At 57.5% G+C, this 56,586-nt stretch carries 54 protein-coding genes and 4 tRNA genes (2 of these 58 running past the window's edge); 40 read left to right on the top strand and 18 right to left on the bottom strand.

The genetic code is table 11. The features are described 5' to 3' along the window. The 12 genes from ASD54_RS11300 to ASD54_RS11245 form a co-directional block, all read left to right on the top strand. Positions 1-2,461, top strand: partial view of an SPOR domain-containing protein gene (locus ASD54_RS11300; protein WP_062554646.1) — the 3' portion only. The gene continues 440 nt to the left of window position 1, outside the view; 2,461 of the gene's 2,901 nt are visible here — the last part of the coding sequence; its start codon lies off the left edge, out of view; it ends in the stop codon at positions 2,459-2,461. A 106-nt stretch (positions 2,462-2,567) separates the two neighbouring features. Continuing rightward, positions 2,568-3,584, top strand: coding sequence for a beta-N-acetylhexosaminidase (gene nagZ, locus ASD54_RS11295; protein ID WP_062554645.1), 1,017 nt, complete (start codon positions 2,568-2,570; stop codon positions 3,582-3,584). 69 nt (positions 3,585-3,653) lie between these two features. Next, positions 3,654-4,499: a ScpA family protein gene (locus tag ASD54_RS11290; RefSeq protein ID WP_200958463.1), complete on the top strand. Its 846-nt coding sequence runs from the start codon at positions 3,654-3,656 to the stop codon at positions 4,497-4,499. Positions 4,500-4,506: 7 nt separating this feature from the next. Then, positions 4,507-5,199 (top strand): SMC-Scp complex subunit ScpB, encoded by a 693-nt coding sequence (gene scpB / locus ASD54_RS11285; RefSeq protein ID WP_244484740.1) that lies wholly within the window; start codon positions 4,507-4,509, stop codon positions 5,197-5,199. A 29-nt stretch (positions 5,200-5,228) separates the two neighbouring features. Further along, complete coding sequence (locus tag ASD54_RS11280; RefSeq protein ID WP_062554643.1) at positions 5,229-6,341, top strand: ABC transporter ATP-binding protein; 1,113 nt, start codon at positions 5,229-5,231, stop codon at positions 6,339-6,341. A 41-nt stretch (positions 6,342-6,382) separates the two neighbouring features. After that, entirely contained in the window at positions 6,383-6,592 is a 210-nt protein-coding gene (locus ASD54_RS11275; RefSeq protein WP_062554642.1) for a twin-arginine translocase TatA/TatE family subunit, read from the top strand. A gap of 42 nt (positions 6,593-6,634) precedes the next feature. Beyond that, complete coding sequence (gene tatB, locus ASD54_RS11270) at positions 6,635-7,540, top strand: Sec-independent protein translocase protein TatB (RefSeq protein ID WP_082547171.1); 906 nt, start codon at positions 6,635-6,637, stop codon at positions 7,538-7,540. Beyond that, the gene (tatC, locus tag ASD54_RS11265; protein WP_062554641.1) at positions 7,537-8,367 is read left to right on the top strand and encodes a twin-arginine translocase subunit TatC; all 831 of its coding nucleotides are present in this window, start codon (positions 7,537-7,539) and stop codon (positions 8,365-8,367) included. The genes tatB and tatC overlap by 4 nt, the downstream gene beginning before the upstream one ends. Positions 8,368-8,464: 97 nt before the next feature. After that, positions 8,465-9,748 (top strand): serine--tRNA ligase, encoded by a 1,284-nt coding sequence (gene serS / locus ASD54_RS11260; RefSeq protein ID WP_062554640.1) that lies wholly within the window; start codon positions 8,465-8,467, stop codon positions 9,746-9,748. Positions 9,749-9,751: 3 nt separating this feature from the next. Continuing rightward, positions 9,752-10,519, top strand: a complete 768-nt coding sequence (gene surE / locus ASD54_RS11255; protein WP_062554639.1) for a 5'/3'-nucleotidase SurE — start codon at positions 9,752-9,754, stop codon at positions 10,517-10,519. Beyond that, a complete protein-coding gene (locus ASD54_RS11250) occupies positions 10,516-11,169 on the top strand; it encodes a protein-L-isoaspartate(D-aspartate) O-methyltransferase (protein ID WP_156379165.1) in 654 nt (217 codons plus the stop codon). Before surE ends, ASD54_RS11250 begins: the two co-directional genes overlap by 4 nt. A gap of 194 nt (positions 11,170-11,363) precedes the next feature. Beyond that, positions 11,364-12,929, top strand: coding sequence for a peptidoglycan DD-metalloendopeptidase family protein (locus ASD54_RS11245; protein ID WP_244484725.1), 1,566 nt, complete (start codon positions 11,364-11,366; stop codon positions 12,927-12,929). Positions 12,930-12,992: 63 nt separating this feature from the next. On the opposite strand, the gene ASD54_RS11240 is transcribed toward ASD54_RS11245, so the two are convergent. Then, positions 12,993-13,865 carry an ATP-binding protein gene (locus ASD54_RS11240; protein ID WP_062554636.1) on the bottom strand — a complete coding sequence of 291 codons (873 nt, stop codon included), beginning with the start codon at positions 13,863-13,865 and terminating at the stop codon, positions 12,993-12,995. 198 nt (positions 13,866-14,063) lie between these two features. Here ASD54_RS11240 and yajC point away from each other — a divergent pair, with 198 nt between their 5' ends. From yajC to ASD54_RS26115, 5 genes are all read left to right on the top strand, one after another. Beyond that, the gene (gene yajC, locus ASD54_RS11235) at positions 14,064-14,414 is read left to right on the top strand and encodes a preprotein translocase subunit YajC (protein ID WP_062554635.1); all 351 of its coding nucleotides are present in this window, start codon (positions 14,064-14,066) and stop codon (positions 14,412-14,414) included. Positions 14,415-14,486: 72 nt separating this feature from the next. Further along, complete coding sequence (gene secDF / locus ASD54_RS11230; protein ID WP_062554634.1) at positions 14,487-17,054, top strand: protein translocase subunit SecDF; 2,568 nt, start codon at positions 14,487-14,489, stop codon at positions 17,052-17,054. 2 nt (positions 17,055-17,056) lie between these two features. After that, positions 17,057-17,443, top strand: a complete 387-nt coding sequence (locus ASD54_RS11225; protein ID WP_062554633.1) for an Mth938-like domain-containing protein — start codon at positions 17,057-17,059, stop codon at positions 17,441-17,443. A 31-nt stretch (positions 17,444-17,474) separates the two neighbouring features. Next, on the top strand, positions 17,475-18,317 hold the full coding sequence (locus ASD54_RS11220) for a phytoene/squalene synthase family protein (RefSeq protein ID WP_062554632.1): 843 nt from the start codon (positions 17,475-17,477) through the stop codon (positions 18,315-18,317). A 117-nt stretch (positions 18,318-18,434) separates the two neighbouring features. Then, positions 18,435-18,899: a hypothetical protein gene (locus ASD54_RS26115; protein WP_082547184.1), complete on the top strand. Its 465-nt coding sequence runs from the start codon at positions 18,435-18,437 to the stop codon at positions 18,897-18,899. On the opposite strand, the gene trmFO is transcribed toward ASD54_RS26115, so the two are convergent. From trmFO to ASD54_RS11200, 3 genes are all read right to left on the bottom strand, one after another. Next, positions 18,861-20,315 (bottom strand): methylenetetrahydrofolate--tRNA-(uracil(54)-C(5))-methyltransferase (FADH(2)-oxidizing) TrmFO, encoded by a 1,455-nt coding sequence (trmFO, locus tag ASD54_RS11210; RefSeq protein WP_062554630.1) that lies wholly within the window; start codon positions 20,313-20,315, stop codon positions 18,861-18,863. The two genes, ASD54_RS26115 and trmFO, sit on opposite strands and share 39 nt — an antisense overlap. 88 nt (positions 20,316-20,403) lie before the next feature. Then, complete coding sequence (locus ASD54_RS11205) at positions 20,404-21,015, bottom strand: glutathione S-transferase family protein (RefSeq protein WP_082547170.1); 612 nt, start codon at positions 21,013-21,015, stop codon at positions 20,404-20,406. Positions 21,016-21,139: 124 nt separating this feature from the next. Beyond that, a complete protein-coding gene (locus ASD54_RS11200) occupies positions 21,140-22,354 on the bottom strand; it encodes an NADP-dependent isocitrate dehydrogenase (protein ID WP_062554629.1) in 1,215 nt (404 codons plus the stop codon). A 172-nt stretch (positions 22,355-22,526) separates the two neighbouring features. Here ASD54_RS11200 and ASD54_RS11195 point away from each other — a divergent pair, with 172 nt between their 5' ends. The 5 genes from ASD54_RS11195 (at position 22,527) to ASD54_RS11175 (ending at position 25,982) form a co-directional block, all read left to right on the top strand. Next, positions 22,527-23,057 carry a hypothetical protein gene (locus tag ASD54_RS11195; protein ID WP_062554628.1) on the top strand — a complete coding sequence of 177 codons (531 nt, stop codon included), beginning with the start codon at positions 22,527-22,529 and terminating at the stop codon, positions 23,055-23,057. Between the two features lie 101 nt (positions 23,058-23,158). Then, positions 23,159-23,671, top strand: a complete 513-nt coding sequence (locus tag ASD54_RS11190; RefSeq protein ID WP_062554627.1) for a hypothetical protein — start codon at positions 23,159-23,161, stop codon at positions 23,669-23,671. A gap of 88 nt (positions 23,672-23,759) precedes the next feature. Further along, a complete protein-coding gene (locus ASD54_RS11185) occupies positions 23,760-24,587 on the top strand; it encodes an RNA methyltransferase (protein WP_062554626.1) in 828 nt (275 codons plus the stop codon). Next, positions 24,568-25,371: a glutamate racemase gene (gene murI / locus ASD54_RS11180; RefSeq protein WP_062554625.1), complete on the top strand. Its 804-nt coding sequence runs from the start codon at positions 24,568-24,570 to the stop codon at positions 25,369-25,371. Before ASD54_RS11185 ends, murI begins: the two co-directional genes overlap by 20 nt. A gap of 374 nt (positions 25,372-25,745) precedes the next feature. Continuing rightward, positions 25,746-25,982: a DUF1127 domain-containing protein gene (locus ASD54_RS11175; protein WP_062554624.1), complete on the top strand. Its 237-nt coding sequence runs from the start codon at positions 25,746-25,748 to the stop codon at positions 25,980-25,982. A gap of 51 nt (positions 25,983-26,033) precedes the next feature. Here the strand turns inward: ASD54_RS11175 and ASD54_RS11170 are convergent, their stop codons facing one another. Together ASD54_RS11170 and ASD54_RS11165 are read right to left on the bottom strand one after the other, a co-directional pair. Beyond that, positions 26,034-26,411 carry a VOC family protein gene (locus ASD54_RS11170; protein ID WP_062554623.1) on the bottom strand — a complete coding sequence of 126 codons (378 nt, stop codon included), beginning with the start codon at positions 26,409-26,411 and terminating at the stop codon, positions 26,034-26,036. Positions 26,412-26,477: 66 nt separating this feature from the next. Next, on the bottom strand, positions 26,478-27,170 hold the full coding sequence (locus ASD54_RS11165; protein ID WP_062554622.1) for a YafY family protein: 693 nt from the start codon (positions 27,168-27,170) through the stop codon (positions 26,478-26,480). Positions 27,171-27,332: 162 nt separating this feature from the next. On the opposite strand from ASD54_RS11165, the gene ASD54_RS11160 reads away from it, so the two are divergent. After that, positions 27,333-27,968, top strand: a complete 636-nt coding sequence (locus ASD54_RS11160; RefSeq protein ID WP_062554621.1) for a LysE family translocator — start codon at positions 27,333-27,335, stop codon at positions 27,966-27,968. 129 nt (positions 27,969-28,097) lie between these two features. Beyond that, on the top strand, positions 28,098-29,624 hold the full coding sequence (locus ASD54_RS11155; RefSeq protein WP_062554620.1) for an ATP-binding protein: 1,527 nt from the start codon (positions 28,098-28,100) through the stop codon (positions 29,622-29,624). Positions 29,625-29,657: 33 nt separating this feature from the next. Here the strand turns inward: ASD54_RS11155 and pepT are convergent, their stop codons facing one another. Together pepT and ASD54_RS11145 are read right to left on the bottom strand one after the other, a co-directional pair. Beyond that, positions 29,658-30,902 carry a peptidase T gene (gene pepT, locus ASD54_RS11150; RefSeq protein ID WP_062554814.1) on the bottom strand — a complete coding sequence of 415 codons (1,245 nt, stop codon included), beginning with the start codon at positions 30,900-30,902 and terminating at the stop codon, positions 29,658-29,660. A 127-nt stretch (positions 30,903-31,029) separates the two neighbouring features. Next, positions 31,030-32,019, bottom strand: coding sequence for a TerC family protein (locus ASD54_RS11145; protein WP_062554619.1), 990 nt, complete (start codon positions 32,017-32,019; stop codon positions 31,030-31,032). A 425-nt stretch (positions 32,020-32,444) separates the two neighbouring features. Here ASD54_RS11145 and rpsD point away from each other — a divergent pair, with 425 nt between their 5' ends. After that, complete coding sequence (gene rpsD, locus ASD54_RS11140; protein ID WP_062554618.1) at positions 32,445-33,062, top strand: 30S ribosomal protein S4; 618 nt, start codon at positions 32,445-32,447, stop codon at positions 33,060-33,062. A 59-nt stretch (positions 33,063-33,121) separates the two neighbouring features. Here rpsD and sthA read toward each other — a convergent pair whose 3' ends face one another. Continuing rightward, positions 33,122-34,618: a Si-specific NAD(P)(+) transhydrogenase gene (sthA, locus tag ASD54_RS11135; protein ID WP_062554617.1), complete on the bottom strand. Its 1,497-nt coding sequence runs from the start codon at positions 34,616-34,618 to the stop codon at positions 33,122-33,124. A 236-nt stretch (positions 34,619-34,854) separates the two neighbouring features. On the opposite strand from sthA, the gene ASD54_RS11130 reads away from it, so the two are divergent. The 7 genes from ASD54_RS11130 to ASD54_RS11100 all read left to right on the top strand — a co-directional run bounded on the left by ASD54_RS11130 (position 34,855) and on the right by ASD54_RS11100 (position 43,452). Further along, positions 34,855-35,586 carry a FadR/GntR family transcriptional regulator gene (locus ASD54_RS11130; RefSeq protein WP_062554616.1) on the top strand — a complete coding sequence of 244 codons (732 nt, stop codon included), beginning with the start codon at positions 34,855-34,857 and terminating at the stop codon, positions 35,584-35,586. Positions 35,587-35,657: 71 nt separating this feature from the next. Continuing rightward, positions 35,658-37,169, top strand: coding sequence for an ABC transporter substrate-binding protein (locus ASD54_RS11125; RefSeq protein ID WP_062554813.1), 1,512 nt, complete (start codon positions 35,658-35,660; stop codon positions 37,167-37,169). A 97-nt stretch (positions 37,170-37,266) separates the two neighbouring features. Then, a complete protein-coding gene (locus ASD54_RS11120; protein ID WP_062554615.1) occupies positions 37,267-38,214 on the top strand; it encodes an ABC transporter permease in 948 nt (315 codons plus the stop codon). After that, positions 38,211-39,080 carry an ABC transporter permease gene (locus tag ASD54_RS11115; RefSeq protein WP_062554614.1) on the top strand — a complete coding sequence of 290 codons (870 nt, stop codon included), beginning with the start codon at positions 38,211-38,213 and terminating at the stop codon, positions 39,078-39,080. Before ASD54_RS11120 ends, ASD54_RS11115 begins: the two co-directional genes overlap by 4 nt. 18 nt (positions 39,081-39,098) lie before the next feature. Further along, a complete protein-coding gene (locus ASD54_RS11110) occupies positions 39,099-40,886 on the top strand; it encodes a gamma-glutamyltransferase family protein (protein WP_062554613.1) in 1,788 nt (595 codons plus the stop codon). A 2-nt stretch (positions 40,887-40,888) separates the two neighbouring features. Further along, positions 40,889-41,647 (top strand): DUF1028 domain-containing protein, encoded by a 759-nt coding sequence (locus ASD54_RS11105; protein ID WP_062554612.1) that lies wholly within the window; start codon positions 40,889-40,891, stop codon positions 41,645-41,647. Continuing rightward, the gene (locus ASD54_RS11100) at positions 41,644-43,452 is read left to right on the top strand and encodes an ABC transporter ATP-binding protein (protein ID WP_062554611.1); all 1,809 of its coding nucleotides are present in this window, start codon (positions 41,644-41,646) and stop codon (positions 43,450-43,452) included. Before ASD54_RS11105 ends, ASD54_RS11100 begins: the two co-directional genes overlap by 4 nt. Positions 43,453-43,461: 9 nt before the next feature. Here ASD54_RS11100 and radC read toward each other — a convergent pair whose 3' ends face one another. The 4 genes from radC to phaC are packed head-to-tail and all read right to left on the bottom strand — an operon-like array spanning position 43,462 to position 47,739. Then, positions 43,462-44,295 (bottom strand): DNA repair protein RadC, encoded by an 834-nt coding sequence (radC, locus tag ASD54_RS11095; RefSeq protein ID WP_062554610.1) that lies wholly within the window; start codon positions 44,293-44,295, stop codon positions 43,462-43,464. Between the two features lie 10 nt (positions 44,296-44,305). Further along, a complete protein-coding gene (gene map, locus ASD54_RS11090) occupies positions 44,306-45,139 on the bottom strand; it encodes a type I methionyl aminopeptidase (RefSeq protein ID WP_062554609.1) in 834 nt (277 codons plus the stop codon). A gap of 30 nt (positions 45,140-45,169) precedes the next feature. After that, entirely contained in the window at positions 45,170-45,886 is a 717-nt protein-coding gene (gene sfsA / locus ASD54_RS11085) for a DNA/RNA nuclease SfsA (protein WP_062554608.1), read from the bottom strand. Positions 45,887-45,897: 11 nt separating this feature from the next. Then, positions 45,898-47,739 carry a class I poly(R)-hydroxyalkanoic acid synthase gene (gene phaC / locus ASD54_RS11080; protein ID WP_062554607.1) on the bottom strand — a complete coding sequence of 614 codons (1,842 nt, stop codon included), beginning with the start codon at positions 47,737-47,739 and terminating at the stop codon, positions 45,898-45,900. Positions 47,740-47,878: 139 nt separating this feature from the next. Between phaC and ASD54_RS11075 the strand changes: the two genes are divergently transcribed. From ASD54_RS11075 to recJ, 5 genes are all read left to right on the top strand, one after another. Next, positions 47,879-48,277, top strand: coding sequence for an SHOCT domain-containing protein (locus ASD54_RS11075; RefSeq protein ID WP_062554606.1), 399 nt, complete (start codon positions 47,879-47,881; stop codon positions 48,275-48,277). Positions 48,278-48,377: 100 nt separating this feature from the next. Further along, on the top strand, positions 48,378-49,601 hold the full coding sequence (locus tag ASD54_RS11070; protein WP_062554605.1) for an LL-diaminopimelate aminotransferase: 1,224 nt from the start codon (positions 48,378-48,380) through the stop codon (positions 49,599-49,601). Between the two features lie 61 nt (positions 49,602-49,662). Beyond that, complete coding sequence (locus ASD54_RS11065) at positions 49,663-50,982, top strand: homoserine dehydrogenase (RefSeq protein ID WP_062554604.1); 1,320 nt, start codon at positions 49,663-49,665, stop codon at positions 50,980-50,982. Positions 50,983-51,068: 86 nt separating this feature from the next. Further along, positions 51,069-51,281, top strand: a complete 213-nt coding sequence (locus ASD54_RS11060; protein WP_062554603.1) for a hypothetical protein — start codon at positions 51,069-51,071, stop codon at positions 51,279-51,281. 90 nt (positions 51,282-51,371) lie between these two features. Continuing rightward, complete coding sequence (gene recJ / locus ASD54_RS11055; RefSeq protein WP_062554602.1) at positions 51,372-53,174, top strand: single-stranded-DNA-specific exonuclease RecJ; 1,803 nt, start codon at positions 51,372-51,374, stop codon at positions 53,172-53,174. Positions 53,175-53,209: 35 nt separating this feature from the next. Here the strand turns inward: recJ and ASD54_RS11050 are convergent. The 5 genes from ASD54_RS11050 to gloA form a co-directional block, all read right to left on the bottom strand. Further along, positions 53,210-53,284 (bottom strand) — tRNA-Glu (locus tag ASD54_RS11050). 171 nt (positions 53,285-53,455) lie between these two features. Further along, positions 53,456-53,530 (bottom strand) — tRNA-Glu (locus ASD54_RS11045). A gap of 230 nt (positions 53,531-53,760) precedes the next feature. Continuing rightward, positions 53,761-53,835 (bottom strand) — tRNA-Glu (locus ASD54_RS11040). Between the two features lie 134 nt (positions 53,836-53,969). Next, positions 53,970-54,551 carry a hypothetical protein gene (locus ASD54_RS11035; protein WP_062554601.1) on the bottom strand — a complete coding sequence of 194 codons (582 nt, stop codon included), beginning with the start codon at positions 54,549-54,551 and terminating at the stop codon, positions 53,970-53,972. A gap of 104 nt (positions 54,552-54,655) precedes the next feature. Beyond that, positions 54,656-55,096, bottom strand: coding sequence for a lactoylglutathione lyase (gene gloA / locus ASD54_RS11030; protein WP_062554600.1), 441 nt, complete (start codon positions 55,094-55,096; stop codon positions 54,656-54,658). 213 nt (positions 55,097-55,309) lie between these two features. Here gloA and ASD54_RS11025 point away from each other — a divergent pair, with 213 nt between their 5' ends. The 3 genes from ASD54_RS11025 to ASD54_RS11015 all read left to right on the top strand — a co-directional run. After that, positions 55,310-55,888: a cold-shock protein gene (locus tag ASD54_RS11025; RefSeq protein WP_062554599.1), complete on the top strand. Its 579-nt coding sequence runs from the start codon at positions 55,310-55,312 to the stop codon at positions 55,886-55,888. Next, positions 55,888-56,358 carry a DUF192 domain-containing protein gene (locus ASD54_RS11020; protein WP_062554598.1) on the top strand — a complete coding sequence of 157 codons (471 nt, stop codon included), beginning with the start codon at positions 55,888-55,890 and terminating at the stop codon, positions 56,356-56,358. Before ASD54_RS11025 ends, ASD54_RS11020 begins: the two co-directional genes overlap by 1 nt. A 167-nt stretch (positions 56,359-56,525) precedes the next feature. Further along, positions 56,526-56,586 (top strand) — tRNA-Pro (locus tag ASD54_RS11015); it runs 16 nt beyond the window's last position.

The following is a 56,586-nucleotide window of genomic DNA, read 5'->3' as shown; positions in this document are numbered from 1 at the left end:
GCGTGCGTTCGAGCCAGAGACTGTGCCGCGACCGGTTGCAGATATGGCTCCTGCTGTTGCTGCGCCTATGGATGTTGCAGGTCTAGATAACGATCTGATTTCCGAGCTTGAGACATCATTGACGCCGGTCGAGACGCGTCCGATCAAAGCGACGCGGCCCCCGGCACGGGCTTATGAGCCCGGCTTCCGGATGCCTTTGGCAAACTTCAATCCGGCCTCTGTGCCGCGTCACGAGCCTGCACCGGCAAGTGCTTTGCCCGATCTAGCGGAAGGATCGATTTCCGCTTCTGCTTCAACACCGGTCGACAGTTCGGTGTGGGAAGAAGAGCTGGCTCGTGTTGCTGCCTTCGCGATGGCGCCGCCGCAGGTCCCACGTCAGGCAGCCGTCGCGGAACTGCCGCAGGTTGAGGCTTTCCGCAACGAGGATCGTGCGGCCCAGGCACGTCTTTCCGCCGACCTGCCTCCCGTAAGCTCTATAGCGCCGCTCCCGGACTTTGCGGTCCTCGATGAACGCTTTTCCGACCAAGGTCGTGTGGGCAATCAGCAGAAAGAGCCTGCGCTCGGTTCTGATCTGGATGATGACTTCGAACTGGCCCTCGATGAGATCGAATTCGATCTTTCGGATCTGATGGATGAGCCGGATACTGCCGCAACTCCAGCTCGGCCGGTCCAGCCTGCCCCTGCGGTTCAACCGCGTGCGGAAGCGGTCGGCGCAACTCAGAATTCAGCGCCGAAACCTGAGCCGCAAGTGCCGTTTGCCGCTGCATTCGAACCGCGTCAGGAATTCCGTCCAGTGCCGTCCAGCGTTGCTGCGGTTCCAGCTTTCCTGGCAAACTCACGTTCTGCGGCTGCCATGGGTGTAGGTGCACCGGTTCAGAGCCAGCCGGTCTCGATTAATGCAGTGCAGCCGAATGGTCCCGTCCGTTCTGCTCCGCAGGCGGTTATCGATGAAGCGACTGGTGATGGAGAGGCTTTCGATCCCGCGCTGCTGGCCGACACGGATGAAATGCCGGAGACGGTTCCGGATCTCAATGTACCCGAGCTTCCGGTCCATGAACCGGAACAGCAGCCCGTTCAGCATTCGGAATTCGACATTGATCTTGATGCGGAGCTCGCTTCATTCCTGACGCAGGCAAATGCTGGACCGCAGCCGGTCTCCGTAGCGGCGCAGCGTGCGCGCAACGCCAGCTCCAGCATTTCAGTTGCAGCTACTCCTGACCCGAAATCCACGGCACGTCCTTCCGATGGTCTCGACGACTTTGAGCGTGCTTTGGAGGAAGATTTCCGTCGCAGCCTCCAGACACCTTTCCCGGCGCGGGCTGCGCGGGAAGAGGAAATGGACGATGACGCCATCTATCTTGCTCCTCGCAAGCGGCTGAACTGGATGCTGCCGGCGTCAGCGGCAGGCTTTGTTGCGATACTTGGTTTGTCCGGTTACGCGTTTTACGCAAGCCAAGGCTCGAAACTGACAGGTGATGGCGGGCCGGTGGTCATTGCTGCCGATACGCAACCGGTCAAGGTTGCGCCTGAAAATCCGGGTGGAAAGATCGTTCCGAACCAGGACAAGGCTGTCTATGACCGCGTCGCAACGGGTACGCTGGATGCGCCGAAGCAGCCTTCGCTGATTTCTTCCGACGAGCAGCCGGTAGATGTCGTTCAGAAGACTTTGGAAACCTTGCCAATGGAAGCCGAGGGCGAGGGCATGGAGTCCGCTTCGACGCCGGTTGGTGAAACAGAAGATGCCCGTCTGCTGCCGCAGCAGGTAGCTGCTGCCACAGCCGGTCAGGATCAGCTGGCGGTGATGCCGCGCAAGGTCAAGACGATGGTTGTTCGTCCGGACGGCACCTTGGTCGAGCAGATCAAGGAAGTGCCTGCAAAAGCGGGACAGGTTCCGGTGACGGCCGTCAAGACCGAGAAAGTTCCAGCGGCGCCGGCATTGGCTGAGCCGACCAAGACGGCGGCGACGTCTGCAAGCCAGCCGGTCGCTGCGCCGGTGTCGGCTGCCGCTACGACGCCTGCAGTTGCGGTTCCCACGACGACCGCGTCGACCCAGACCAACAAGACGCAGGCACCTATCCCGGGCGCGCGTCCTGCGGAGCAGCCGGTCAAGGTTGTCGCAGCTGTCACCGATCAGGGTGCAATCCGTGCCGCTGCTTCTCCTGCAGCCACGGCTGCTGCCGCTATTCCGCCAGCTGCTGCCCAGACAGGCGGCGCGGGTGGGTACTACCTTCAGGTCGCTTCGCTTCCGTCTGAAGCGGACGCCCAGAAGTCCTACAAGAACCTTTCGGCCAAGTTCGGCAATATTATTGCAGGTCGCGGCGTTGATATCGCCAAGGCTGAGATCGCCGGAAAGGGCACCTTCTATCGTGTTCGGATCCCGGCAGGCAGCTCCAAGGACGAAGCTGCCGCTCTGTGCGAAAAGCTTCGTGCTGCCGGTGGTAGCTGCCTGATTGCACGCTGATTACCCTCATCTTTCAAAGATTGAACGGGGCGGAAACGCCCCGTTTTCCGTCGGGGCATTGCCCGCCAATGTACGATATCTAGAACGGTCTCGAAAAGGAAAGAAGATGAGCAACTGCAAGGCAATGATCCTTGGATGCGCCGGCACGGAATTGTCTGCCGAGGAAATCGCGCTGTATCGCGATCAGCAGCCTTGGGGTTTCATTCTGTTTGCTCGCAATCTCAAGGACGAGGCTCAGATCCGCAATCTTGTCCAGTCAATGCGGGATGCAGTTGGACGTCAGGATGCCCCTGTGCTGATCGATCAGGAAGGCGGGCGCGTTCAGCGTATCCGCGCGCCGATGGCTGAAAACTATCCGTCGGGCTCGGTTCTCGGTGCGCTTTATGAGCAAGATAAGGCGCGGGGATTGCGCGCTGCATGGCTGATGTCGCGTCTCCATGCGTTCGATCTGACCAAGCTTGGCATCAACATCAACTGCCTGCCCGTTCTCGATGTTGTTGTGCCCGGAGGGACGCCCGCCATCGGGAATCGTTCTTACGGAGAAAACACGGCGACGGTGGCGGCTGTTGGTAAAGCCGCAGCCGACGGTCTGAAGGCTGGCGGCATGTTGCCGGTGATGAAGCACATGCCAGGCCATGGCCGTGCGATGGTAGACTCCCATCACGACCTGCCGGTGGTATCGGCATCTATCGATGAACTCGATGCGCACGATTTTCTGCCGTTTCGTCAGATGAAAGATGAGCTTATGGGCATGAGTGCTCATATTGTTTTCACGGCGATCGACCCCGAAAACCCCGCAACGACATCGCGCAAGGTCATTGATGAAGTTATTCGTGGGCGTATCGGCTTCGATGGTCTTCTTCTATCGGACGATAGTTCGATGAACGCGCTGAAAGGCACACTGGGCGAGCGTGCTGCCAACATTATTTCCGGCGGCTGTGATATTGTCCTTCATTGCAACGGCGTCATGGAGGAAATGAAGCAGGTCGTCCGCGAGGTCCCGCTTCTATCCGGCAAGAGCTTGAAGAGGGCCGAAGCTGCACTGGCAGGTTTTTCCCCGGCAGACACATCCAGCGAGGCCGATTTGCGTGCCGAGTTCTGGTCGCTTATACCAGCAGCGTAAACCGTTCCGCTTTTCTGCTAGCATCGGCCAGCGGGAGGAGGGGCTTCTCCCACAGGCGCGAGTATAGCGATGGCCGTCGATAAGCATACCTCCATTCCGATGGACAAGCTTTGGCAGGATAGTGAGGCGCGAGGCGTCAGCGAGGCGGCGCTCGTAATCGACGTGGGCGGTTTCGAGGGGCCGCTCGACCTTCTGCTGCACCTGGCGCGCAATCAGAAGGTCGATCTTGCGCGCATTTCCGTCCTTGCGCTGGCAGAGCAATATCTGGAATTCGTCGAGAGTGCCCGTCGTGTTCGGATCGAACTTGCCGCGGACTATCTGGTGATGGCTGCCTGGCTCGCCTATCTCAAATCGAAACTGTTGATTCCCCAGCAGTCGAGGCAGGAGGATGGTCCTTCAGGGGAAGAGATGGCAGCGGTGCTCGCATTTCGTCTCAAGCGGCTGGAGGCCATGCGCGAGGCTGCAAGTCACCTCGTCAACCGGAACCGGCTGGGCAGAGATGTTTTTGCTCGCGGTGCGCCGGAGCATCTGCCGGACAGGGCAGGCAAGACGTTTGAAGCCGAACTTTACGATCTCCTTCATGCCTATGCCAATTTGCGACAACGCCAGGCAATCACGCAAGTCACAATCGAACGTCGCAAAGTCTGGTCGCTGGTGGAGGCAAGGGAACTGCTCACCTCAATGTTGGGTGAAATCGGCGACTGGACATCGCTTCAGGCTCATCTTGTTGAGTTCCTTCCCCCTAGCGATCGCGTGACTGCGACTGCAAGTGCCTTCGCTGCATCGCTTGAACTGGTGCGTGAGGGGAAGCTGGAGATGAGGCAGGATTCGGTGTTCGGCAGTCTGTATCTGAGAAGTCCCCTTAACTCACGTCTCAAGGCTCAAATGAGGGAGAAGCCTGATGTCGATAGCTGACGTCGAGATGGCCGGGAACGGATACGATAACGCAGAGGAAATCTCACGCCTTGAGCTGGAAGCGGAACGCACGGCTGAAGCGTTGATTTTCGCGTCGGCCGAGCCCGTCTCGGAAGCATACCTGCTCGAGCGGCTTCCCGGCACTGTTGATTTGCGCAGGGTGATGGCGAGATTGGTCCATCTCTACGCTGGCAGGGGCGTCAACCTCATTCGCGTCGAAGACCGTTGGGCATTTCGCACGGCTGCGGATCTGTCTTTCGTGATTCGCCGGGACGATACGGAATCGCGCAAACTCTCTCGTGCAGCGCTCGAGGTTTTGGCGATCATCGCCTATCATCAACCGGTCACTCGCGCTGAGATCGAGGAGATCCGTGGCGTGCAAACCTCTCGCGGAACCCTGGATGTTCTGATGGAAGCGGGATGGGTACGCTTTCGCGGTCGGCGTAGAACGCCCGGTCGTCCCGTCACCCTGGGCACCACGCCACGTTTTCTCGATCACTTTGGACTGGAAGAAATCCGTGATTTGCCAGGAATCGAGGAGTTGAAGGGCGCGGGGCTCTTGCAAGGAAGAATTCCGCCTGATTTTCGTGTACCGCTGCCATCGTCTGCTGATGAGTTGGCCGAGGACGAAGACCCGATTACCCAGCTGGATCTGGAGGAGCTCGGTCTCTTGACACCCGGTGGCACACCGGACGATTAGCGATTGAGAGAGCTGAGGTCACGGAAGGCATGCTGTTAAATACAGATGTAAAGCAACGAGGTGGCGGGGCTGCTCTGCGCAGGACTGCCGGGGTCACGTTTGCCGCAAGCCTGACCTTCGAAGAAATCCACCACCACTATAACGGCAAAGAAACGATTCGCGGCATAAGCCTCGAGGCGTGCCCGGGCGAGGTGCTGTGCCTGTTGGGACCATCAGGATCTGGCAAGACGACGCTGCTGCGGATCGCGGCCGGTATCGAGTCGCAGACGCGCGGGCGTGTGTGCATCGACGGTCGCGAAATGGCAGGTCCTCAATGCTTTGTTCCGCCAGAAAAGCGCGGCGTTGGCCTGATGTTTCAGGACTACGCACTCTTCCCGCACCTTTCAGTGCTCGATAATGTCAAATTCGGGTTGACCGCGCTTCCTTCGTCGGAGGCATCAGCCGAGGCGATGGTGGCGCTTGAGCGGGTGGGTCTTGCGCACTATGCGCAAAAGTTTCCGCACGCGCTCTCTGGCGGCGAGCAGCAACGGGTCGCGTTGGCCCGTGCGCTCGCTCCCCGTCCTGGTGTTCTATTGATGGACGAACCTTTTAGCGGGCTTGATTCGCGGCTGAAGGATTCGATTCGGGCTGATACGCTTGATGTCCTGCGACAAAGCCGCGCAACAGCCATCGTCGTGACCCACGATGCGGAGGAAGCCATGAGAATGGCAGACCGCATTGCCCTGCTCAGTAACGGTCAGCTGGTCCAGCTCGGCAAGTCGCAGGATCTATACAGGAAACCACGATCACTGTTTGCGGCCGGTTTCTTCTCCGAGATCAATATTTTGACGGGACGAGTAACATCGGGTCGCGTTCAAACTCCGCTCGGAGCTTGTGATTCCGGTCCAATTGCCGATGGTCAGGAGGTGGAGATCGCGGTGAGGATATCGTCGGTTTTCGTTCGCGCCGATGGACCCGGTGTGCCCGCTCGGATCATCACGCGCCGCTTTCTCGGGGTGGTCGAACTGTTGACGCTGGCCGTGGAGGGGCTTGATGAGCCGCTTCGCGCACGTATCCGTGCCGATCAACTTTCGGAAGGTCTGACTGACGTGGTTGTGAACGTTGCGCCAGAAGACATTTTGGTGTTTGAAAAACATTCCTAAACATCTTACATCGTTTAGACGCGCAATTACGGGAGTGAGTTATGGGTTCTTTTAGTGTGTGGCACTGGCTGATCGTTCTGGTCATCGTGCTGATCTTCTTCGGGCGCGGCAAGATTCCGGAATTGATGGGCGACGTCGCCAAGGGCATCAAGAGCTTCAAGCAGGGCATGTCCGAAGACGAGAACAAGGACGCGACGCCGACTGCGACGCCTGCCAAGACTGTCGATCACCAGCGCGAAGAAACAAAGTAAGTCGCCGGAACGCGTTCGCGTTCCGTGGCGGGAGTATAGCCCATGCTGGACATCGGCTGGACAGAACTGCTTGTCATTGCAGTTGTCTTGATCGTCGTGGTTGGCCCCAAGGATCTACCGCCTATGCTTAGGGCATTTGGCAAGATGACGTCCAACTTGCGAAAGATGGCCGGAGATTTTCGCACCCAGTTCGATGAAGCCTTGCGAGAGGCGGACATGGACGGTGTGCGGCAGACGATTGATGATGCCAAGCGGTTTCATCCCGCGAACGCAATACGCGAGGCGATCAATCCTCTGCGTGAAATGGGCAACGAGATTCGCAACGATCTGCAGAAAGCGACCGAGCTCCCTGGGGCGAACACGTCCGACGCTGCCACAGGCTCTGTCGCGACGACGTCCGTCGATGATCTGATTCCGCCGCCTGCGTTTTCCCTGCCGGAAACCCCACCTCTCACGCCGCCGCCAGCCGCCTCTGTTACGTCTGCTCAGGCTTCCCCTGCAGTCGTTACGCCACAGCCGCAGGCCTCGGGTGGTGCTGCTGCGTCACCATCGACGCCGCCCGTGGCGTCTGCCTCGGGGACAGGCAATTCACCTGCGGTTTCTGGGGCAGGGCTGACAAAGGCACCGGCTGAAACGTCGTCCACGTCTTCGGTTCCTGCGCCAGAAGTTGCCAAGGCTCCAAGGTCGCGGAAACCATCGACACCAAAGCTGGTCGCACCAGCGGTACCCGCCGTCGTTTCCGGAGCCGGGGCGGATGAGGTGGCAGTCAAACGAACACGCACGCGAAAACCTGCTGCGGATGTGATTGAGATTTCCTCCGAAAACCCGGTCACGACAAGAAAAACCGCATCGAAGAAATCTGTGGCTGTCGAAGGTGCGTCTGACGTCAAAACCGTCGCACCTGGTGCACGCAAGAAAAAGACGTCTGCCTCCAAGGATCAAGCATGAGCGGCGATTACAACGATAAGCCTCAGCCGTTGATCGAGCATCTGATGGAGTTGCGCACGCGACTCATCTGGTCGCTCGCCGCCTTTTTCGTGGCGTTCCTGGTCTGCTTCTTCTTTGCAAAGCAACTCTTCAACCTGCTGGTCGTACCCTACAAGTGGGCGGTCCTCTGGGCTGGCCTCGATCTTTCCAAATCAGAGTTGATCTATACGGCGCCGCAAGAGTTCTTCTTCACGCAGGTGAAGGTGGCGATGTTCGGCGCACTGGTGATCGCGTTCCCGATCATTGCCTCGCAGTTGTACAAGTTTGTCGCACCTGGCCTCTACAAGAACGAGCGGGCGGCGTTCCTGCCGTTTCTCGTGGCTTCACCGCTCCTGTTCCTGCTTGGCGGTGCGCTCGTCTACTTCTTCTTTACGCCCATGGTCATGTGGTTCTTCCTGGCCATGCAGCAGGCGCCAGGCGAGGGGGATGTGGCCATCTCGCTGATGCCCAAGGTTTCGGAGTATCTCTCGCTGATCATGACGCTGGTCATGTCATTCGGACTTGTTTTCCAGCTGCCGGTTGTCACAACGCTGTTGGCTCGGGTCGGTTTGTTGACGAGCGATTGGCTGCGCGAGAAACGCAAGTTCGCAATCGTCATCGCGTTTGTTGTTGCGGCAGTTCTGACACCCCCGGATCCGCTGTCTCAGATCGGCCTTGCACTGCCGACGATCCTTCTCTACGAGATTTCCATCTATGCTGCTCGACTCGTCGAGAGGAAGCGCGAGGAGGAAACGGCCTTGGCTGATACCGAATCTGCTTCATCCGTCGCGACGTCCGAGAAGGCTTGAGGACAAGTTCCGGCATCGCAGCATTCTCGGCCGGATTGGAAACAGAACGGCCGGGACCGACGTCGCGGCCATAACCCGCAGATGATCTGGAACGACCATGCTCGATATCAAGTGGATTCGCGAAAACCCGGCAGCCCTCGATGAGGCGCTTCAAAAGCGGAGCGCCGAGCCGCAGGCGCAGGCAATATTAGCGCTTGACGAGACGCGCCGATCCGCGATCCAGAAGCTGCAGGATATGCAATCCCGACGCAACGCCGCCTCCAAGGAAATCGGCGCAGCGATGGCGCAGAAAAACACTGAGCTTGCCGAGCAGTTGAAGCAGGAGGTGGCCTCGCTCAAGGATACGATGCCGCTCGTCGAGCAGGAAGAGCGTGCAGCTGTTGCTGCGCTGGATGACGTGCTCTCCCGCATCCCGAACATTCCACTGGACGATGTGCCTGTCGGCAAGGATGAGTCCGATAACGTGGTAACACGGGTCGTCGGCCAGAAGCCGGGTTGGAACCATCCTGCACTGGAGCATTTCGAAATCGGCGAAGCTTTGGGCTACATGGATTTCGACCGTGCTGCCAAGCTTTCTGGCTCGCGATTTACGGTACTCACGAGCCAGTTGGCCCGTCTCGAACGCGCGCTCGGCCAGTTCATGCTGGATCTGCATACGCGCGAACACGGATATACCGAGGTTTCGTCCCCGCTGATGGTGCGGGATGAAGCCATGTACGGCACCGGCCAGCTGCCGAAATTCTCCGAGGATCTGTTCCGCACGACTGACGGGCGCTGGCTTATTCCCACAGCCGAAGTAACGCTGACAAATCTGGTCTCGGGCGAAATTCTTGATCAGGAAAAGCTTCCACTTCGGTTCACGGCATTGACGCCATCGTTCCGCTCTGAGGCTGGATCTGCCGGACGTGACACGCGTGGCATGCTGCGCCAGCACCAGTTCTGGAAGTGCGAACTGGTTTCGATTACCGATGCCGAAAGCTCGATTGCCGAACATGAGCGGATGACCGCTTGTGCGGAAGAGGTGCTGAAGCGCCTCGGGCTGCATTTCCGCACGATTACGCTTTGCACGGGTGACATGGGCTTTGGCGCGCGCAAGACCTATGATCTGGAAGTCTGGTTGCCGGGGCAAGACACGTATCGTGAAATCTCGTCCTGCTCGGTCTGCGGTGATTTCCAGGCCCGTCGCATGAATGCCCGTTATCGCAGCAAGGATGACAAGAACCCCAAGTTTGTTCATACGCTGAATGGATCAGGCACGGCGGTTGGTCGCTGCCTCATCGCTGTTCTCGAGAACTATCTGAATGAAGATGGCTCCGTCTCAATCCCGGACGTTCTTCTGCCTTACATGGGTGGGTTGACCCGTATCGAAAAGGGCGCCTGATCAATGAGGATCCTGCTCACCAATGATGACGGGATTCACGCAGAAGGACTGCGGGTGCTTGAGGGCATCGCCCGCAGTCTCTCGGACGATGTCTGGATCGTAGCGCCTGAGACTGATCAGAGCGGCCTTGCCCACTCGCTCACACTGTCCGACCCATTGCGTCTGCGGAAGATCTCCGACAAGCACTTTGCAGTCCGTGGAACGCCGACCGATTGCGTCATCATGGGCATCCGGCACGTGCTCAAGGGCAAGCCCGACCTCATTCTATCTGGCGTCAATGCTGGTTCGAATCTTGCGGATGATGTGACCTATTCCGGCACGATTGCAGCCGCAATCGAGGGAACGATCCAGGGTGTCCGTTCCATTGCGCTCAGTCAGGCCTACAGGCATGACGCAGAAGGGCGGTTCATTCCCTGGTCGGTGGCCGCGCATCACGGTGCGGATCTGGTGCGCAAGATTCTCCCGATTGCTTTGCCGGAGGGAACCTTCCTGAATGTCAATTTTCCCGCCTGCGCGGAAGGTGAAGTTGAGGGACTTGATGTGACGACCCAGGGCAAAACGGATTTCGCGCTGGTTGTGGATGAGCGTCAGGATGGCCGCGGAAATCCTTACTTCTGGCTGCGATTCAGCGACCGGAAGGGCCGTTTCATGGAAGGGACCGACATCGCTGCAGTGCGTGCCAACCGTATTTCCATTACGCCTTTGCAGCTTGATCTGACAGATCATGCCGCATTGAAGAATCTGTCCGCCGCTTTGGGAGTTTCTCGTTGAAGACAGCGATGATCGAGAGGGAAGGTTTTGCCTCTCTGGTCCTTCGCCTGAGGGCGCAAGGCGTAACAGACCTCGATCTTCTCACAGCCTGCGAACAGACGCCGCGCACCCAGTTTGTTCCCTCGCAATTCGTAAGCGAAGCCTATTCAAGCCGCTCCATTCCGATTGACTGCGGCTCCTTCATGGAGGGCGCTGATCAGGCGGTTCGCATTCTGTCCAAACTGCAGTTGAAGCCGGGTCATCGTGTCCTGGAGATTGGCACAGGCAGTGGCTATCTGACGGCGGTCATGGCGCGCATAGCCGAGCGTGTGTTCTCTGTGGATCGCTTCCGAACCTTGATCTCCGGCGCCCAGGAGCGGGTCGATTCGCTGGGTCTGCGCAACGCTATCGTGCGGCAGGCGGATGGCATGAATGGGATGCAGGGTGAAGGTACCTTCGATCGAATTATCGCAACCGCCGCCTTTAGCGCTGTACCCCGTTTCTATGCCGATCAGTTGGTTCATGGGGGATCAATGATTGCCCCTATGGTCATTGATGAAGAGAACTGCATGATGGTGCGCCTGACGAAAACCGGCAGTCGTTTTGAACGTGAAGACCTTTTTCCAGTCAGCTATCTCCCGCTGGTCCCGCATATCGCGTCATATCTGTAAGCTTCAGCTAATAAAAGTTCCGCGTCAGGTAGGCCCTGCGAAACGATTGCTTATTCATGGTTAGCAAATTGCGAAAAAAGTGAATCGTTCGGACGCGCCTTAACCGGTCAGTAAGACTAACGCGCTTTAATGATACCTACATTTAGTACTGTCGTTGTGTAGGTCGGGTCATGCGTTTGAAGAGTTCGTCGAACATGAGAAAGTCAGCCGTACGCGTTGCCGTAGCGGCCTTTCTGGCGAGTGCAGCAACGGGATGCAGTTCCGACGCGTCTCGCTTTACGGGTATCTTTGATAAGGATAACCTGACAACGGCATCTATCCCGCAGCGTCAGGGCGGCGGTGCCTATGGTGCTCCTCCAATTCCTGCTGAGGATGTTGGTACAGGTGGCCGATATCAGTCCGCTGCTGTCGCGCCGGCGCGGGCGCCCGTTGCCAATCAGGGCTATCAAAACTCTGGGGCGTATCCGGTCGCGAGCGCATCTCCGGTCCGCGCTGTTTCTTCGGCGCCAATCCAGCGTGCGCAACTTGCCCCGCCGACGGCGCAGCCTCTGCCGCCCGCTCGTGACATGCAGACCCGTCAGGAAGCCATGGCGCAGCCAATGCCGCCGCGGGTTTCGTCTGCGCCTGCAATGAAGGCGCAGGCTCCGGCTGTGATGAGCGATGCTGTGACAACTGGCTCCACGCCAGCAGCGAATGGCTGGTCTGTCGGCAACGCTCCGAAGGTCACACTTCGCCCGGGTGAAACTGCGGCTACGCTTTCCAAGCGTTACGGTGTTCCGGAGCAGGAAATCCTGAAGGCCAACAATGGCCGCCTGGTCCCTGGTCAGATCGTCGTAATCCCTACCTACGCAAATCGTAGCAACCCGGCGAAGATGGCGGCTGGCGCTATTGATCTGCCGAAGAACAGCCCACAACCAGGTCCTGCCGATCAGAGCCAGAAGGTTGCTGTGGTGCCTGGCGCCCCGCCGCTGCGTGACAAGGCTCAGGCCGAGGCAGGCAAGTTGACGCCGCCCGCATCAGGTGGTCATCCAGGCACAGGCTCCTACACCGTAAAAGCAGGAGACAGCCTCGCGAAGATCGCACGCGCCACCAATACGCCGATCGACCAGTTGAAGGCCATGAACGGCATTACGGATGGCAATCTCAAAGTTGGCCAGACGCTTAAGGTTGGTGGTTCCGGAGATGCGGTCAAGACTGCCTCCATCCCGAGTAAGCCAGCCGACAAGCCCATGGCGGCTGTTGCTGACAAGGCGGAAGCTGCTGCTGCAAAGGCCGAAGCTGCCCAGCCAAAGGCACAGGAAAAGCCCGCGGCTGCACAGACCGCCAGCCTGAGCGATGTTCAGAACAAGATGGACAATACGACGCCTGCGCCAAGCTCCACCGGTATCGGAAAATATCGTTGGCCGGTCACTGGTGCGGTGATCGCTTCATTCGGCCAGAACGTTAACGGTAGCCGCAATGACGGTATCGATATCTCGGTTCCGGAAGGCACGCCGATCAAGGCTGCGGAAAATGGCGTCGTTATCTACGCAGGTAACGGTCTCAAGCAGCTTGGTAATACAGTCCTGATCCGCCATGACGATGGCAAGGTGACGGTCTACGGTCACGCGTCGAACATCTCGGTGTCTCGTGGCCAGAAAATCCAGCGCGGCCAGACGATTGCAACGTCCGGCATGAGTGGTGATGCGAAGCGTCCGCAAGTCCACTTCGAAGTCCGGAAGGACGCAAGCCCGGTGAACCCTTCGACTTATCTCGAATAGAGTAGTGCGTTTCGAGAGCTTGGAAGCCCGGCCGTCCTGAGGGACAGGCCGGGCTTTCTGCGTTCAGGCGCGGTCGAGAGGCTTGCGCAGTCGGCCGGCGAGGTCCTGAATATATTGCCAGGCGACGCGACCGGAGCGCCCACCTCGTGTCGTTGCCCATTCCAGCGCTTCGGCGTGAAGACCATCCTGCGTGATGCCCAGTTCGAAATGCTCGGCATAGGCATCGATCATCGCGAGATAGTCGGTCTGGTTGCACTTGTGGAAGCCAAGCCAGAGACCGAACCGATCCGACAGTGAGACTTTTTCTTCGACTGCTTCGGATGGATTGATCGCCGTCGACTGCTCGTTCTCCATCATGTGGCGTGGCAGGAGGTGGCGTCGGTTCGATGTCGCATAGAACAGAACATTGTCGGGACGTCCTTCAATTCCCCCGTCAAGTGCTGCCTTCAGCGACTTGTAGGCGGTATCATCGTGGTCGAAGGACAGGTCGTCGCAGAAAACGATCACACGTTTTCCGCTTTCTTTCAGAAGATCGAGGAGAGCAGGCAGTGAGGCGATATCCTCGCGATGAACTTCGATCAGCTTCAAATCCGGGTCGATGCTTGCATTGATGTCGGCATGCACGGATTTTACCAGCGACGATTTGCCCATGCCACGTGCGCCCCAGAGAAGGACATTGTTCGCCGGGAAGCCCTCCGCGAAGCGTTGTGTGTTTTCGTGAAGAATATCCCGGACGTGATCAACGCCGCGTATGAGCTTGAGGGAAACCCGGTTCGGCTTGCGCACCGGATGAAGTCGCTGATTGACAGGCTGCCAGACGAAGCAATCCGCAGCCGACCAGTCATTGATAGCCGGAGGAGGTCCCGCAAGTCTTTCCAGCGCGTTTGCCAGTCGCGTGATTTCCGCGAGCAGAGCAGCAGCATTATCCACGGACATTTGATCCTCCAGGCGCGTTTTCTGGTCTTACAGAGCATGTTTTGCAGCGGGTTAGCATGGCGTTTTGCAGGCCGAAAGGGTATTAGCCCTGAATTCGGTACTCTGCGTGTCGGTCGATCTGTTGCTTTTGTGCCAAGGGTAACTATAGTCCGGCCGCTCGAAACGGGGTGCCTCGTTCCGAATTTCTGGGAGTCATAGATGTTCATTACTGAAGCATTCGCCCAAGCCCAGGGCGCTGCGCCCGCTGGATCCGCCTTCGGTTCCGGCCTCGAAATGCTTTTCCTTTTCGCACCCCTGATGGTGGTCTGGTATTTCTTCCTGATCCGCCCGCAGCGCGCGCAGATGAAGAAGCGGCAGGAAACGCTTTCGAACATTCGTCGCGGCGATCAGGTTGTCATGGGTGGCGGGATTTCCGGCAAAGTCACCAAGGTTGTTGATGACAACGAACTCGAAGTGGAAATCGCGGAAGGTGTGCGTGTGCGCGTGATGCGTTCCTACGTCGCTGAAGTCCGCGTCAAGGGCGAGCCGGTCAAGACTGAAGCCGCCTAATTCTATCCTATCCGGAACGAGGCGCGCCTCTTGGCGCGCCCGTTCGTATGAAATCAGAGTGTCGAGAGTTCCATGCTTTACTTCTCCCGCTGGAAAACGCTTTTTATTTGGTTCGTCATCGCTGTCAGCGCGCTGATCGCGGTTCCGAACCTTTTCAGTAACGAGCAGTTGGCGAAACTACCGCACTGGTTTCCGACCAAGAAGGTCACACTCGGCCTCGACCTGCAGGGCGGGTCGCACATTATGCTCAAGATCGAGCGTGCGGATATCCTCAAAGAGCGTCTCGAGACGATCGTCGGCGATGTCAGAAACGTGCTTCGCGAAGGCAACATTCGCTACGCGGGCCTGAGTGGGACCGGCCAGCAGATCCAGGTGCGCTTGACGGATGTCGCGCAGTTGGATGCTGCCAAGACGGCGCTACAGCCACTGACCAACCCGGTGTCCGCTGGAAGTTTTGGTGGTACGATCACCGAAGTGACGCTTCAGGATGAAGGTAACGGACAGCTTCGACTGAACCTCACAGACGCTGGCATCGAGTACCGCATGTCGTCTGCCCTGACGCAGTCGATTGAGGTCGTTCGCCGCCGCGTTGACGAGTTGGGTACGACAGAGCCGCTCATTCAGCGTCAGGGAACCGATCGCATCATTGTGCAGGTGCCGGGCCTGCAGGATCCTCAGCGCCTGAAGGCGCTGCTGAACCAGACCGCCAAGCTTTCCTTCCACATGGTTGACACGTCCATGCCGGTCCAGGAGGCGCTGAATGGCCGCCCTCCGGCCGCCTCGCAGATCATGTATTCCACGGATGATCCGGCAGTTCCCTATCTGGTTGAGCGCCGTGCACTTGTGTCTGGTGAGAACCTTGTCGATGCGCAGGCGAGCTTCAACCAGCAGAACAATGAGCCTGTCGTTACATTCCGCTTCGACTCGCGCGGTGCGCAGCGTTTTGCGCAGGCAACACAGCAGAATGTCGGTCGTCCCTTTGCGATTGTTCTCGACGATCAGGTTATCTCTGCTCCCGTCATTCGTGAGCCAATTGTCGGCGGATCAGGCCAGATCTCCGGTAACTTCACGGTTCAGGGTGCAAACGATTTGGCCGTTCTTCTGCGCGCTGGCGCCTTGCCTGCGACGCTGACTGTGGTTGAAGAGCGCACGGTTGGTCCGGGTCTCGGTGCAGACTCCATCCGTGCGGGCGTCATTGCCAGCATCATCGGCGCCGCATCCGTCGCCTTCTTCATGTTTGCATTCTATGGCTTTTTCGGCTTTCTGGCCAACGTCGCGCTCGCGGTCAACATCGTGATGATCCTTGCGGTTCTGAGTATGATCGGCTCAACGCTGACGCTCCCAGGTATTGCCGGTATCGTCCTGACCATGGGCATGGCGGTCGATTCGAACGTTCTCATCTACGAGCGCATTCGTGAGGAAGTGAAAAGCGGGCGAGCAATCATTCCTGCCATCGATAGTGGCTTCCAGCGCGCATTCGCGACGATCATCGATGCCAACCTCACAACTCTGATCGCTGCGGTGGTGCTCTTCTATCTCGGCTCTGGTCCGGTCCGCGGATTTGCCGTCACGCTGGCCATCGGTATCATCACCACGGTCTTCACAGCCTTCACCTTCACGAGCTGGATGTTCTCTCTCTGGATCCGCCGGTCGAAGCCGAAGGCGCTGCCGAAGGGGATACGGACTGGCATTTTCGACGGGCGTGGCCTGCCATTCATGTCGATCCGCAAATACAACTTCGGCATTGCGGCTGCCCTGTCCATCGCATCGCTTCTTGCATTTGCGACGGTTGGCATGAACCTCGGCATCGACTTCAAGGGCGGTTCGATCATCGAACTCAAGGCAAAGCAGGGCGATGCCGACATCGGCGATATTCGCGCCCGGCTTGATCAGTTGAACCTCGGAGAGGTCCAGGCGCAGGGCTTTGGCGGTACGCAGGACGTTCTGGTGCGTGTACAGGCGCAAGAGGGTGGTGAGAATGCTGAGCAATCTGCGCTCGAACGCATTCGCAACGAGCTTGGCACTGATTACGAATTCCGTCGCGTGGAAGTCGTCGGTCCGGCTGTATCGGGTGAACTATCCTACAGCGCGACGCTGGGCGTTGGAATCGCGTTGCTCTTCATTCTGGTCTACATCTGGTTCCGCTTCGAGTGGCAGTTTGCGGTAGGTGCGATCGTTGCGACGATGCACGATGTGATCCTGACGATTGGCCTCTTCGTTCTGACGGGCATCGAGTTCAATCTCACCAGTATCGCGGCGATCCTGACCATTGTCGGTTACTCGTTGAACGATACTGTGGTGGTCTATGACCGGATGCGGGAAAACCTTCGTCGCTATAAGAAGATGCCGTTGACCGAACTCATCGACATTTCCATCAACCAGACGCTGTCCCGCACGGTCTTGACCGGCCTGACAACGATGATTGCACTTTCCGCATTGTATCTGTTTGGCGGCGAGGTCATTCGCTCCTTCACCTTCGCAATGCTCTTCGGCGTGGCAATCGGTACATTCTCGTCCATCTATATCGCTGCACCGATCCTGATTGCCTTCCGTCTGCGGCCCGATGCCTTCAACAAGGAGGCAGGCGACGAAAAGGGGAAGAAGCCCGATAGCGTAGCCAGCGGAAAGCCGAGCGTTTAAAAGTGGCAAGAAACGTCGAAATCCGTGATGCACATTTTCCTGGTCGAGCACCCATCGATGCCTATGGCAACGGTGGATTCCGCTTTGCGGACATGTCTCATCGCGGATCGCTTCTCTGTCTTCCCTCGGGCATCTATGGTTGGGAGATGACAGAAGGAGCGCCGCTGGATGTCTCTGTGTTTGATCGTGCTCTGGCAGAGGCGGCCGATTTTGAATTTTTGCTCATCGGCACCGGTAGCGACATCCGTCCGATCCCGGCGCCGTTGAAGGCTGCCTTGCGAGCCAGGGGAATTTCGTCTGATCCCATGGGAACTGGCGCGGCGGTTCGCACGTATAACATCATGCTCAGCGAATCGCGTCCGGTCGCTGCAGCCCTGATTGCAATCTGATTACTGCCTTTAACGCACGGTGCGCGAGACGATGAGCGATCCGCTGGAAATCTGCCTCACCAGTTTGCGCGATACCGATCGGGATCGATATCTGGCTTGTCTTCTGTCGCCCACAGAGAAGCGCGGTTTTCTCGCCGCCCTCTATGCCTTCAATGCGGAAACCGCGCGTATCCGCGAGCTTACAAAGCAGCCGCTGGCGGGCGAAATTCGACTGCAATGGTGGCGTGATCTCCTTGAAGGGGATGCGAAGGGAGATGCGGCTGCCAATCCTGTGGCCTCAGGGCTGCTGAAGGCAATCGAGGTGTTCGACCTTCCGCGCCAGCCTCTGCTGAATATGCTCGATGCGCGCATCTTCGACCTCTATGAAGATCCGATGCCGGATCGGTCCTCCCTTGAGGGCTATGCTGGTGAAACCGCCTCGGCATTGTTGCAACTCGCGGCGATGATCCTCGACCGCGAGGCCGCAACCGGCATCAGCGAGATCGCGGGCCATGCCGGTGTCGCCCAGGCCATTTCCGGCATCCTGTTGCTGATGCCTATTCATCGGCGTCGGGGGCAGGTTTATCTTCCGCAAGATATCCTTCGCGCGACCGGGCTGGATAGGGATATGCTTCTGCAGGCCGAAGGCGGGGAAAAACTTGACAATGCGATTCGCGCCTTCGTTGCTCTTGGACATGAGCATTTGGACAAGGCGCGTTCGGCTGGTGCTATTCCGAAAAACCTGATGCCCGCCTTCCTTCCCGTTAGCATTGTGCCGTCGATTCTGGCTCAGGCCGACCGGAAAGCAGGAAGCGTCTTGACCGATTTCTCCCCTTCGCCTCAATGGCTGCGCCAGATCCGGATGCTCAGAGGCCTTATCCGCAATCGTATTTGATCGAAGGCTGCGAAGCAGTTTGATCCACACTCGCGCAAGCCAAGGGATTTATTTTCCGGAAGCATTAGCTGCAGCAAGCAGATCTGATTCAATTATGAGAGCGATACCGGCATGAGTCTGAGTTTGATCATTTGGAGTCTCGTCTGCCTGGCTCTGGTCGCCGTCGCCTATTACGTCACCCGAATGGCCAAGGACGACGAAGACAGCCTGCACGACACCGGGCTTGCTATCCTGGAATTTGGTCGGGCCTTTCCCAACGAGGCCATTCGCAGCTTGCATCAGACTGTGGACGGTAACGCCATCTTTGTCCGCACGCATGAGAACAAGGCCGGTATCATGCGCAACCACCGTCGGCATTTTTCATGTCACCTCATTGAACCAGGTAGCGCACGCGTCACGCCGCTTGCCACGGGCAGGGGCTTCGAGATCGAATTTCTCGATGCGCCCAGCCAGAACGGGACATTCACTTTTGCAACCACGGAAGACGCAGCCGAAGTGTCGCTCTGGTTGCTCGGTAACCTGCTCGCGACCCCAAAAGCTGGTTCAAGCTTCGACGGAAACCTCGACTCTAGCACGATCTGACGCCGGGAGATTGACGCCGAGCCAGTGCGCGCAGTCCTGAAGCGCACGCCGCGCAATCAACTGTCGTTTCATGATCGTCTTGTCTTTGCCCCTGAAGCGCTTCACGCCTTCCGGTTTGACAATCGATCCGGGCTCGAGCTCGGGAAACAGACCGAAATTGATGTTCATCGGCTGGAAAGAGCGCTTGCCGGGCTCATCCTCGGAGACGAGGTGACCTCCGGTGATGTGGTTCAACAACGAGCCCAGAGCCGTCGTAGCAGGCGGCGTCGAGATCTCGTGACCTGTGCGCTCCGCTGCTGCGAAGCGGCCAGCAAGCAAACCAATTGCCGCACTCTCAACATAGCCTTCGCAGCCTGTTATCTGGCCCGCAAACCGCAGTGTCGGCCTGCTCTTCAGCCTCAACGTATGATCCAGCAATGTTGGCGAGTGGATATATGTGTTTCGGTGCAAGCCGCCAAGGCGGGCGAACTCCGCGTTCTGGAGGCCGGGAATCATGCGGAAGATCTCGGCCTGAGCACCATATTTCAGCTTCGTCTGGAAGCCGACCATGTTGTAGAGCGTGCCCAGTGCATTGTCCTGCCGAAGCTGTACGACGGCGTAGGCCTTCACTGTTGGATTATGTGCATTGGTCAAACCCATGGGCTTCATCGGGCCGTGACGCAGTGTCTCGCGGCCTCGCTCTGCCATCACCTCAATGGGCAGGCAGCCGTCGAAATAGGGGGTGCCTTCCCATTCCTTGAAGCCGACCGTATCGCCCGCAATCAAGGCGTCCACAAACGCATCATACTGCTCTTTGTCCAAGGGGCAGTTGATGTAGTCCTTGCCATTGCCGCCGGGCCCCACCTTGTCGTAGCGGGACTGATACCAGCAGATATCCATATCGATGGAATCACGATGAACGATCGGGGCGATCGCATCAAAGAAGGCCAGCGAATCCTTGCCGGTTTCAGCCTGGATTGCGGAGGCAAGCGACGCCGACGTGAGTGGTCCGGTCGCGAAGATCGTGAGGCCCCAGTCCGCAGGCGGCAGACCTGCAACCTCTTCACGCACCACCGTGATCAGTGGATGTTCCTCAATTGCCTTTGTTACGGCGTCAGAAAATCCGTCGCGATCCACGGCCAGAGCGCCACCGGCGGGAACCTGATGCTTGTCGGCGCAAGCCATGATGAGACTGCCTGCCAGACGCATTTCGGCATGAATAACGCCCACCGCATTGGCGGTTGCGTCGTCCGAACGGAATGAGTTGGAGCAGACAAGTTCTGCCAGTCCATCGCCCTTGTGAGCGTCGGTTCCACGTACACCGCGCATTTCATGCAGGATGACGGGCACACCAGCCTGCGCCAGTTGCCACGAAGCTTCAGATCCGGCCAGCCCGCCGCCAACCACATGAACAGGAGAATGAGTGCTTTTTGTCATGCGCGCGTCATTATCATGAGATCCCCGGATCGCCAACTGGAAGCAGTGCACCTAGCTGGCGCCGCAGGGCGAATGATGACTGGCCCTTCTATCGGGAGATCAGTGCATCATCGAGTTCGGTCGCCCGAACATGTGCGGCTCTTGGGGCAAGGCGGTCGACGTAACTCTCGAAGACGCCTCGCTTTTCAATCGTGCCAAACTGAAGCCCCCACATGAGGTGAGAACCGACATAAACATCGGCCGCTGAGAAACTCGAGCCTGCAATGTATTCGCGTTGTGCAAGATGCGCCTCCAAGGCGTTGAGCACCGCATCATAGGAACCGTAGCCAACAGAGCCCTGTCGCTCGCTTGGGACGACAAATCCAAGGCTCTGGTTGGTGATTGCTGCTTCCAGCGGCCCGGCTGCAAAGAACAGCCAGCGATAATAGTCGGCTCGCTGGTCAGTGGGCGGCGCAAGCCTCGCTTCGGGAAAGGCATCGGCGAGATAGGCACATATTGCGGCACATTCCGTAACCACCGCATCCCCATGCTTCAACGCCGGAACTTTGCCCATTGGGTTGATTGCGCGATACGCATCCGCCTTCATCTCCGGCCCATAATTGATGACAACCACGTCGTACGACGTGCCGATTTCCTCCAGCATCCAGCGCGCAATGCGTCCGCGCGACATGGGATTGGTATACAGTGTAAGCGACGCCACAATGATCCTCCTCTGAGTGTTTCTGTTTTGTTCCAGGCTAAATCATTGTGCAGGGATTGCAAGCCACAGAAACAAAAACGGCGCGGTCAAAGCCGCGCCGTCGAGTTTCGAAAAGGTAGGCGACTTATGCGCCCATGGCCTTCTGCAGGTTCTCGTCAATCTTGTCGAGGAAGGCAGTGGTGGAGAGCCAAGGCTGATCCGGACCGATGAGGAGCGCCAGGTCCTTGGTCATGAAGCCGTCTTCGACAGTTGCGACGCAAACGCTTTCCAGCGTGGAGGCGAAGCGAGCCAGTTCGGCGTTGTCGTCCAGCTTTGCGCGGTGAGCGAGACCACGGGTCCAGGCGAAGATCGAGGCGATCGAGTTCGTGGAGGTTTCCTGGCCCTTCTGATGCTGGCGATAGTGACGCGTAACCGTACCGTGTGCGGCTTCTGCTTCAACCGTCTTGCCATCCGGCGTCAGGAGAACGGACGTCATCAGACCGAGCGAACCGAAGCCCTGGGCAACCGTGTCCGACTGCACATCGCCATCGTAGTTCTTGCACGCCCAGACGTAGCCACCGGACCACTTCAGCGCGGAGGCAACCATGTCGTCGATCAGGCGGTGCTCGTAGGTGATGCCGGCATCCTTGAACTGATCCTTGAATTCAGCTTCGTAGACTTCTTCGAAGATGTCCTTGAAACGACCGTCATAGGCCTTGAGGATCGTGTTCTTGGTGGACAGGTAAACAGGCCACTTGCGCATCAGGCCGTACATCATGGAGGCGCGCGCAAACTCGCGGATCGACTCATCCAGGTTGTACATGGCCATGGCAACGCCGGCGCCAGGAGCGTTGAACACTTCCTTCTCGATGACCGTGCCGTCTTCACCGACGAACTTGATTGTCAACTTGCCCTTGCCCGGGAACTTGAAGTCTGTGGCGCGGTACTGGTCACCGAAGGCATGACGACCAACGACGATCGGCTGTGTCCAGCCCGGAACGAGGCGCGGAACGTTCTTGCAGATGATCGGTTCGCGGAAAATAACGCCGCCGAGGATGTTGCGGATCGTGCCGTTCGGGCTCTTCCACATTTCCTTAAGGTTGAATTCCTTTACGCGTGCTTCGTCAGGGGTGATCGTGGCGCACTTGATGCCAACGCCATACTTCTTGATGGCATTTGCCGCATCAACGGTAACCTGGTCGTTCGTCGCATCGCGGTTTTCAACAGAGAGGTCGTAATAGTCGATGTCGAGGTCGAGATAGGGGTGGATCAGCTTGTCTTTGATAAGCTGCCAAATGATGCGCGTCATTTCATCGCCGTCGAGATCAGCGACTGGATTTGCGACCTTGATCTTCTTCATATACCTGCCTCTTTGTCTGCGGGAGACGGAAGTTCCCAACTGTGGTGAACGGGTCTGGTGCGCTATAGCATTGACGCGTCGCAGTGCAAAGCGCTGGCAAACGATTTGCCATTGCCAAAAGGTGGAAGAGGGCTACGGTGCGCCATCTTTCTGCTTTTAGGATTCTCTACTCATGCGCATGCTTCCGATCGTCCTGCTCGCCACCGGTTTGGCAACCAACGTCTTTGCGGCGGATGTCACGGATCCCGTGAAGCAGGTGATGGACATGACCAAGTTCAACTGGGAGAGCGTTGATCAGGAGTGGAAGTACATCTTCGACAAGGATCCGCTCTCGAAGCTCTACAGCAAGCGCTTCCAAGATGCCTACAAAGAGGCATCCAAGCATCCGGCCTATGATACGGAAAACAATCAGCCGGGAGATCCCTTTGGCTATGATGTCATCACGAATTCACAAGATGGCTGCCCGCTGCAGGACATCAAGATCACGCCGGCCGCACCACAAAACGGCGTGACGGAGGTCAAGGTTTCCTTCAAGATGTGGACCTGTATTGATGATGCCCAGATCAAGGACGGAATAAGCGAAGTCAGCTTTGACATCATTACGGAAAACGGCAAAACGGTGATCGACGACATCCATCGGATTGGCGATGGCGAGAAGGACTCACTCCTTGCAGAGATGCAGGCTATCGCCAAGGGTCAGTGATCTGCCGCTCATGGCGAGGCCGGTTAAAGCAAGCATGCGCTGGATGTGATCGGCCTTGGTTCCTGAAGGGTGTCTGTGGCGCCAGTTCAGGGGTAGTTTGCATGTATTATCTTCGATTTGCTTATGTCGCCGCATCGCTTCTCGGATTCGCGGCCGCAGCCTCAGCCAACGAGCCGCTCGATCCGGTCAAGGCGGTGATGGAAGTCGCTGTCAAAGGGAAGGGGGAATACTTCGATCCCAATTCGCTCATGGCCCTCTACAGTCTTGCTTTCACGCGCGACATGGTCGCGGCCATGCTGAAGACCAAGGAAAAAGACGGCGAAATGCTGCTGGATTACGATCCGGTGATCGGCGGTCAGGACAATTGCCAGCTGAAGAATGTGACCTACAAGCAAGGCCAGCAGAAGGGCAAGAAAGTCACCGTCCGCGTGGAGTTTTCCGCCATGGGCTGCTTCGGCGATAAATCCGTTCGCCGCGTCGATTTCGATCTCGTGCAAGAGGGATATGCCGTCCCCACGCAATGGTATTTCGTTGATGACATTCGCCACGTCGAGAAGGACGGAAAGACCACGATGTCGCTTCGCCAGCAGTTAAAGGAAATGGCGGCCAACTAATCGAATCGCGTTTGTTTGAATCGTTGCCTTTGATTTTCCGGCGTTCTTGTGCCAGTGAACGCCTGAAAATCAACACGGCAAGGTTACCATGGCAGGCACAAACAGCGAGCGCGAACTTCTGGCAGAAGGCCCGGCTATCATCCTCGTTGAGCCTCAATTGGGCGAAAACATCGGTATGGTCGCGCGTGCCATGGCGAATTTTGGCCTGGCTGAGCTTCGCCTCGTTAATCCTCGCGACGGATGGCCAAGCGAGAAGGCGCAAGCCGCCGCTGCCAAGGCTGACCATGTCATCGAAGGTACGAAGGTTTACGAGACGCTGGATGAGGCGGTATCCGACCTCAACTTTGTGTTTGCGACAACCGCTCGCCAGCGGGACGGATTCAAGCATGTCCGTTCGCCGGTCACTGCGGCCAGCATGTTGCGGGAGCGGTTCAATGCGGCGGAAAAGACCGGCATCCTGTTTGGTCGCGAGCGCTGGGGCCTGACCAATGAAGAGGTGGCGCTGGCCGACGAGATCGTTACGTTTCCGGTCAACCCGGCCTTCGCTTCCCTTAACATCGCCCAGGCCGTTCTTCTGATGTCCTATGAGTGGATGAAAAGCGGGATGGAGGATATCGCCGCCACGCCATTTCAGGTGGTTGATCAGAAGCCTGCGACCAAGCAGCAGCTGTTTGGCTTCTTCAACCAGATCGAAGAAGCACTGGATGCGCGCAATTACTTTCATCCGCCCACAAAAGTGCCAAAGATGATCGACAACCTTCGCGCTGTCCTGTCGCGCCCCGGCTTTACAGAGCCGGAAATCAGCGTCCTTCGTGGCGTGATCACATCGCTTGATCAGTTCCAGCGCCGTTGGCCGAAAGGGAAAAAACCGGTCGATACCGGAGAGGGGAAGGCGGATGATGGAGCAGACGGCTGACCTCAAGCCAGTCCTGGTTTTTGATTCAGGCATCGGCGGTTTGACGGTTTTGCGCGAAGCGCGGGTCTTGATGCCAGAGCGTGGTTTCATTTACGTCGCAGATGACGCCGGATTTCCCTATGGCGGCTGGGAAGAGGGTGCTCTCAAGGAGCGTATTCTCAGCCTCTTCGCAAAATTATTGTCTCAGTATGAGCCGGAAATCTGCATCATTGCGTGCAACACAGCCTTTACGCTGGCAGGCGCCAATCTGCGAACTGCCTTCCCCCAAATGACATTTGTTGGAACCGTGCCCGCCATCAAGCCCGCAGCAGAGCGCACGCGCTCCGGCCTGGTGACGGTTCTGGCAACACCGGGAACCGTCCGGCGAGCTTATACTCGTGACCTGATCCAATCTTTCGCCAGCCAGTGTCACGTTCGGCTGGTCGGTTCCGAAAATCTGGCGCGGCTTTCGGAAGCCTACATTCGCGGCGAACCGGTCTCCGACGATGATGTCAGGGCAGAGATCGCTCCATGCTTTATCGAGAAGGATGGTGCCAAGACGGATATTGTCGTGCTGGCCTGCACACACTACCCCTTCATGGCCAATGTCTTTCGCAAACTTGCTCCTTGGCCGGTTGATTGGCTGGATCCAGCGGAGGCGATTGCCCGGCAAGCAAGGCGACTCGTTCCTGTGTCTCCACATCACGAACACCCGTCCGGCTTTGACTTTGCCTATTTCACATCCGGAAACCCCGGCTTTGCCACGCAGCGGCTTATGCAAGGCTTTGGTCTCAGCGTGCTGTGACGTTTAAGCGTTGCGCCTTCGCAACAGAGACGCGATCTCGCATTCAATTTTGAGATGTAGTTCTTGCCGTCCGATCCGGGCTGTGAGAGTGTTTGGGCGTCCGCAACTCAAACAGGAGGCGATAATGACGACTATGTCCGTGCTTGTACGCCTTTCTGGTGGAACAGCCCCGACCGCGCACACGATTTCGATGCGACGTCCAGGCTATATGGCTGGCTTTATTCACTAAAGCTTTTAAGTCTGCCTTTTGGCTTTCACCCCAACATCCGACGCTCAAGCAGTGAGTCAGCGCGTATTCGTTGCTGGCTGATGCGACATGGCGTCCTTTCATCATTGTAGGATCTGGCCGTTGAGAGACGCCAGAATAAAACGCTATGCGCAAATTGCACTCTGAGGTTGCTGAGCCTGTGGGTTTGGCAGTAAGCAAACTGTTCTATCAATTCGGGCTGTGGGCTGTCTTGTTGGCCCTGCTGAAAGCTGTGGTAACCCAAAGGCAGAAAACAAATGATCTTGCCCAGCTTTCTGATCGCATGCTCAAAGATATCGGTGCTTCGGTCGACGAAGATCATCTGCGCCCGAGAAAGTTCTCGTTGTGGGATATCCGTTTTTGATGGCAACAATCAAGGAAGATCTCGCCCGCTCGATGCGGGCGAGACAAAACCTCATACCGGTTCGTCTGCGCGGCAATACACACGGATACGATGGCCATCCGGGTCTTCTGCGGTAAAGGTCCGGCCGAAATCCATGCCTTCCGGGCTTTGAAGAATGGCAACACCCTTTGCCTGCCATGCGGCACAAATATCATCGACCTCTTGGTCTGTGTCGCACATCAGAACGATCTCTGAACTGCCGGCTTGACCGGATGTGGCAGGAGCGACATTTGCCGCTTTCCAGAGGCCGATCTTGAAGCCGCCAGCATAAACGAACATGGCAAAGGTTGGCGACTTTTCAACCGGTGGCCGATCGAGAAGCGCTTCGTAGAATCTGCTGCTGGCGTCGACATCACGAACGTGAAGCAGGACGAAATTTGCAGGCCGCATGATGGGATCTCCTTCGTTTCTGATGAAGGAGACCTACCAGCGCTTACTGACAGATTTTGTCAGTAGTCAGATCGCTTCGCCGATGGTTTGCATGTCACGCCATGTCCTCAAAAGCGCATTCTTTCGCTTCGGATAGCGTTCTTCCATGGCAGTAATGCGAATGATCCGGTCGGTTCGAAAATGGCGAAAGTCATTCCGCAGCTCGCACCACGCGGCAATGACACGGACCTGATCGAAAAAGCCAAGTGCAAAGGGCCAGATCTTCCGGTCGCTCGGCTCGCCTGACGCATCCTGATAGGATAACAACAGCTTGCGCTCCCTGCGAATAGCTGTTCGAATGAGCGTGATATCTTCGGCGCGATCATCCGTCACGACCGTGGGTCCTACAAGCAGAAGCGTGCTATCCAGCTGATCCTTCAGATCTTTCGGCAAAACTGCGGAGATGCGAGCAAGGGCATTGTCTGCGGCGGTACTCAGGCTTCCTCCCGTGCGCCGCGCTACCCAGCGCATGCCGAGCACAAGCGCCTCCAACTCGTCTTCGGAGAACATGAGAGGTGGCAGCAGAAACCCTGGCTTCAGCACATAGCCAATACCCGGTTCACCCTGTATATCGGCGCCTTGCGCACGCAATGTCGCAATGTCTCGATAAAGCGTCCGCAGGGAAACGTCGAGTTCCAGTGCGAGCGCTTCACCGCTGACGGGCAGGCGATGACGTCTCAGCATTTGGACAAGATCGAGAAGTCGATCGGTTCTGGCCACCTCGATACTCCAATAGTATGCTGACAATATTTGGCATGATAGCCGGTTGGAGCGATGTAGAGGAAGCGAAAATCTGCTCCCCATTTTTAGTCGTATCCCTCATTGCTCTGGACATGGATACTGGTCTCCTGCAGCCTGATTCCTGCAGTTGGAGGTGGTGTCATGTCTTTGGAAAACTGGCTGGCTTTCGTCGCAACCGCTGCGGTGGTTCTGGCCATTCCCGGCCCGACAATCTTGCTGGTGATTTCGTACTCGCTGACCCATGGCCGTAAGGTTGCTGGAGCGACAGTTGCAGGCGTGGCCCTAGGCGATTTCACAGCCATGACAGCATCTATGCTGGGCCTTGGTGCGCTTCTGACAACCTATGCAAGCCTTTTTTCCGTCTTGAAATGGGTTGGTGCCGCTTACCTTATCTTTCTGGGAATCAAGCTCTGGCGTGCGCCGGTGCAGACAGCCGAAATCGATAATGCCGAGGCAGAAGCAGGTCTTAGACCCATGCGCATTTTTCTGCACACCTATACGGTCACTGCCCTGAACCCCAAAAGTATCATCTTTTTCGTGGCCTTCCTCCCGCAATTTCTCGACGTGAATCAGCCGTTTCTGGCGCAGATGGTGATCTTCGAAGTCACGTTCCTGGTTTTGGCAACGCTGAATGCCGGACTTTATGGGCTGCTGGCCTCAACCGCCAGAAACACGATCCGCAGCCCTCGCGTTCAGCGGGCAGTCAACCGGACTGGCGGAACTCTGTTGATCGGCGCCGGTTTTCTGGCGGCTGGCATGCGGCGAGCTGCTACCTAGGTTTTGTTAAAGAGAATTCTCTGTTGATCTCCGGGCTTTGAGCGGGATGCGAGTCGAATTGTCTGGTAAGGGTATTTCGATGTGCCTTGAGTCCGGCGCAGTCTTCAGCATTTGATTGAGGTGAGTAGCGTGCAGGTAGGCATCGATATGGGAACTCTGTCCGGCGGACAGCCGGCCAAGCTCGATATCGAGGAGCTTCTGGCAACTCGTTTGCTTGTTCAGGGCAATTCCGGTTCCGGTAAGTCGCATTTGTTGCGGCGTCTCCTGGAACAGTCAGCTCCATGGGTCCAGCAGGTCATCATCGATCCAGAAGGTGATTTCGTCACTCTCGCCGATAAATACGGCCACATCGTCGTTGATGGCGAACGGACCGAAGCTGAGCTTGTCGGGATCGCGACACGTATCCGTCAGCACCGGGTGTCCTGCGTGCTGACGTTGGAAGGCTTGGATCTTGAAGAGCAGATGCGGGCCGCTGGCGCATTTCTCAACGGCCTCTTCGATGCTGATCGCGAATACTGGTATCCGGTTCTCGTTGTGGTGGATGAGGCGCAGATGTTCGCGCCGTCCGTCGGCGGGGATGTGTCGGAAGATGCCAGAAAGATGTCACTCGGCGCCATGACGAACCTGATGTGTCGCGGTCGAAAGCGCGGTTTGGCCGGGGTTATCGCGACTCAGCGCTTGGCCAAACTGGCCAAGAACGTGGCAGCTGAAGCCTCGAACTTCCTGATGGGGCGTACCTTCCTCGATATCGATATGGCACGCGCTGCCGACCTTCTGGGCATGGACCGGCGTCAAGCTGAAATGTTCCGAGACCTCAAGCGCGGTAACTTCGTCGCCCTCGGTCCCGCACTTTCCCGCAGACCGCTGCCAATCGTCATCGGCTCCGTTGAGACGTCGGCGCGCTCCTCGTCCCCGAAGTTGATGCCCTTGCCGGATGCGCCGCAGGATGTGGAGGACCTGATCTTCACGCCCGATCCGGAAGAGTTCACCCGTCCTATCGTGCGACGCACGCCGCCTGCACCGCGCCCAACGACGGATATTCTGGCTGAGCTATCCCGTTCGCCTCAGGCGGCCATGCCTGCCCCGGCAGAACCCGCCAAGCCCGCACAGCCGGAATTGACGGCGGAGCAGCGTGAGGAGCGGATTGCTGCCGTTCTCTCTGAGATCATTGACGATCCACAGGCGGCCTATCGCACCGATTCAGCTCTCTATCAGGACTTTCTGGTGCGTGCTCGCATGCGCCGCCTGCCCGGTACGCCCATGTCGATGAGTGAGTTTCGCAGACGGGTTGCCATCTCTCGCGCCGGTGTCGATGAAGAGACAGCGGCAACACCTGGCTGGCAGACGGCACTTGAGTTGTCAGCTCGTGTGTCAGACGATCTTCAAGGGGTCTTCCTGCTGATGGCCAAGGCTGCGCTGATTGGAGAGCCCTGTCCATCCGACATGCGTATTGCAAAGGCCTATGGAACGCATTCGGCGCGGCGTGCGCGGCGGCTTCTCGGTTATTTTGAGGAGCAGAATCTGATCGTCGTTCATGCAGATTTCTCGGGCAAGCGCATCGTGGCTTTTCCGGATCTCGACGTTCAGACCGCGCCCGGTGCCGCGGATGCGACCGATGATGAACCTGCCGCGGTCGATCGCTTCGCCGCGGAGTGAGAGAGACCCCTGAGGTCTCTCCCAAAGAAGTCATCAGGCTGCGCGCTCTTCCCAGACCTTGACCAGTTCGACGATGGTTTTCACCGATGTTTCCATGTCCTGAACGCTGACCCATTCCAGCGGGGAGTGATAGGCATGCCCGCCGGTGAAAATGTTAGGGCAGGGCAGGCCCATAAACGAAAGGCGTGATCCGTCTGTTCCGCCGCGGATGCTGGCAAGCTTCGGCGTCAGACCGACACGATTTGTCGCCTCGACAAGGTTTTCAACCACATCCGGATACTGGTCGAGAACGACCTTCATGTTTCGATATTGCTGCTTGACCGTGAATGTGAAGCTGGAGCCGGGATAGGACTTCAGAACATCCTCTGCAATGGAGCGAAGAAGGTCTTCCTTTTCGATCAGACCAGATTCTTCGAAATCCCGAATGATGAAACTGATACGGGCACTTTCCATGGCGCCGGAAATGCCAACCGGGTGAATGAAGCCCTGTCGTCCTTCGGTGGTCTCAGGTGTCTGATCCTGCGGCAGATTGGCAACGATGCGGCTGGCGATCTTTATGGCATTTTCCATCCGATTCTTTGCGGTGCCGGGATGCATCGCGACGCCGGTGATTTCGATTGTCACACCGTCGGCAGAGAAGGTCTCATTCTCGATTTCGCCGACTGTCGAGCCGTCCAGCGTATAACCAAACTTCGCCCCAAGCTTCTTGAGATCCACCTTGTCGGCACCGCGCCCGATTTCCTCGTCGGTCGTGAACAGGATCTTGACGGCTCCGCGAGGGATTTCAGGATGCTGAAGCAAATATTGCGCGGCCGTCATGATCTCGGCAATGCCTGCCTTGTCGTCAGCGCCGAGAAGCGTGGTGCCATCGGTCGTCACGATGTCATGGCCAATCTGGTTCCTGAGTTCCGGATGCTCGCTGACCTGAATGACCTGAGAAGTGTCACCCAACAAACGGATGTCTCCACCCTGATAGTTGCGCACGATCTGGGGCTTGACGTTGGTGCCCGTAAAATCCGGCGCCGTATCCATGTGGGAGCAGAAGCAGATAACGGGCACCTCTTTGCTGCTCGTCGCAGGGATGGTTGCATAGACATTGCCGTGCTCATCAAGGTGAGCGTCATCTAGGCCCAGTTCTCTGAGTTCTCGCTCCAGCAGTCGTCCGAGATTCTTCTGCTTCTCCGTGGAGGGTTGCGAACTGGACGTTGCGTCCGATTGGGTATCGATCACGACGTAACGCAGGAAGCGATCGAGAACGGTATCGTGTGTGGCAGTCATGGCAGGGCATCCGATTCGAATGTTCAGGATAAAAAAGCACTTGCGCATGAGTGCTCAAAAATCGGCTACCTGCAAACAAAAACCGCGCCGGTGAGGGCGCGGTTCGGAGTTTTGAGCGCACCGGATGTCAGTGCTTTGCTTCGATTTCCGGCTTCGTGTTCCGTGTTGCCCACAGGGAGCCCAGGATACCGGCGGCCAGGATGCCGATGGTGACTGTAAGCGAGACGACCGGCGGGATCTTGGCAAGGCCCAGCATATCCGCGAGGAAGATCTTGGAGCCAATGAAGATCAGGACGACCGACAAAGCATACTTGAGGTAGGCAAACCGGTGGATCAGCGCAGACAGTGCGAAGTACAAAGCACGCAGGCCGAGGATCGCGAAGATGTTCGACGTGTAGACAATGTACGGGTCAGTCGTGATCGCGAAAATTGCCGGGATCGAGTCGACCGCGAAGATAACGTCTGCCAGTTCAACCATCACAAGCGCAAGGAACAGCGGCGTGATGAAGGTCTTGAGTTTGCCCGTAGCAGGGTCGGTCTCACGCACGAGGAACTTCTCGTTGCGCAGTCCGTCGGTCACCGGCAACTTCCTGCGCAGGAACTTCAGGACCGGGTTCGACGCGACATCATATTCCTGATCGGCGGTCAAAAGCATCTTGATGCCCGTGATGATCAGGAAGGCTGCGAAGAGATAGAGAACCCAGCTGTAGTTTTCGACAATGGCCGCACCGGCGGCAATCATCACGCCGCGGAGTACGATAACGCCGAGAATACCCCAGAGAAGAACTCGGTGCTGATAGGCGCGAGGAATGGAGAAGTAGCCAAATATCATCGCTATGACGAAGATATTATCCATGGCCAGGCTTTTTTCGACCACAAATCCGGTCAGATATTCAAGGCCTGCCTGCTCGCCGCTCTGGAACCAGATCCAGCCGCCGAAGGCGAGGCCGAGCGCAATATAAAAAGCAGAAAGCGCGAAGCTTTCCTTGATGCCGATTTCGCGGCTATCCTTGTGGAGAACACCCAGGTCGAGGGCGAGTAGAACGAGGACGACTGCAACGAAGGTAAGCCACATCCAGAGCGGCTTGCCCAATAGATCGATGAAGAGAAAATCCATGACGGGTTATCCGAAGCCGGATCAAGTTGACTCTCTAGCACCGACATCACGGGTCGATCCGGCAATACACGTCAGAGGGGCCCGGTGCTGTGGACGTACATGGTTTTTCTCTCGCCAAGCTTCAAGAGTGAAAATCAAAAAATAATCACCTCGATTTCACTTTAGTGAATGCTTTATTTATAGTTGTGTATCGCGCGTGCGTTGCTGAGGGGAGGAAGCGGTTGACATTTCTTCATCAGCCCCCTAAAGACCGGGCCAACACGGGGTGGCAACGCCCGGTGTTTCATTGACATGTCCCGTGGCTGTCTCCGGACGCTCTGTGAGAAGCCTGTCAGAGCCATCGCAAGATGTTGCTCTTAGGAGGGCGTGTTTCCTCTGGTCCGGTCTGGCGACAGACCGGTCTGTTTACGTTGGAAGGAAATACGATGAGCAAGCGCGCGTCGTCCAAGTACAAAATCGATCGCCGTATGGGCGAAAACATCTGGGGTCGTCCGAAGTCCCCGGTTAACCGTCGCGAATACGGTCCTGGCCAGCACGGTCAGCGCCGCAAGGGCAAGCTGTCCGACTTCGGTGTTCAGCTCCGCGCCAAGCAGAAGCTCAAGGGTTACTACGGTGACCTTCGCGAGAAGCAGTTCCGTTCGATCTACGACGAAGCCAACCGTCGCAAGGGCGATACCGGTGAAAACCTGATCGGCCTGCTCGAATCGCGCCTCGACGCGATCGTTTATCGCGCAAAGTTCGTTCCGACCATCTGGGCTGCTCGTCAGTTCGTCAACCATGGTCACGTGACCGTCAACGGCGTTCGCGTCAACATCGGTTCCTACCGTTGCAAGGCCGGCGACGTTATTGAAGTTCGCCAGAAGTCCAAGCAGCTGGTTACGGTTCTCGAAGCCGTTCAGCTCGCAGAGCGTGACGTTCCGGACTACATCGAAGTTGATCACAACAAGATGGTTGCCACCTACGTTCGCGTTCCGACTCTGTCCGACGTTCCTTACGCCGTGATCATGGAACCGAACCTCGTCGTCGAATTCTATTCGCGCTAATAGCTACGAAAAAGGCGGCCATGGGCCGCCTTTTTTGCAGGATGAATTGAAGCCGCCCCTTACGAGGCGGCTTTTTTCTTGGGCTTCAGTGGCATGTCCTGCGGGCTCACGGTATTGGCGGTATCTGTCGGCTGCGCTGTCGCGACCGGCGCCTCCTTTGGCCCTTCTCCCATACGATTCCAGGCATCCAGTCCCGCGATCTTGTAGGCTTCCGCAAGCGTTGGGTAATTGAACGTGTTCTCGACAAAGTACTCGACGGTGCCTTTGAGGTTCAAAACGGCCTGTCCGATGTGAACCAGTTCGGTCGCGCCTTCGCCGACGATGTGAACGCCCAGCAGGCGGCGTGTCTTCAGTGAGAAGATCATCTTCAGCATGCCGGTATCGAGGCCCATGATGTGACCGCGAGAGGTTTCGCGGAAATGGGCAATGCCGGTCTCATAGGGAATGCCGCGCTGAAGAACTTCTTCTTCGGAAAGCCCGCAGGTGGAAATTTCCGGCACCGCATAAATGCCGTAGGGAAAATATTGCGGTGGCTCGCTGGCGGGTACGCCAACCGCGTGCCGCGCCGCGATTCGACCCTGCTCCATCGAGGTGGATGCAAGGCTTGGAAAGCCGACGACATCACCCGCCGCATAGATGTGCGGAACGGAAGTCTGGAATGTTTCGGGATCAACCTTCAGCCGACCCCTGTTGTCGGCCTCCAGCCCAGCTGCGGCCAGGTTCAGCGTGTCCGTCGCTCCAACGCGCCCCGCTGCGAAGAGAACCATTTCCGCCTGGAGACTGCGACCGCTTTTCAGTGTGACGCGGCATTTTCCGCCATTCGGTTCGCGCTCGACCGATTCGACTGTTTGGCCGAAAATGAGCTTCATGTTGCGGTCGCGCAGCTGGTAGGTAAAGTCTTCGACGATTTCCTTGTCGATGAAATCCAGCATTGTCTCACGGGGCTCAACGACCGTGACCTGCGTATCGAGAGCGCTGAATATGGTGGCGTATTCGATCCCGATAACGCCTGCACCAACGACAATCAGTGACCGCGGGACCCGCTTGATCTCCAAAAGTTCGTCGCTGTCGAGGACAGCTTCGTCATCGAAGGGAATGTGGGGAGGGCGGTAGGGACGGGTACCGACGGCGAGCAGAACCGATGCCGTCGTGACGCGAAGCATCTCGCCATCACTCTTGGCGATTTCAAGCGTGTGCGGATCGACGAACTGAGCCCGTCCACGCATCTGTTGAACCCTGTTCCGGGCAAACTGATGCTCGAGCACCTCAACTTCATGGTCGAGCGTTATCAGCAGGCGGCGGCGCAAGTCTTCCGCGCTGATTTCCTGTTTGACCCGATAGGCGCGCCCGTAGAAGCCACGCTCCCGCCAGCCGGTCAAATTCAGCGCCGTCTCGCGAAGCGTCTTGGAGGGGATCGTTCCAGTGTGCACCGACACGCCACCGACGCGCCGTCCCTGCTCGACAACAAGCACCCGCTTTTCCAGCTTGGCAGCCTGAATTGCAGCTCTTCTGCCTGCAGGTCCACTACCGATGACGACCAGATCGTATTGATACATGATGAGCCTCGTTGCGTGTTGCGGTCTCTATTGCACCGCAACATCCGTATTACGTCAAATATAACCTGCAATTCTAACCAATTCCTGACGCGCTTGGTTTCCGACAAGTCAGTGGGAGCCGCGAGCGGAGCGGCTTCGCACAAACAATGTGCATTGCACAAACTTGTCCATATTTTAGCTTGACACAATAAAGACATGATACCACAAATGAACCAATCCAAGAATTGGTTCACACAATGGTCCAGAACATCCCGCCGCCAGACAATGCAAATTACGCGCTCGAAAAGCTGCGTGAACTGTTGCGTGACGGGAAGGTGGCCGCCGATGGGAAGCTGCCAACCGAACGCAACCTTTCGGAAATGCTGGGTGTCGGAAGACGGGCAATTCGTCGGGCACTGGAGGTTCTGGAGGCGGAAGGCGAGGTTTGGCGCAGGCAGGGATCAGGTACATTTGTTGGTCAAAGGCCTGGCAACTGGTCTGGAAACGTCGATGCCATCGTAGCCGGAACGGACTTCATGGAAATCATGGAGGTTCGCCTGCGGATCGAGCCGCAACTGGCGCAACTGGCGGCCATGCGCGCGAAACCCGCTGAATTGGTTCGCATGCGTGAGCTGGCTCGAAAGATTCGCGAGAGCGAAGACGCGGACGCCCGCGAGCTCTGGGATGGCGCGTTGCATCGCCAGATTGCTCAAAGCGCCCGCAACCAGCTTTTTCTGACCATTTTCGACGTGATGAACCACGTTCGTCAGGACGAAGCCTGGCAGACCATTCGCGAGCGCGCCCGGTCAGGCACAGCAATCACCATGGCCTATGCGCAGCATGAAGACATCATCGAAGCGATTGCAGCGCGTGATCCGGCGCGCGCGGGAGAAACGATGCGTCAGCATTTGTTGATGCTGCAGGAGCGCCTCATCCGTGAAACCTCGCTTGACCACGAGCCTGCTGACATAGGCCAGCAGGCTTCCTGAGACATTCAAACCGGCGGCAACAAGCCGGAAGATCCGAACCAATTGAACCAATCGATCAGAGGAGAATGATCATGAACCAGATCTTGCGCCTGACTACGGCTCTGGCCTTCGGCGTCTTGACTGCACTGCCGGCTGCCGCCGTCGAACTGAAAATAGGTTTGCAGGACGATGCGGACGTGCTCGACCCGGCACAGTCGCGAAGCTTTGTCGGCCGTATTGTTTATACTGCCATGTGCGACAAGCTCGTTGACGTCTCTCCGGACCTGAAGATCATTCCGCAGCTGGCAACCGACTGGGCATGGTCAGAAGGCGGCAAGGTGCTGACCATGAAACTGCGTGAAGGCGTGAAGTTTCATGACGACACCCCGCTGGATGCGGCGGCCGTCGTGACCACGATTGAACGTAACCTGACGATGGCGGAATCGCGCCGCAAGAGCGAGCTTGCTTCTGTCGAGAAAGTTGAGGCCGCAGGTCCGCTCGAAGTCAAGTTCACGCTGAAGCAGCCGGATGCGACGCTCCTGGCGCAGTTGTCCGACCGCGCAGGCATGATTGTCTCGCCGAAGGCTGCGAAGGAATTGGGCGCCAATTTTGGATCCAAGCCGGTCTGCGCCGGACCTTTCAAATTCGTGGAGCGGGTGCAGCAGGATCGCATCGTTCTGGAGAAGTTCAAGGACTACTGGAACAAGGACAATGTCTTCATCGACAAGGTGACCTACACGCCCATTCCGGATTCCACGGTGCGGCTGGCCAATCTACAGTCCGGCGATCTGGATTTCATCGAGCGTTTGGCGCCCACGGATGCGGCTGCCGTCAAGGGTGATTCCAAGCTCACCTATGCGGATGTCGTCAACATCGGCAACATGTCGATCTACGTGAACGTTGGGAACGGCGCGCGTGCCAACAACCCGATGGGCAAGGACAAGCGCCTGCGTCAGGCGTTTTCGCTGGCCATGGATCGTGAAGCGCTGATGCAGATCGTATTCGAAGGCACGGCCGTTGCGGGCAACCAGCCGTTCCCGCCAAGCAGTGCCTGGTTCAACAAGGCCGTTCCTGTTCCGCAGCGCGACGTTGCAAAGGCAAAGGCCTTGATCAAGGAAGCAGGCTTTGACCGTGTACCCGTCGAGATCCAGATCCCGAACAATCCGGTCGTTCAGCAGACGATGCAGATCATCCAGTCCATGGTGGCGGAAGCCGGGTTTGACGTGACCTTGAAGTCGACCGAATTCGCGACGCTGCTGGATGAACAGACGCGGGGCAACTACCAGCTCAGCCGTTCCGACTGGTCGGGCCGCGTCGATCCGGATGGCAACATCCACCAGTTCGTCACCTGCAAGGGTGGCCTTAACGACACGAAGTACTGCAATGCGGAAGTCGACAAGTTGTTGAACGAAGCGCGTGCCTCGACCGACGAGAAGGTACGCAAGCAGAAGTATGATGCTGCAGCCGTCATCCTGAACGACGAGCAGCCAATGATCTACCTCGGTCACCAGTCCTGGATCTGGGCCATGAAGAAGAATGTCACCGGTTTCACCCCCTCGCCGGATGGCATGATTCGTCTTGTTGGCCTGAAGAAGGGCAGCTGAGGTAAGCAGGCGCCGCGGAGTTCAGCCTGCGGCGCCACTTTTCAATCCGCGTGGTTGTGCCTTCGGCCAGCCATCGAGCCCCATAGGGATGGTGCAAATGCCCGTCTATATTGGAAAGCGTCTGCTGGTCGCCATCCCGACCTTGCTGATCATCTCCATTTTCGTTTTCTCGCTTCAAAAGCTGCTTCCCGGTGATCCCATCATGGCCATGGCCGGTGAGGAGCGTGATCCAGCGGTGCTTGAGCAGCTTCGGGAGAAGTATCACCTCAACGACCCGATCCCCCTGCAATATGTTCGCTGGCTCGGTGGCGTTGCCCAGGGTGATCTCGGCGTTTCGCTGCGCACCAACCAGCCGGTCCTGGAACTGATTGGGCAGAAGCTGCCCGTCACGATCCAGCTCGCCATCATGTCGATGTTCTTCGCCGTCATCATCGGCGTGCCGATGGGCATATTGGCTGCGGTGAAAAAGAATACGATTCTCGATTACATCGCCAATCTGGTCGCCTTGTCCGGCTTATCGGTACCGAACTTCTGGCTGGGCATCATGTTGATCCTGCTGATTTCGGTCAACCTCGGCTGGCTTCCAGCCTCCGGGTTCGAATCCATTTTCGTGGATCCGGTGCGATCGATCCAGACGATGCTGATGCCATCCTTCGTGCTTGGGACCGGGCTCGCGGCAACGCTGATGCGCCATACCCGTTCCGCAATGCTAGGTGTTTTGTCGTCTGATTACATTCGTACTGCCCGTGCCAAAGGCCTTTCGCCACGCGAAGTGATCCTGTCCCATAGCTTCCGCAATGCTTTGCTTCCGGTTGTCACGCTGAGCGCACTGCTTTTCGGTGAACTGCTGGCCGGAGCTGTTTTGACGGAGCAGATTTTCACTATTCCGGGATTTGGAAAGCTGATTGTCGATGCCGTCTTCAACCGGGACTACGCTGTTGTGCAGGGCGTCGTCATGTGCACGGCTGTGGGTTTCATCGTCATGAATCTCGCCGCTGACATCCTCTACGTGCTGCTGAATCCAAGACTGAGGGCAACGCTATGAGCGCCGTCTCGCAGACCGCTGTTCCTGCCAAACGCGAAAGCAGCCGTGCCTGGCGTAAGCTGAAGGCCAACCGCAGCTCCGTTGCTGGCTTCATCATCATCATCTTCTTCGTGGCTTTGGCTGCCCTGGCACCGGTTTTGCCAATTCCGGATCCCGTCGCAACCAGTTGGTCGGCCATCCGCAAGGCGCCATCCGCTGCTCATTGGCTTGGCACGGATGATCTGGGCCGTGATATTCTTTCTCGCATGATCTGGGGCGCGCAGGCGTCACTCATGGCCGGGGTGTTTTCCGTCGCCATCGCAGTGGTAATCGGAGTGCCGTTCGGAATTCTCGCTGGTTATTTCGGCGGTTGGGTAGATCTCATCATATCGCGCATCACCGAAGCCTTGCTTGCCATGCCGTTTCTCATCATGGCGATTGCGCTTGCAGCCTTCCTCGGCCCAAGCCTTACCAATGCAATGATCGCCATTGGCCTGAGCGCAATGCCGATCTTCGTCCGACTGACGCGTGGCCAGGTACTAGCTGTGAAGCAGGAAGATTTCGTCGAGGGCGCACGGTCAGTGGGCCTCGGCCATCTCGATATCATGCTGCGTTACATTTTGCCGAATGTCACAGCACCGATCATCGTGCAGGCCACCCTGACGGTCGCGACGGCGATCATTGCCGAAGCCTCGCTCTCCTTCCTCGGGCTTGGCCAGCAGCCACCTGCCGCCAGCTGGGGCTCCATGCTGAACGTTGCGAAGAACTTCCTGACACAAGCCCCTTGGATGGCCATGTGGCCGGGCATCGCAATCTTCCTCGTCGTCATCGGTTTCAATCTCCTGGGTGATGGTCTGCGCGATGCGCTGGACCCCCGCGAAAATTAAGTCTGAAAGGCATTGTTGATGAGTGACTTCACGACGCGTCCTGAAATTCTCGGCACTTTCGGTGTCGTGACCTCGACCCACTGGATTGCTTCCGCCGTCGGCATGAGCATTCTGGAAAAGGGCGGAAACGCATTCGACGCAGCCGTTGCCACCGCCTTCGTGCTTCAGGTGGTAGAGCCGCATCTCTGTGGTCCGGGCGGCGATATGCCGGCGATCATTTATTCGAAGAAGACCGACAAGGTTGAAGTGATTTGTGCGCAAGGGCCCGCACCTGCCGCTGCCACGATTGAACACTACACCGCTGAAGGTTTGAAACTCATTCCAGGCGATGGCCTGCTGGCAACCGTCATTCCAGGCGCGTTCGATGGCTGGATGCTCATGCTGCGCGATTATGGCAGCATGTCCGTTCGCGAGGTGCTCGAGCCTGCGATCTATTACGCAGAACATGGGCATCCCGTGCTGCCGCGTGTTTCGGCAACCATCAAGGGATTGGCGGATTTCTTTGCGAAGGAATGGCCAACCTCGTTCGAGACCTGGCTGCCGGGTGGATCTGCACCGGAGCCGCATTCCAACTTCCGCAATCCGGTTCTCGCCGAAACCTGGAAGCGCATCATTTCGGAATCCGAGGCTGCCGCCGGTAGCCGCGAGGACAAGGTTCAGGCCGCGCGTGATGCCTTCTATCGCGGGTTCGTGGCCGAATCGATCGACCGCTACCTGCAGACGGCAGAGGTGATGGATGCGAGCGGCCAGCGCCATAAGGCGGTGCTGACAGCTGACGATATGGCGGGATATTCGGCAACGATCGAAGCGCCGCAGACCTTCGACTATAATGATTGGACCGTTGCCAAGACGCCCGCATGGGGGCAGGGGCCAGTCTTGCTCCAGTCCCTTGCCTTGCTGAAGGGATTTGATCTTCAGTCGATGGACCCAACCGGTCCAGACTTCGTGCACTACGTGGTGGAAGCGATGAAGCTCGCTTACGCCGATCGCGAAGTCTATTACGGCGATCCGGAATTCGGCCAGATACCGACCGAGTTTCTTCTGTCAGAAAGCTATAACACTGAGCGACGTAAGCTCATTTCTGACACGGCTTCCATGGAACTGAGGCCCGGTCTTGTTCCCGGCTACGAGAACCAGCGCGACGCGACGATGGCCATGCTGGCGGAATTTTCCGGCAAGGGCGCAGTTTACGAGCCGACCATGGCGCATTTGTCTGAGAAGAAGGGCGATACCGTCCATATCGATGTCATTGATCGCTGGGGCAACATGGTCTCGACCACGCCTTCCGGTGGATGGCTGCAATCTTCGCCGGTCGTGCCCGGCCTCGGCTTCCCGCTGAACTCGCGCGCACAGATGTTCTGGCTGAAAGATGGCCTGCCGACATCGCTGGCGCCCGGCAAGCGCCCCCGCACCACATTGACGCCCTCACTCGCGCTCTATCAGGGCAAGCCGACGCTCGCCTTCGGAACCCCGGGTGGCGACCAGCAGGATCAGTGGCAATTGCCCTTCTTCCTGCGTTACGCGCATCACGGCAAAAACCTTCAGGCCGCAATCGATGCGCCGCTGTTCCATACGACCCATTTTCCGGGCTCGTTCTATCCGCGAACATCGGAGCCGGGGCACATCATGGTGGAAGCAGGCTTCGGGGAGGCGACGATTGCTGAGCTTCGCCGTCGCGGCCATCAGGTGACTGTGGCCGAGAACTGGACGGTCGGTCGTTTGACGGCTGCGCGCCGTGACGCGGATGGCCTGCTGCGAGCGGCAGCGACACCGCGATTGATGCAAGCTTATGCTGTGGGGCGTTGACCATGACCTATTCTATCGTTGCAAGGGATCCTGAGACCGGACATCTGGGCATCGCTGTTGCCAGCCGATTCTTCGCCGTTGGTTGCGCCGTGCCCTACATTCGGGGCGGCATTGGCGCTGTGGCAACGCAGGCCTTCGTCAGCCCGCTTTACGGCACCGACGGCCTGAAAATGCTGGGCGAGGGCAAGTCTCCCGATGAGATCATTCGGCTCGTGACGGAGCGCGATGACGGCGCAGAGCAGCGCCAGATGCACCTGATCGACGCATCGGGCCGGAACGCAGCGTTCACCGGTTCCAAATGCATAGATTGGGCAGGCCATCTAGTTGAGAACAATGTCTCTGTGGCTGGAAACATGCTGGTAGGCCCTCAAGTCATCGAAGAGACGCTGCGAGCTTACCAGGAAAGTTCGAATTTGCCCTTCGCGGAAAGGCTGCTTGCCGCGATGGAAGCGGGCGAGGCGGCAGGCGGCGACAAGCGTGGCAAGCAATCCGCTGCTCTCGTCATCTACCGCGATCAGGATTATGCCTGGTTGAACATTCGCGCCGATGATCATGGCGACCCCCTTACCGAATTGCGCAGGCTTTATGCTGTCGCGCAGGAACGATACATCCATGTGGCGGAGACGATGCCGACGCGCAGCAACCCGCATGGGATGATTGATCGTACCGTCATCGACCAGAAGATCGCCGCCCTTGAAGCAGAACGCGCCGCTGCTGGCCGCGCATCTGCATCCTTTTCTACACCGTGGATGCCCAAATGACCGCAGAACCCATTCTTTCGGTTCGCAACCTGACAACTGCATTTCGTGTCGATGGCGAGTGGAAGCCTGTCGTTCGGAATGTGTCCTTTGATATCAGGCCCGGCGAGACACTGGCTATCGTCGGCGAATCCGGTTCGGGCAAGAGCGTCACATCGCTCTCTATCATGCGGCTTCTGGCAAAGGACGCGAGCCGCATTGAAGGTCAGGTGATGCTCAACGGACGGGATCTGTTGAGCCTGTCCGAAAAAGAGATGCGAGCAGTCCGTGGCAATGAAGTCTCCATGATCTTTCAGGAGCCGATGACATCGCTGAACCCGATCTTCACGATCGGACGGCAGATCTCGGAGGTGCTGACGCGCCACAAGGGAATGTCAGCCACTGACGCCCGTGCCGAGACCATCCGCATGCTGGAAAAGGTGCGCATTCCGAATGCCGCTTCCCGCTTCGACGAGTACCCGCACCAGTTTTCCGGTGGTATGCGTCAGCGAGTGATGATTGCCATGGCATTGGCCTCACGGCCGAAACTGCTCATCGCCGATGAACCAACGACGGCACTTGATGTCACGATACAGGGGCAGATCCTGGACCTCATCAAGACGCTGCAGGAGGAAGAGGGCATGTCTGTTCTCTTCATCACGCACGATATGGGTGTGGTTGCTGAGATTGCTGACCGCACCGTTGTGATGTTCCGCGGCGATGCGGTGGAAAGCGGCGCGACCGAGCAGATCTTTCATCGGGGGCAGCATCCCTATACCCGCGCTCTTCTTTCTGCGGTGCCGAGACTAGGTTCGATGGAAGGGCAGGCGGTGCCGCTACGGTTCCCGATTGTTGATACGGTCACCGGTATCACGACTGAGCCGCAGCCAAGCAGGACGATGCTCGAACGGGATGCTCCGATCCTGAAGGTCGAGAACCTCGTAACCCGCTTTCCGGTCCGCTCAGGCCTGTTCAGTCGCCAAACCGGCTCGATCCATGCTGTCGAGAATGTTTCCTTCGACTTGAAGCAGGGTGAGACCTTGGCGCTTGTCGGTGAATCTGGCTGTGGCAAGTCGACCACAGGACGCTCGGTTATGCGGTTGATAGAACCAACCTCCGGTGACATTCAACTGGACGGTCAGAATGTACGGGAGCTTGGCTCGTCGCAATTACAGCGCATGCGCAAAAGCATCCAGATGATCTTTCAGGATCCGTTCTCAAGCCTCAATCCGCGCATGTCGGTTGGTCAGGCGATCGCTGAGCCATTTCTCAAGCATGGGATGGGTAATGCGGCTCAGGCGAAGCAGAAGACGGCAGATCTTCTCGAGCGAGTAGGCCTTTCAGCGTCCATGATGAACCGTTATCCCCATGAATTCTCTGGCGGACAGCGTCAGCGAATTGCCATCGCCCGTGCCCTTTCACTCGATCCGAAGGTGATCGTTGCAGACGAGTCCGTTTCTGCTCTGGACGTCTCGATCAAGGCGCAGGTCTGCAACCTGCTTCTGGATCTGCAGGAGCAACTTGACCTCGCCTTCCTGTTCATCAGCCACGATATGGCCGTCGTCGAACGGGTCAGCCACCGGGTCGCCGTCATGTATCTCGGCGAAATCGTTGAGATCGGCCCACGCGCTGCCGTCTTTGAAAATCCGCAGCATCCGTACACGCGCAAACTTATGTCAGCGGTTCCCGTGCCGGATCCTTCGAGGCGTGGTATTCGGCGCGGTCTGATGGAGGACGAATTGAAGAGTCCGGTACGACCTATGGGCTATCAGCCGCCCAGACGGGAATATCGCGAAGTGTCCGCGGGCCACATCGTTCAGGTGGCGTGACGAGGGCGGTCAGATCAGGCGCAGGCCCTTGAAGCTCACATGGCCGTCCTTGCCGATGATAATGTGATCATGCACGGTGATCCCCAGCGGCTTTGCCGTCTGGATGATTGTGTTGGTCATGTCGATATCGGCCCGTGAAGGTGTCGGATCGCCTGAGGGGTGATTGTGGACAAGGATGATGGCCGTGGCCGACAGTTCCAGCGCCCGACGCACCACTTCGCGAGGGTAGACGGGCGTGTGGTCCACCGTGCCTCGTCCCTGTATTTCGTCGGCTATCAATGTGTTGCGCTTGTCGAGGAACAGTATGCGGAACTGCTCTCGTGATTCGTAGGCCATCGCGGCATGGCAGTAATCAATAACGGAGGACCAGGAACCCAGCACCTGCTTGTCGCGCAACTCGCTTTTCAGGATCCGCTGACCCACAGAGGCGATGAGCTTCAGATCCAGCGCAACCGCTTCGCCCACACCCTTAACCTCTTGAAGAAGCTGGACTGATGCGCCAAACACCCCAGCCAGATTGCCGAAGCGGTCAATCAGCGACTTGGCAATCGGCTTGGTGTCCCGTCGTGGTATCAACCGGAACAGCAGCAGTTCAAGGATCTCGTAATCGGCAAGTGCGGTATCGCCATTCTCCCGATATCTGGCCCGCAGCCGTTCTCTATGGCCATGATAGTGAGCCGACTTATCATCTTCCTTGCCAAATGGGGCAGAGCGTTTCAGACCGGCTGCCTTTGGTGCCTGTTCCGCGAAGAAGCTTCGCTCATCCACGAACAGATCGTTCGCTTCCTCTTCGGTTTCCGGGAAACCCTGTTGCGTGGATGGAGGCACGGAGGATTGCGTCATCGATTCCCTTTCACAGAGGCGGCAGCCCTGGACGATCCAACCCGCCAGGCGAGAGGGTAAAGATTTCGCAGCCTGTCGCAGTGACGCCAACTGCGTGTTCGTATTGTGCAGACAGTGAGCGATCGCGTGTCACCGCTGTCCAGCCGTCGGAAAGAACCTTCACATGCGGCTTGCCCAGGTTGATCATGGGCTCAATGGTGAAAATCATGCCTTCGCGCAGTTCCGGACCTTCGTCCGCGCGACCATAATGAAGGATGTTCGGGCTGTCGTGAAACAGGCGACCCACCCCGTGGCCACAGAAATCGCGAACGACCGAGCACCGTTCCGCCTCGGCGAATGTCTGGATCGCTTCGCCGATCGCTCCGGTTCGCACGCCTGGCCTGACGACGGAAATGCCGCGCATCAGGCATTCGTAGGTCACTTCCATCAGGCGCTCGGCTGCGCGCTTCACCTGACCGACCGGATACATGCGGCTGGAATCGCCATGCCAGCCATCCACGATGTAGGTCACGTCGATGTTGACGATATCGCCCTCGCGCAGTGGCTTGTCTTCCGGCATGCCATGGCAGACGACGTGATTGATCGATGTACAGACGGAGTATTTGTAACCGCGATAATTCAGCGTTGCGGGCAGGGCGCCATGATCTGCTCCGAACTCGAAGACGAAGCGGTCGATTTCGTTCGTCGTGACGCCAGGCTTCACAATTGATGCCAGTTCATCAAGGCATCGCGCTGTCAGTTGACAAGCCTTGCGCATGCCGTCGAAGTCCGTTGCGGTGTCATACATCCGAATTGCGCCCGTGTTCTTCTTTGGCGCTGATGCTGCGTCGATATAGGTAACCATGGATTCACTTTCGTCTCGCTCGCACCGGTTTTAATCAGGCTGCTCGCTTTCGTCTATCGGGATCAACCTTTCGGCAAAAATTCCTTGAGGGGAAATCGCGCAACTCACTGCATAGGCTTCGACTCCGTGACGCCGCGCCTCACGGAATGCAGCCCCATACTTCGGGTCCAGATCGTCGCAAATTCTGAGGCTCGCGCAATCGCTCCTTTGGATGACGTAAAGCATGACCCCGCGATGTCCGGAGTGGACGACGGATACCAGCTCATTGAGGTGCTTGGCCCCGCGTTCCGTGACCGAATCGGGAAATTCAGCAAGTCCAGGTTTGCGCATGAAATGCACATTCTTGACCTCGATATAGGCGTCCGGCTTGCCTTCTTCCCGCAGCAAAAGGTCGATGCGGGAATTGATGCCGTAACGCTGCTCCCGCTTGAGGACTGCCGTGGCGGACAGTTCCGGGAACAACCCGCCAAGTACCGCTTCTTCTGCGATCCGGTTCGGCATTGCCGTGTTGATGCCAACAAGTGTGCCATCCGCGCGCACCAGCTCCAGCATGTGGCGGTATTTGCGGGTAGGGCTGTCGTGCAGAGACAACCAGATTTCCGAACCGGGCGTCGTCAGTCCGCGCATGGAGCCGGTATTAGGGCAGGAGCCTGTAATCACCTCACCATCGGCTAAATCCGCATCGAATAGAAAACGTTTGTAGCGGCGGATCAACCGCGCCGGGACGAGAGGCGTTGAAAACTTCATGTGCTAATGAGCTAGCTCCGCACTCTCACATAGGTGCCGGGCGCATCGCACAAGGGTTGAAGCTTGCTTCCGCCAGGAATTCGGGCGGGCACGCGCTTGTCGCTCTGCTTCTCGATCCATTGCTGCCAGTGCGGCCACCAGGATCCAGCCGACTCCGTGGCCGTCTTCATCCAGTGATCCAGCGAACCTTCCACCGGTCCATTCGTCCAGTACTGGTACTTGTGCTTGGCCGGCGGGTTGACGACACCTGCAATATGGCCTGAGCCGCTCAGCACGAACGTCACGTCGCCGCCGAAGAACTGGCATCCCAGAAAAACGGAACGGGCCGGTGCAATGTGATCTTCCTTCGCGGCGAGGCTATAGACCGGGATTTTGACGTCTCCGAGCGTAATCTTCTTGCCGCCAAGTGCCATTTCGCCCTTGCTCAACCTGTTCTCCAGATAGCAGTTCCGCAAATAGAAGGCGTGGTTGGCAGCCGTCATGCGCGTTGAATCTGAGTTCCAGTACAAAAGGTCGAAAGCTGTCGGCTCCTGCCCCTTCAGGTAGTTTGAAACGACATAGGGCCAGATCAATTCCGAAGCGCGCAGCATGTTGAAGGCAGCCGCCATCTTCGACCCGGCGAGATAACCGGTCGTGTTCATCTGCTGTTCGAGTGCTTCGATCTGCTCGTTATCCACGAAGACCTTCAACTCTCCGGCATGGGTGAAATCCACCTGTGTCGTGAAGAACGTGACCGAACGAATGCGCCTGTTCCGGGCCTTGGCATGTTGCGCCAGCGCGGCGGCAAGCAGGGTCCCACCGACGCAATAGCCGATCGCATTTACTTCCTTCTCGCCGGTCGCATCCTCAATCGTCTTGAGCCCGAAATCGATGCCATCGCGGATATAATCTTCCCAGGCAAGTCGAGCGTGACGTTCTTCCGGGTTCACCCACGATACGACGAAAACCGTATGGCCCTGATCGACGCACCACTTGATGAAGCTCTTCTCCGCGCCAAGGTCGAGGATGTAAAACTTGTTGATCCACGGCGGTACGATCAGCAGTGGCCGCTTCAGAACGGTTTCCGTCGATGCTTGATATTGGATGATCTCGCAGATCTCGCTGCGTGCGACGACCTTGCCGGGCGTGATGGCCACATTCTCGCCAAGCCGGAATTTGCTTTGATCCGTCTGGCGCAAGCGCAGTTCACCACGGCCTGCTGCCACATCTTCCGCGAGAATCCGCATGCCTTGGACGAGGTTCGCACCGTTGCTGGCAACGGTCTGGCGAAACACCTCCGGATTGGTCAGGGCAAAGTTGGCGGGAGAGATCGCGGCGGTCAGTTGTTTGACGTAAAAAAGCGCCTTCTTCTGGGTGTGTTCATCCAGTCCGTCAGCGTTCTCCACAAGCTTTTCAGCCCAGGTCGCGGTGACTTGATAGATCTGTCGCATGAGCGAGAAGAACGGATTCTTGCGCCAGTCTTCGTCGGAAAATCGCTTGTCTTTCGGCAGGTCGTCCGGGTCTGCCGCTGCCTCGCCCGTCGCAATGCGCTGCAGCGTGTTCATCCAGATGCCCATATAGGATGACAGCAGGAGGGACTGCGCATCGAGCGTGCGCTGAGGCTCGGACATCCAGTATTCCATGACTTTCGACAGGGTCTTGACCATTTCGGCGACCGGATCGATCGGGTCGATCACCTCGCCGCGTTCGCGCGGACCGATCCATTCTGTCGCCGCCTTGCCGAAATTTTCGACCGCGCGCGCGAGATTCAGCGCCATGGCCTGCGGGTCCTTGACGAGATAGGCCTCCATCGCCTTCGCATCGAACGCGGCGGATTCTCCCCCCGCACGGCTATAATGGCCGTCGCTCCCCATCGTGTCCTCGCTCCCCTTGTGAACCCATCAGGGTTCCAGCCTGCTTTTTGGTTTTTACATTGTGCCCGAAAACGAATACAAGTTCCAGCGATTGCGGCCCGGATGGGCTTAGCCAAAGGTGAAAGACAGGGTTGCAGAAATGGTTGTACAGGCGGGTTTGGTTCGTCATCTATCGATGCTGGTTTGCGTCGTGGCGATTCCCATGGGCCTTGCCGGTTGCAATAGTTTTGCGCTGGACGATGGTATCCCCAACACCTCACCTCCTGCTGTCGTCGTTGGCCCCCAGAACGCGCCGCGGCCTGCGTCGCTGACCCTGAAGTCGACCGGCACCTATCCAACCTTCGGCAAACCTTTGACGGCCGCCAACACCCAGATCGATGATCAGCAGTACACTTCTGCCGAAACACAATTGAGTTCGTTGGCCAAGGCCAAGGCACGCGGCGCGATATCCGAAGCGGAATATCAGCGCCGGGTCAATGCGTTGCGCAAGCTTTCAGAAGATCAGACCTCGAGCGCAACGGCGCCGGCCACCAATTAAAGCTTGCCTTTGGGCGTTTTTCGCATCAAAGCATCTTGCTGCCGGGATGCAAACTGCCTTGCGTCGCGGCGCTGTTTTTAACGCCTTGACGAGGTTCGCTATGGAAGAGTTCCATAAAGTCCGCAGACTGCCGCCCTACGTTTTCGAACAGGTAAACCGTTTGAAGGCGAGCGCGCGAGCGGCGGGCGCGGATATCGTTGACCTCGGCATGGGCAATCCCGATTTGCCGACGAACCAGTTCATCGTCGACAAGCTGATTGAAACCGTTCAAAGACCAGACACGCACGGCTACTCTTCTTCAAAGGGCATCCCCGGTCTGCGTCGCGCGCAGGCTGCCTATTACGCTCGCCGTTTCGGCGTAAAGCTGAACCCCGATACGCAGGTGGTTGCGACTCTCGGTTCCAAGGAAGGCTTTGCCAACATGGCGCAGGCCATCACGGCCCCTGGTGATGTCGTACTGTGCCCGAACCCATCTTATCCGATCCATGCATTCGGCTTCCTGATGGTCGGCGGCGTGATCCGCTCTATCCCGGTTGAACCGAATGAAGAATTCTTCCGTGCGCTTGAGCGTGCGGTTGCCCACTCGATTCCGAAGCCGATAGCGATGATTCTTTGCTATCCGTCGAACCCGACCGCGACCGTGGTCGAACTCGACTTCTACAAGGATGTCGTCGCCTTCGCGAAGAAGCATGGTGTGTTCGTCCTGTCCGATCTGGCCTACTCTGAAATTTATTTCGATGGGAAGCCAACGCCTTCGGTCCTGCAGGTTCCGGGTGCGATGGATGTCGCAGTCGAATTTACGTCCATGTCCAAGACCTTCTCCATGGCCGGTTGGCGCATGGGCTTTGCCGTCGGCAATGATCGTCTGATTTCCGCCCTGACGCGCGTAAAGTCCTATCTTGATTACGGTGCATTCACCCCGATCCAGGTTGCGGCGACGGCTGCGTTGAACGACCCGGATCTCGATCAGCACATTGACGAGGTTCGTCAGACCTACAAGCGTCGGCGCGACGTGATGGTCGAAAGCTTCGGACGTGCTGGCTGGGATGTGCCGCCACCGGCGGCATCCATGTTTGCCTGGGTGCCGGTGCCGGAAAAGTTCCGTCATCTTGGCTCCCTTGAGTTCTCGAAACTGTTGATCGAGAAGGCCGACGTCGCAGTTGCTCCGGGCATCGGCTTCGGCGAGCATGGTGACGAATATGTCCGTATCGCTCTTGTCGAAAACGAACATCGCATTCGCCAGGCTGCCCGCAACATCAAGCGGTTCCTCGGAACCGCGGATGAGACATTGCACAATGTCATTTCGCTGAACGCGCACCGTTGATTTTAATCACAGAACTGGGCGGCGTTCTGCCGCCCGAGCCACATCAATAGGAAATCTGAATATGGCAGACGCCCTCAAAATCGGTATTGCGGGTCTGGGCACCGTTGGCGCTTCGCTTGCGCGCATTTTGACAACGCGCGCAAACGAGCTGGCAATAACGTGTGGGCGTGCCATCGAGATTACAGCTGTCACAGCGCGCGATCGTTCACGCGATCGTGGCGTCGACCTCTCCCGCGCGGAGTGGTTTGGCAGCCCCGAAGAAATGGCTCAGAAGGCGGATATCGACGTATTCGTTGAGCTTATGGGCGGCGCCGAGGGCGCAGCGGATCGATCCGTTCGTGCAGCTCTATCCCGCGGCCTGCATGTCGTGACCGCGAACAAGGCGTTGCTTGCGCGTTGCGGTGTGGAACTTGCCGCGATTGCAGAAGAAAAAGGTGTGCTGCTCAACTTCGAGGCAGCGGTCGCCGGTGGTATCCCCGTCATCAAGGCTTTGCGTGAATCCCTGACCGGAAACACGATTTCCCGTATCTACGGCATCATGAACGGCACCTGCAATTACATCCTGACACGGATGGAGAAGGAAGGCCTCTCGTTCGAGGCCTGCCTGAAGGAGGCTCAGCGACTTGGTTATGCGGAAGCCGATCCGACGTTCGATATTGAGGGCAACGATACGGCGCACAAGCTGGCGATCCTGACGACGCTGGCTTTCGGAACGCAGATCGCTGCCGATCAGATCTATCTCGAAGGTATCTCAAATATCTCGATCGAAGACATCCACGCCGCAGCCGATCTTGGCTATCGGATCAAACTGCTTGGCGTTGCACAGCGCACCGAGAGCGGTATCGAGCAGCGCGTGCATCCGACCATGGTGCCGCATGACTCGGTCATTGCCCAGGTGGACGGTGTGACAAACGCCGTAGCGATCGAATCCGATATCCTCGGCGAACTTCTTATGGTCGGTCCCGGCGCGGGCGGCAATGCGACTGCGTCCGCCGTGCTGGGCGATATCGCAGATATTGCTAAAAGCCGTCCCGGCGCGCAACGCGTGCCGGTTCTCGGAAAGCCTGCTGCATCTCTGGAAGCCTATCAGCAAGCTCAGATGCAGAGCCACGAGGGTGGGTACTTCATTCGTTTGACCGTTCTGGATCGTGCGGGTGTTTTCGCCAACGTGGCAACTCAGATGGCGCAGAACGGGATTTCACTGGAATCGATCGTACAGCGCGCGAACGGTGGTTCAGCCTCCGATGCAAAAACAATCATCCTCGTTACGCATGCCACAACGGAAGATTCGGTTCGCAAGGCAGTGGCTGGCATAAAGGGTGGGAATTATCTTTCGGGTGAGCCACAGGTGATCCGGATTGAGCGGCCGAAGGCGCTCTGATTCGGCTATCCTGTTAATCCGATAGCCATCAACTTTAAACAGGTTTACACTCCCTCACAGGTTCACCAGTGAGGGAGGCGCTTGTGATGTCCAAGGTAATCTCGTTTCGAAGACAGCATGGCAGCGATGAGTCCGATCTCTCATCCGTCCGTGTCAGTGCTTTTGATAGCCTGACGGGTAGATCTGGCGCGACTGGCGGGTCTGATGGAAAGGTCGATCACCATTGGGGCGTGGCCCTTGCATTGGCAACCTGGCCAATCTGCTTGGGCGCCGGTGCGGTTTTGATGGCCCTTGATTGACGTGTGCAGGTGAGTTTGAAAGAGAATCACCTGCACAAACAATGTTTAAATGCTGTAGAAGCGGTCTGACTTCAACAAAGTTTCGGGCCGATGTTAGAACCTGCAGATCCAGTTTCCCGCGCATTTCTAGGCGTTGAACAATCCGCCACTGGCAATCGTTGGGTCTCGCGCCTTGATCAGGCGGCACAGAACCGCGCGTTAGCTATTGCGCAGCTCCACGGCATTCCCGAGCTGATCGCGCGCGTGCTCGCCGGCCGGGGTGTGCAACCGGACGAAGCTCCGGCGTTCCTCGACCCAACGATTCGCCGCCTGATGCCGGAGCCTTACAGTCTGGCGGATTGCGAGAAGGCGGCAAATCGCATTGCTGACGCCGTCGAGCGTCGTCAGAGGGTCGCAATCTTCGGCGACTATGATGTGGACGGCGCAGCGTCCTCCGCTTTGTTGTCGCGCTTTCTCCATCACTTCGGGATCCACGACCATATCTATATTCCTGATCGAATCTTCGAAGGGTACGGACCGAATCCAACCGCCATACGGCAATTGATTGCCGACGGGGCGGATCTGATCGTTACGGTGGATTGCGGCTCGACGAGCCACGACGCTCTGGCCGCTGCTGCCGAAGAGCACTGCGACGTAGTCGTCATCGACCACCATCAGATGGGCCCGCAACTGCCTCCCTGTCTGGCACTGGTCAATCCGAATCGTAACGATGATTTGTCGGGGCAGGGGCATCTCTGCGCGGCCGGTGTCGTTTTCATCGTGCTTGTCGCAACTGCGCGGATCTTGCGTGAACGAGGCCATGAGCAAGCAAAGACGCTGGACCTGCTCGGATTTCTGGATCTCGTCGCGCTTGCGACAGTCTGCGATGTGGTTCCGCTCAAGGGATTGAACCGCGCCTACGTCGTCAAAGGCTTGCTTACCGCTCGCCACATGGGCAATGCGGGCCTGGCGGCGTTGTTTCGCAAGGCTGGGCTCGGGGGGCCTGTCACGCCCTACCATCTCGGATTTCTGATCGGTCCCAGAATCAATGCGGGCGGTCGAATCGGGGATGCCGCATTGGGGAGCAGGCTGCTGACATTGAATGACAGTGCCGAGGCTGAGGATATCGCTGCGCAGCTTGACGAGCTCAACCGTGAACGGCAAGCCATGGAAGCCGAAATGTTGCTGGAGGCCGAGGCCGAGGTGATTGCGGAATACGGGACAGGCGAAAACGCCGCCGTCATCGTCACCGCTCGCCAGAACTGGCATCCGGGAATCGTCGGTCTTCTCGCAGCCCGTTTGAAGGAGAAGTTCAAGCGTCCTGCATTCGCCATCGCGTTTGACGCATCCGGGCGCGGCTCTGGATCTGGACGGTCCATTCCGGGGTTCGACTTGGGGAAAATGGTGCGCGGCGCTGTAGAGGAAGGTCTGCTGGTCAAGGGCGGCGGTCACGCCATGGCGGCGGGGCTGACGGTCCAGCAGGAGAACCTCGGCAAACTGCGCGCTTATTTCGAAGCCATCGCAGAGAATGTCGTGCCGTCATTGGTGGCAAATCATGTCCTGAAAATCGATGGAGCGCTTGCTGCTTCGGGAGCCACGCTTGCGCTGATTGATCAACTGGAGCAGGCCGGGCCTTTCGGATCAGGGCACAGCCAGCCGATCTTTGCCATTCCCGCCCATCGCATCGTCGATTCCCGCCAAATTGGAACATCGCATGTGAAGGTGTCTCTTCAGGCAATGGACGGTTCGCGGCTCGAAGGCATCGCATTTCGGTCTGCGGATACGCCACTCGGGCAGCTTTTGCTCGCTTCGCGTGGCAGCCAGTTGCATGTGGCAGGTAGCCTGAGTGCCGATCAATGGCAGGGTAGCCGCCGCGTTCAACTGCGCATCATCGATGCTGCGAAGGCGACCTGATCGGCAAACATTTGTCATAGATAAGGTGAAGAGGGTGGCACGCCCTAGGGGAATCGAACCCCTCTTTCCAGAATGAAAATCTGGCGTCCTAACCGATAGACGAAGGGCGCGTGCTGTGGCGCCCTTATATGGACGAGGCGTTTGATGCGCAAGTGGAAAATGAGTGAGAAGAGCAATAAAATCCACAAAAATCCGGATAGAAATCGCATGCGGAAACGACATCGTTAAAGATGAACGCCACCGACGTAACTATCTGAACTAAGGGACTTTTTTGAAGTAAGTGGCACGCCCTAGGGGAATCGAACCCCTCTTTCCAGAATGAAAATCTGGCGTCCTAACCGATAGACGAAGGGCGCGTGCTGTGGGGGCCGTTATAGCCACGATTTCGAACTTCGCAAGAGGAAAAATCCGGTCCACCGAGAGTTTTTCACAGGACGAAATCGGGACATCAGATTCAGCAAATTGAATGGGTACTAACCCCGCTCGGGATGCGCTGAAGCTCGATCAAAATCAATGCTTCTGAACGAAATGTCGCGCTCGAACGATTTGGGAAGGCTGTATTGTCTGTCTATAGTATGGGAGGTGATGGCACGCCCTAGGGGAATCGAACCCCTCTTTCCAGAATGAAAATCTGGCGTCCTAACCGATAGACGAAGGGCGCGTGCTGTGGCGCTCTTATATGGGTGCGTTGCAGGAAGCGCAAGTGCCTTTTTCACAAAACTGACAAAAAATACGACCGTAACTGAATGGGGTAAAACGCAATGATATCAGGGATTAACCTGAAGGTGTGCGGTTCTACCAAAGGCCGTTCTTGTCTGGGGTTCCTGAGCCCGGTATTGGCTGAGCGACCCCGCTGTTGCGTGCGCTGAACACGCTGCCGGCCATGGGGTTGATGTTTTTGACAGGGGCATAAGCCGGAACGCCCTGAGCTTCGGCAACCTTCGCATTTGCAATTGCGAAGATGCTGTTTTGTCCAGCTTGCACCGCAGTTGGCTGCTGAATGACATTGGCCAGGCTGTTCTGTGGTGCTTGCGCTGGGGGCTGTTGGGTCGACAATTCAGCCTGTTTCGGCGCTGGGGTTTGCGGCAGAGCCGCCCGCGTTGAGCTGGGCTTTGCGCTTGCCTGTTTCGCCGGTGGTGGCTGCTTGGAAACGAGTGGATCAGTATAGGCGGCACTTTTTGTCGGCGATGCCAGGGAGGAGGCAGGTGTGTGGGGTAGTCCACGTGTCTCTGGTTCCGCAGAGGCGACTGCCTGTTCGGTTGGTGCCTTCGCCATCAGGCTCGTGCAGCTGTTCAGCATCGAGCAAGCCAGCAAGGCCCCGCCGATGACGAAACCGCGTCGAACGCCGGGTGTGAATGATGTGTCTGACTTTGACATGTGCGACTATCGACCCTGTCTGTTGTTCGGATCGATCTTGCATGCGCAATCCTGCGTGAGGCTTGGCGGGCGCAGCGGTATGCGGGTAGGATACCCTCCGACGTTTACCAGCTCCCGGTATTCTGCATCGAGACCCAAGGTTCGGCGGGTGCGAGCGCGGGACCCTTTTGAAGCAACTCGATGGAGATCCCGTCGGGCGACTTCACGAACGCCATGTTTCCGTCGCGCGGCGGCCTGTTGATGGTAATGCCTTTGTCCATCAATTGCTGGCAGAATTCGTAGATATTGTCGACTTCGTAGGCCAGATGGCCGAAATTCCGTCCGCCCTGATAATCTTCCGTATCCCAGTTATAGGTCAGTTCAAGCAGAGGAGCCTTTACGGAGGTGCCAGACTCAGCGTCTTCCGGCGCAGCAAGGAAGATCAGCGTAAAGCGTCCTTTTTCATTTTCGGTTCGTCTGACTTCCGTGAGGCCGAAGATTCGAGTGTAGAAATCAAGTGACGCATCGAGGTCCTTGATGCGGACCATGGTGTGCAGATAGCGCATGGATCGCCTAGCCTTTCAGTCTTAATGTGCATGGATGGAAATTTCCTGTCACGATATGGGCGCTGGACAGCTTCAGACAAGGCGATTTCGCGATAAAAGGCCGGGAAAATGAAGAAGTGAGGACTTGCGCTGGACGAACCGCTCAATGTTAACTTATCTTCTAAGAATCAGTTAACCGTGACTCCGTAGACGCGTAAACCAGGGGCTGACAGAATGGCGGATAGAATGTCATCGAAAGGCATTGCCAGTTTCGAGGATCTGGCAGTAGATCCGGTTGAACTGATCGAAATCACCGGCGTCGTGAAATGGTTCGATGTTGCCAAAGGTTTTGGTTTCATCATACCGGACAATGGAATGCAGGACGTGCTGTTGCATGTGACATGCCTGCGTCGGGATGGTTTCCAGACCATCCTGGAAGGAACGCGGATCGTAGCGTTGATCCAGAAGCGTGATCGAGGCTACCAGGCGTTTCGGATCCTTTCCATGGATCAGTCGACCGCAGTCCATCCGTCACAACTTCCACCTATTCGCACGCACGTTCAGGTCACGCCGACCAGCGGGCTGGAGCGTGCACTGGTGAAGTGGTTCAATCGTACCAAGGGCTTTGGCTTCCTGACGCGCGGTGAGGGCACGGAAGATATATTTATCCACATGGAGACCCTTCGGCGATTTGGGCTCACCGAGCTGCGTCCGGGACAGGTTGTTCTGGTCCGATACGGAGATGGTGACAAAGGTCTCATGGCTGCTGAAGTTCATCCGGACGGTCCCTCCATCGTATCGCGGGCACATTGATGTTTGAATACGTATTGAAGTTTACGAGCGCCTTATTGGCGCTCTTTCTGTTTTCGGTGATGCCTTCCTCGGCGCAAGTGAAGTTCCCAATCGAGCAGCTGACGATTCAAACGGCGTCAGGCCCCCAGGTCTTTACAGTTGAGATTGCAGTCGACGGGGCCCAGCGACAGCAAGGCTTGATGTTCCGCGAAAAGATGGCTGCCGATGCAGGCATGTTGTTCGACTTCGGCTCCTCGAGAGAGGTCGCAATGTGGATGAAGAATACGCTCATCCCCCTGGATATGCTGTTCATTGACGACAAAGGAATCGTCCGGAAGATCCATGAGGGAGCCAAACCACATGATGAGACTCCGTTGTCGTCGGGCGGTCCTGTCAAGTATGTGCTGGAATTGAATGGCGGAGCGGTGAAGGCGCGCAACATCGCGGTTGGTAACAAGGTTCTCAGTCCGCAAATTGGAAAAGCGAGATAAGTAAGCCGATTTGCATCGAAGCGCTCGGCGCCAGTTCATGCCAGTTTTGGCGCCTTGCTTATGTTGCGGATGGCAATCTGAAAATGCCTTTGTGAATTTGAGAGAGAAAGTGAAATTTGCTGTTGCGGACACGGGGTGAAGCGTGTATCTCGCACACATCGGCGGAACGGAGTGTAGCGCAGTCTGGTAGCGCATCTGGTTTGGGACCAGAGGGTCGGGAGTTCGAAT

Source organism: Rhizobium sp. Root149, assembly GCF_001427345.1.
Taxonomy (GTDB): domain Bacteria; phylum Pseudomonadota; class Alphaproteobacteria; order Rhizobiales; family Rhizobiaceae; genus Neorhizobium; species Neorhizobium rhizoryzae.
This window is presented reverse-complemented; position numbering and strand designations above follow the sequence as displayed.

Excerpts from the sequence above, each read along its gene's own strand:
- nagZ (WP_062554645.1), top strand. The coding sequence starts at position 2,568 with ATGAGCAACTGCAAGGCAATGATCCTTGGATGCGCCGGCACGGAATTG.
- ASD54_RS11290 (WP_200958463.1), top strand. The coding sequence starts at position 3,654 with ATGGCCGTCGATAAGCATACCTCCATTCCGATGGACAAGCTTTGGCAG.
- scpB (WP_244484740.1), top strand. The coding sequence starts at position 4,507 with ATGGCCGGGAACGGATACGATAACGCAGAGGAAATCTCACGCCTTGAG.
- ASD54_RS11280 (WP_062554643.1), top strand. The coding sequence starts at position 5,229 with ATGCTGTTAAATACAGATGTAAAGCAACGAGGTGGCGGGGCTGCTCTG.
- ASD54_RS11275 (WP_062554642.1), top strand. The coding sequence starts at position 6,383 with ATGGGTTCTTTTAGTGTGTGGCACTGGCTGATCGTTCTGGTCATCGTG.
- tatB (WP_082547171.1), top strand. The coding sequence starts at position 6,635 with ATGCTGGACATCGGCTGGACAGAACTGCTTGTCATTGCAGTTGTCTTG.
- tatC (WP_062554641.1), top strand. The coding sequence starts at position 7,537 with ATGAGCGGCGATTACAACGATAAGCCTCAGCCGTTGATCGAGCATCTG.
- serS (WP_062554640.1), top strand. The coding sequence starts at position 8,465 with ATGCTCGATATCAAGTGGATTCGCGAAAACCCGGCAGCCCTCGATGAG.
- surE (WP_062554639.1), top strand. The coding sequence starts at position 9,752 with ATGAGGATCCTGCTCACCAATGATGACGGGATTCACGCAGAAGGACTG.
- ASD54_RS11245 (WP_244484725.1), top strand. The coding sequence starts at position 11,364 with ATGAGAAAGTCAGCCGTACGCGTTGCCGTAGCGGCCTTTCTGGCGAGT.
- ASD54_RS11240 (WP_062554636.1), bottom strand. The coding sequence starts at position 13,865 with ATGTCCGTGGATAATGCTGCTGCTCTGCTCGCGGAAATCACGCGACTG.
- yajC (WP_062554635.1), top strand. The coding sequence starts at position 14,064 with ATGTTCATTACTGAAGCATTCGCCCAAGCCCAGGGCGCTGCGCCCGCT.
- secDF (WP_062554634.1), top strand. The coding sequence starts at position 14,487 with ATGCTTTACTTCTCCCGCTGGAAAACGCTTTTTATTTGGTTCGTCATC.
- ASD54_RS11220 (WP_062554632.1), top strand. The coding sequence starts at position 17,475 with ATGAGCGATCCGCTGGAAATCTGCCTCACCAGTTTGCGCGATACCGAT.
- trmFO (WP_062554630.1), bottom strand. The coding sequence starts at position 20,315 with ATGACAAAAAGCACTCATTCTCCTGTTCATGTGGTTGGCGGCGGGCTG.
- ASD54_RS11200 (WP_062554629.1), bottom strand. The coding sequence starts at position 22,354 with ATGAAGAAGATCAAGGTCGCAAATCCAGTCGCTGATCTCGACGGCGAT.
- ASD54_RS11195 (WP_062554628.1), top strand. The coding sequence starts at position 22,527 with ATGCGCATGCTTCCGATCGTCCTGCTCGCCACCGGTTTGGCAACCAAC.
- ASD54_RS11190 (WP_062554627.1), top strand. The coding sequence starts at position 23,159 with ATGTATTATCTTCGATTTGCTTATGTCGCCGCATCGCTTCTCGGATTC.
- ASD54_RS11185 (WP_062554626.1), top strand. The coding sequence starts at position 23,760 with ATGGCAGGCACAAACAGCGAGCGCGAACTTCTGGCAGAAGGCCCGGCT.
- murI (WP_062554625.1), top strand. The coding sequence starts at position 24,568 with ATGATGGAGCAGACGGCTGACCTCAAGCCAGTCCTGGTTTTTGATTCA.
- ASD54_RS11175 (WP_062554624.1), top strand. The coding sequence starts at position 25,746 with ATGCGCAAATTGCACTCTGAGGTTGCTGAGCCTGTGGGTTTGGCAGTA.
- ASD54_RS11170 (WP_062554623.1), bottom strand. The coding sequence starts at position 26,411 with ATGCGGCCTGCAAATTTCGTCCTGCTTCACGTTCGTGATGTCGACGCC.
- ASD54_RS11160 (WP_062554621.1), top strand. The coding sequence starts at position 27,333 with ATGTCTTTGGAAAACTGGCTGGCTTTCGTCGCAACCGCTGCGGTGGTT.
- pepT (WP_062554814.1), bottom strand. The coding sequence starts at position 30,902 with ATGACTGCCACACACGATACCGTTCTCGATCGCTTCCTGCGTTACGTC.
- ASD54_RS11145 (WP_062554619.1), bottom strand. The coding sequence starts at position 32,019 with ATGGATTTTCTCTTCATCGATCTATTGGGCAAGCCGCTCTGGATGTGG.
- rpsD (WP_062554618.1), top strand. The coding sequence starts at position 32,445 with ATGAGCAAGCGCGCGTCGTCCAAGTACAAAATCGATCGCCGTATGGGC.
- sthA (WP_062554617.1), bottom strand. The coding sequence starts at position 34,618 with ATGTATCAATACGATCTGGTCGTCATCGGTAGTGGACCTGCAGGCAGA.
- ASD54_RS11130 (WP_062554616.1), top strand. The coding sequence starts at position 34,855 with ATGGTCCAGAACATCCCGCCGCCAGACAATGCAAATTACGCGCTCGAA.
- ASD54_RS11125 (WP_062554813.1), top strand. The coding sequence starts at position 35,658 with ATGAACCAGATCTTGCGCCTGACTACGGCTCTGGCCTTCGGCGTCTTG.
- ASD54_RS11120 (WP_062554615.1), top strand. The coding sequence starts at position 37,267 with ATGCCCGTCTATATTGGAAAGCGTCTGCTGGTCGCCATCCCGACCTTG.
- ASD54_RS11115 (WP_062554614.1), top strand. The coding sequence starts at position 38,211 with ATGAGCGCCGTCTCGCAGACCGCTGTTCCTGCCAAACGCGAAAGCAGC.
- ASD54_RS11110 (WP_062554613.1), top strand. The coding sequence starts at position 39,099 with ATGAGTGACTTCACGACGCGTCCTGAAATTCTCGGCACTTTCGGTGTC.
- ASD54_RS11105 (WP_062554612.1), top strand. The coding sequence starts at position 40,889 with ATGACCTATTCTATCGTTGCAAGGGATCCTGAGACCGGACATCTGGGC.
- ASD54_RS11100 (WP_062554611.1), top strand. The coding sequence starts at position 41,644 with ATGACCGCAGAACCCATTCTTTCGGTTCGCAACCTGACAACTGCATTT.
- radC (WP_062554610.1), bottom strand. The coding sequence starts at position 44,295 with ATGACGCAATCCTCCGTGCCTCCATCCACGCAACAGGGTTTCCCGGAA.
- map (WP_062554609.1), bottom strand. The coding sequence starts at position 45,139 with ATGGTTACCTATATCGACGCAGCATCAGCGCCAAAGAAGAACACGGGC.
- sfsA (WP_062554608.1), bottom strand. The coding sequence starts at position 45,886 with ATGAAGTTTTCAACGCCTCTCGTCCCGGCGCGGTTGATCCGCCGCTAC.
- phaC (WP_062554607.1), bottom strand. The coding sequence starts at position 47,739 with ATGGGGAGCGACGGCCATTATAGCCGTGCGGGGGGAGAATCCGCCGCG.
- ASD54_RS11075 (WP_062554606.1), top strand. The coding sequence starts at position 47,879 with ATGGTTGTACAGGCGGGTTTGGTTCGTCATCTATCGATGCTGGTTTGC.
- ASD54_RS11070 (WP_062554605.1), top strand. The coding sequence starts at position 48,378 with ATGGAAGAGTTCCATAAAGTCCGCAGACTGCCGCCCTACGTTTTCGAA.
- ASD54_RS11065 (WP_062554604.1), top strand. The coding sequence starts at position 49,663 with ATGGCAGACGCCCTCAAAATCGGTATTGCGGGTCTGGGCACCGTTGGC.
- ASD54_RS11060 (WP_062554603.1), top strand. The coding sequence starts at position 51,069 with ATGTCCAAGGTAATCTCGTTTCGAAGACAGCATGGCAGCGATGAGTCC.
- recJ (WP_062554602.1), top strand. The coding sequence starts at position 51,372 with ATGTTAGAACCTGCAGATCCAGTTTCCCGCGCATTTCTAGGCGTTGAA.
- ASD54_RS11035 (WP_062554601.1), bottom strand. The coding sequence starts at position 54,551 with ATGTCAAAGTCAGACACATCATTCACACCCGGCGTTCGACGCGGTTTC.
- gloA (WP_062554600.1), bottom strand. The coding sequence starts at position 55,096 with ATGCGCTATCTGCACACCATGGTCCGCATCAAGGACCTCGATGCGTCA.
- ASD54_RS11025 (WP_062554599.1), top strand. The coding sequence starts at position 55,310 with ATGGCGGATAGAATGTCATCGAAAGGCATTGCCAGTTTCGAGGATCTG.
- ASD54_RS11020 (WP_062554598.1), top strand. The coding sequence starts at position 55,888 with ATGTTTGAATACGTATTGAAGTTTACGAGCGCCTTATTGGCGCTCTTT.